Origin of the sequence: Paenibacillus glycanilyticus (assembly GCF_051200795.1) — a bacterium.
GTDB classification, from domain to species: domain Bacteria; phylum Bacillota; class Bacilli; order Paenibacillales; family Paenibacillaceae; genus Pristimantibacillus; species Pristimantibacillus glycanilyticus.
The window spans coordinates 2,089,046-2,146,481 of record NZ_CP195155.1; the positions used below are offsets into that span (position 1 = coordinate 2,089,046).

Annotated in this window: 57 protein-coding genes and 1 pseudogene (2 of these 58 cut by a window edge); 46 read left to right on the plus strand and 12 right to left on the minus strand. The window is 45.8% G+C overall.

Annotated features, from left to right (window positions below; translation table 11 throughout):
- From ACR9FF_RS09350 to ACR9FF_RS09400, 11 genes are all read left to right on the plus strand, one after another.
- Positions 1-476 carry the 3' end of an FAD-dependent oxidoreductase gene (locus ACR9FF_RS09350; protein WP_435170568.1) on the plus strand. 901 nt of this gene lie to the left of the window's left edge, so the window shows 476 of its 1,377 coding nt (coding positions 902-1,377); its start codon lies off the left edge, out of view; its stop codon occupies positions 474-476.
- Positions 477-600: 124 nt separating this feature from the next.
- Positions 601-936 carry a thioredoxin family protein gene (locus ACR9FF_RS09355; RefSeq protein ID WP_435170570.1) on the plus strand — a complete coding sequence of 112 codons (336 nt, stop codon included), beginning with the start codon at positions 601-603 and terminating at the stop codon, positions 934-936.
- A 35-nt stretch (positions 937-971) separates the two neighbouring features.
- The gene (locus ACR9FF_RS09360; RefSeq protein WP_435170572.1) at positions 972-1,301 is read left to right on the plus strand and encodes a putative quinol monooxygenase; all 330 of its coding nucleotides are present in this window, start codon (positions 972-974) and stop codon (positions 1,299-1,301) included.
- Between the two features lie 159 nt (positions 1,302-1,460).
- A complete protein-coding gene (locus ACR9FF_RS09365) occupies positions 1,461-2,186 on the plus strand; it encodes a pirin family protein (protein WP_435170574.1) in 726 nt (241 codons plus the stop codon).
- Between the two features lie 12 nt (positions 2,187-2,198).
- A complete protein-coding gene (locus tag ACR9FF_RS09370) occupies positions 2,199-2,534 on the plus strand; it encodes a hypothetical protein (protein WP_435170576.1) in 336 nt (111 codons plus the stop codon).
- Between the two features lie 92 nt (positions 2,535-2,626).
- Positions 2,627-3,496, plus strand: a complete 870-nt coding sequence (locus ACR9FF_RS09375; protein WP_127493682.1) for an alpha/beta fold hydrolase — start codon at positions 2,627-2,629, stop codon at positions 3,494-3,496.
- Positions 3,497-3,707: 211 nt separating this feature from the next.
- Positions 3,708-4,346, plus strand: a complete 639-nt coding sequence (locus tag ACR9FF_RS09380) for an NAD(P)H-dependent oxidoreductase (RefSeq protein WP_435170578.1) — start codon at positions 3,708-3,710, stop codon at positions 4,344-4,346.
- Positions 4,347-4,367: 21 nt separating this feature from the next.
- Positions 4,368-5,051: an NAD(P)H-dependent oxidoreductase gene (locus ACR9FF_RS09385; protein WP_435170580.1), complete on the plus strand. Its 684-nt coding sequence runs from the start codon at positions 4,368-4,370 to the stop codon at positions 5,049-5,051.
- A gap of 268 nt (positions 5,052-5,319) precedes the next feature.
- The gene (locus ACR9FF_RS09390; RefSeq protein WP_248757055.1) at positions 5,320-6,021 is read left to right on the plus strand and encodes a Crp/Fnr family transcriptional regulator; all 702 of its coding nucleotides are present in this window, start codon (positions 5,320-5,322) and stop codon (positions 6,019-6,021) included.
- Between the two features lie 159 nt (positions 6,022-6,180).
- Positions 6,181-6,867 carry a Crp/Fnr family transcriptional regulator gene (locus tag ACR9FF_RS09395; RefSeq protein WP_435170583.1) on the plus strand — a complete coding sequence of 229 codons (687 nt, stop codon included), beginning with the start codon at positions 6,181-6,183 and terminating at the stop codon, positions 6,865-6,867.
- Positions 6,868-6,990: 123 nt separating this feature from the next.
- Positions 6,991-7,824, plus strand: coding sequence for a sulfite exporter TauE/SafE family protein (locus ACR9FF_RS09400; protein WP_435170585.1), 834 nt, complete (start codon positions 6,991-6,993; stop codon positions 7,822-7,824).
- A 117-nt stretch (positions 7,825-7,941) separates the two neighbouring features.
- Here ACR9FF_RS09400 and ACR9FF_RS09405 read toward each other — a convergent pair whose 3' ends face one another.
- Positions 7,942-8,289 (minus strand): putative quinol monooxygenase, encoded by a 348-nt coding sequence (locus ACR9FF_RS09405; RefSeq protein ID WP_201004654.1) that lies wholly within the window; start codon positions 8,287-8,289, stop codon positions 7,942-7,944.
- 269 nt (positions 8,290-8,558) lie between these two features.
- On the opposite strand from ACR9FF_RS09405, the gene ACR9FF_RS09410 reads away from it, so the two are divergent.
- From ACR9FF_RS09410 to ACR9FF_RS09445, 8 genes are all read left to right on the plus strand, one after another.
- Entirely contained in the window at positions 8,559-8,891 is a 333-nt protein-coding gene (locus ACR9FF_RS09410; protein ID WP_435170587.1) for a thioredoxin family protein, read from the plus strand.
- A 311-nt stretch (positions 8,892-9,202) separates the two neighbouring features.
- Positions 9,203-9,793 carry a YjgB family protein gene (locus ACR9FF_RS09415; RefSeq protein ID WP_435170589.1) on the plus strand — a complete coding sequence of 197 codons (591 nt, stop codon included), beginning with the start codon at positions 9,203-9,205 and terminating at the stop codon, positions 9,791-9,793.
- A gap of 1,048 nt (positions 9,794-10,841) precedes the next feature.
- Positions 10,842-11,144, plus strand: a complete 303-nt coding sequence (locus ACR9FF_RS09420; RefSeq protein WP_435172078.1) for a thioredoxin family protein — start codon at positions 10,842-10,844, stop codon at positions 11,142-11,144.
- 342 nt (positions 11,145-11,486) lie between these two features.
- Positions 11,487-12,233, plus strand: a complete 747-nt coding sequence (locus tag ACR9FF_RS09425; protein WP_435170591.1) for an SDR family NAD(P)-dependent oxidoreductase — start codon at positions 11,487-11,489, stop codon at positions 12,231-12,233.
- A 352-nt stretch (positions 12,234-12,585) separates the two neighbouring features.
- The gene (locus ACR9FF_RS09430) at positions 12,586-12,918 is read left to right on the plus strand and encodes a thioredoxin family protein (protein WP_435170594.1); all 333 of its coding nucleotides are present in this window, start codon (positions 12,586-12,588) and stop codon (positions 12,916-12,918) included.
- Between the two features lie 36 nt (positions 12,919-12,954).
- Positions 12,955-14,442: a spore germination protein gene (locus ACR9FF_RS09435; protein ID WP_435170596.1), complete on the plus strand. Its 1,488-nt coding sequence runs from the start codon at positions 12,955-12,957 to the stop codon at positions 14,440-14,442.
- On the plus strand, positions 14,393-15,607 hold the full coding sequence (locus ACR9FF_RS09440; protein ID WP_435170598.1) for a Ger(x)C family spore germination protein: 1,215 nt from the start codon (positions 14,393-14,395) through the stop codon (positions 15,605-15,607). The genes ACR9FF_RS09435 and ACR9FF_RS09440 overlap by 50 nt, the downstream gene beginning before the upstream one ends.
- A gap of 258 nt (positions 15,608-15,865) precedes the next feature.
- The gene (locus tag ACR9FF_RS09445; RefSeq protein ID WP_435170600.1) at positions 15,866-16,957 is read left to right on the plus strand and encodes a GerAB/ArcD/ProY family transporter; all 1,092 of its coding nucleotides are present in this window, start codon (positions 15,866-15,868) and stop codon (positions 16,955-16,957) included.
- A 147-nt stretch (positions 16,958-17,104) separates the two neighbouring features.
- Here the strand turns inward: ACR9FF_RS09445 and ACR9FF_RS09450 are convergent, their stop codons facing one another.
- Entirely contained in the window at positions 17,105-17,569 is a 465-nt protein-coding gene (locus tag ACR9FF_RS09450; RefSeq protein ID WP_435170602.1) for a GlcG/HbpS family heme-binding protein, read from the minus strand.
- Between the two features lie 291 nt (positions 17,570-17,860).
- Here ACR9FF_RS09450 and ACR9FF_RS09455 point away from each other — a divergent pair, with 291 nt between their 5' ends.
- The 5 genes and pseudogenes from ACR9FF_RS09455 to ACR9FF_RS09475 all read left to right on the plus strand — a co-directional run bounded on the left by ACR9FF_RS09455 (position 17,861) and on the right by ACR9FF_RS09475 (position 22,575).
- A complete protein-coding gene (locus ACR9FF_RS09455) occupies positions 17,861-18,217 on the plus strand; it encodes a nuclear transport factor 2 family protein (protein ID WP_435170604.1) in 357 nt (118 codons plus the stop codon).
- A gap of 158 nt (positions 18,218-18,375) precedes the next feature.
- On the plus strand, positions 18,376-18,846 hold the full coding sequence (locus ACR9FF_RS09460; RefSeq protein ID WP_435170606.1) for a nuclear transport factor 2 family protein: 471 nt from the start codon (positions 18,376-18,378) through the stop codon (positions 18,844-18,846).
- 68 nt (positions 18,847-18,914) lie between these two features.
- A pseudogene (locus ACR9FF_RS09465) lies at positions 18,915-19,144 on the plus strand (SDR family oxidoreductase); the annotation flags it as partial.
- 339 nt (positions 19,145-19,483) lie between these two features.
- On the plus strand, positions 19,484-20,707 hold the full coding sequence (locus ACR9FF_RS09470) for a response regulator transcription factor (RefSeq protein WP_435170608.1): 1,224 nt from the start codon (positions 19,484-19,486) through the stop codon (positions 20,705-20,707).
- A gap of 2 nt (positions 20,708-20,709) precedes the next feature.
- A complete protein-coding gene (locus ACR9FF_RS09475) occupies positions 20,710-22,575 on the plus strand; it encodes a sensor histidine kinase (RefSeq protein WP_435170610.1) in 1,866 nt (621 codons plus the stop codon).
- A gap of 38 nt (positions 22,576-22,613) precedes the next feature.
- On the opposite strand, the gene ACR9FF_RS09480 is transcribed toward ACR9FF_RS09475, so the two are convergent.
- Positions 22,614-22,850 carry a hypothetical protein gene (locus ACR9FF_RS09480; protein ID WP_435170612.1) on the minus strand — a complete coding sequence of 79 codons (237 nt, stop codon included), beginning with the start codon at positions 22,848-22,850 and terminating at the stop codon, positions 22,614-22,616.
- 34 nt (positions 22,851-22,884) lie between these two features.
- Here ACR9FF_RS09480 and ACR9FF_RS09485 point away from each other — a divergent pair, with 34 nt between their 5' ends.
- From ACR9FF_RS09485 to ACR9FF_RS09500, 4 genes are all read left to right on the plus strand, one after another.
- Positions 22,885-24,447 (plus strand): hypothetical protein, encoded by a 1,563-nt coding sequence (locus ACR9FF_RS09485; protein WP_435170614.1) that lies wholly within the window; start codon positions 22,885-22,887, stop codon positions 24,445-24,447.
- 77 nt (positions 24,448-24,524) lie between these two features.
- Positions 24,525-25,424, plus strand: coding sequence for an ABC transporter permease (locus ACR9FF_RS09490; RefSeq protein ID WP_435170616.1), 900 nt, complete (start codon positions 24,525-24,527; stop codon positions 25,422-25,424).
- 14 nt (positions 25,425-25,438) lie between these two features.
- Entirely contained in the window at positions 25,439-26,341 is a 903-nt protein-coding gene (locus tag ACR9FF_RS09495) for a carbohydrate ABC transporter permease (RefSeq protein WP_435170618.1), read from the plus strand.
- Between the two features lie 35 nt (positions 26,342-26,376).
- Positions 26,377-27,606 carry an alpha-L-fucosidase gene (locus ACR9FF_RS09500; RefSeq protein WP_435170620.1) on the plus strand — a complete coding sequence of 410 codons (1,230 nt, stop codon included), beginning with the start codon at positions 26,377-26,379 and terminating at the stop codon, positions 27,604-27,606.
- A 211-nt stretch (positions 27,607-27,817) separates the two neighbouring features.
- On the opposite strand, the gene ACR9FF_RS09505 is transcribed toward ACR9FF_RS09500, so the two are convergent.
- From ACR9FF_RS09505 to ACR9FF_RS09515, 3 genes are read right to left on the minus strand one after another with little or no spacing between them, the layout of a single operon-like run.
- Positions 27,818-28,462 carry a peroxiredoxin-like family protein gene (locus ACR9FF_RS09505; protein WP_435170622.1) on the minus strand — a complete coding sequence of 215 codons (645 nt, stop codon included), beginning with the start codon at positions 28,460-28,462 and terminating at the stop codon, positions 27,818-27,820.
- A gap of 19 nt (positions 28,463-28,481) precedes the next feature.
- Positions 28,482-29,174: a cytochrome c biogenesis CcdA family protein gene (locus tag ACR9FF_RS09510; protein WP_435170624.1), complete on the minus strand. Its 693-nt coding sequence runs from the start codon at positions 29,172-29,174 to the stop codon at positions 28,482-28,484.
- 24 nt (positions 29,175-29,198) lie between these two features.
- Positions 29,199-29,453 carry a thioredoxin family protein gene (locus ACR9FF_RS09515; RefSeq protein ID WP_435170626.1) on the minus strand — a complete coding sequence of 85 codons (255 nt, stop codon included), beginning with the start codon at positions 29,451-29,453 and terminating at the stop codon, positions 29,199-29,201.
- Between the two features lie 193 nt (positions 29,454-29,646).
- Here ACR9FF_RS09515 and ACR9FF_RS09520 point away from each other — a divergent pair, with 193 nt between their 5' ends.
- The 3 genes from ACR9FF_RS09520 (at position 29,647) to ACR9FF_RS09530 (ending at position 32,859) form a co-directional block, all read left to right on the plus strand.
- Positions 29,647-30,354: a response regulator transcription factor gene (locus ACR9FF_RS09520; protein ID WP_317979246.1), complete on the plus strand. Its 708-nt coding sequence runs from the start codon at positions 29,647-29,649 to the stop codon at positions 30,352-30,354.
- A complete protein-coding gene (locus tag ACR9FF_RS09525) occupies positions 30,351-31,385 on the plus strand; it encodes a sensor histidine kinase (RefSeq protein ID WP_435170628.1) in 1,035 nt (344 codons plus the stop codon). Before ACR9FF_RS09520 ends, ACR9FF_RS09525 begins: the two co-directional genes overlap by 4 nt.
- A gap of 277 nt (positions 31,386-31,662) precedes the next feature.
- Complete coding sequence (locus tag ACR9FF_RS09530; RefSeq protein ID WP_435170630.1) at positions 31,663-32,859, plus strand: acyltransferase; 1,197 nt, start codon at positions 31,663-31,665, stop codon at positions 32,857-32,859.
- 22 nt (positions 32,860-32,881) lie between these two features.
- Here ACR9FF_RS09530 and ACR9FF_RS09535 read toward each other — a convergent pair whose 3' ends face one another.
- The gene (locus ACR9FF_RS09535) at positions 32,882-34,678 is read right to left on the minus strand and encodes an ABC transporter substrate-binding protein (RefSeq protein WP_435170632.1); all 1,797 of its coding nucleotides are present in this window, start codon (positions 34,676-34,678) and stop codon (positions 32,882-32,884) included.
- A gap of 357 nt (positions 34,679-35,035) precedes the next feature.
- On the opposite strand from ACR9FF_RS09535, the gene ACR9FF_RS09540 reads away from it, so the two are divergent.
- From ACR9FF_RS09540 to ACR9FF_RS09565, 6 genes are all read left to right on the plus strand, one after another.
- Positions 35,036-36,451: a family 43 glycosylhydrolase gene (locus tag ACR9FF_RS09540; protein ID WP_435170634.1), complete on the plus strand. Its 1,416-nt coding sequence runs from the start codon at positions 35,036-35,038 to the stop codon at positions 36,449-36,451.
- A gap of 178 nt (positions 36,452-36,629) precedes the next feature.
- Positions 36,630-37,385, plus strand: a complete 756-nt coding sequence (locus tag ACR9FF_RS09545; protein WP_435170636.1) for an IclR family transcriptional regulator — start codon at positions 36,630-36,632, stop codon at positions 37,383-37,385.
- Positions 37,386-37,483: 98 nt separating this feature from the next.
- Positions 37,484-38,392 (plus strand): fumarylacetoacetate hydrolase family protein, encoded by a 909-nt coding sequence (locus tag ACR9FF_RS09550; protein WP_127493814.1) that lies wholly within the window; start codon positions 37,484-37,486, stop codon positions 38,390-38,392.
- A gap of 16 nt (positions 38,393-38,408) precedes the next feature.
- Positions 38,409-39,869, plus strand: coding sequence for an alpha-ketoglutaric semialdehyde dehydrogenase GucD (gene gucD / locus ACR9FF_RS09555; RefSeq protein ID WP_435170638.1), 1,461 nt, complete (start codon positions 38,409-38,411; stop codon positions 39,867-39,869).
- Positions 39,870-39,892: 23 nt separating this feature from the next.
- Positions 39,893-41,890: a YjhG/YagF family D-xylonate dehydratase gene (locus tag ACR9FF_RS09560; protein ID WP_435170640.1), complete on the plus strand. Its 1,998-nt coding sequence runs from the start codon at positions 39,893-39,895 to the stop codon at positions 41,888-41,890.
- Positions 41,891-42,244: 354 nt separating this feature from the next.
- Entirely contained in the window at positions 42,245-42,769 is a 525-nt protein-coding gene (locus ACR9FF_RS09565; RefSeq protein WP_435170642.1) for a hypothetical protein, read from the plus strand.
- 235 nt (positions 42,770-43,004) lie between these two features.
- Here the strand turns inward: ACR9FF_RS09565 and rpmG are convergent, their stop codons facing one another.
- A complete protein-coding gene (gene rpmG, locus ACR9FF_RS09570; RefSeq protein ID WP_015844858.1) occupies positions 43,005-43,154 on the minus strand; it encodes a 50S ribosomal protein L33 in 150 nt (49 codons plus the stop codon).
- Positions 43,155-43,524: 370 nt separating this feature from the next.
- On the opposite strand from rpmG, the gene ACR9FF_RS09575 reads away from it, so the two are divergent.
- From ACR9FF_RS09575 to ACR9FF_RS09585, 3 genes are read left to right on the plus strand one after another with little or no spacing between them, the layout of a single operon-like run.
- The gene (locus tag ACR9FF_RS09575; RefSeq protein ID WP_435170645.1) at positions 43,525-44,424 is read left to right on the plus strand and encodes an ABC transporter permease; all 900 of its coding nucleotides are present in this window, start codon (positions 43,525-43,527) and stop codon (positions 44,422-44,424) included.
- Between the two features lie 10 nt (positions 44,425-44,434).
- Positions 44,435-45,316: a carbohydrate ABC transporter permease gene (locus ACR9FF_RS09580; protein ID WP_435170647.1), complete on the plus strand. Its 882-nt coding sequence runs from the start codon at positions 44,435-44,437 to the stop codon at positions 45,314-45,316.
- 36 nt (positions 45,317-45,352) lie between these two features.
- Positions 45,353-46,978, plus strand: coding sequence for a hypothetical protein (locus ACR9FF_RS09585; protein ID WP_435170649.1), 1,626 nt, complete (start codon positions 45,353-45,355; stop codon positions 46,976-46,978).
- A 73-nt stretch (positions 46,979-47,051) separates the two neighbouring features.
- Here ACR9FF_RS09585 and ACR9FF_RS09590 read toward each other — a convergent pair whose 3' ends face one another.
- Entirely contained in the window at positions 47,052-47,888 is an 837-nt protein-coding gene (locus ACR9FF_RS09590) for an AraC family transcriptional regulator (RefSeq protein WP_435170651.1), read from the minus strand.
- A 446-nt stretch (positions 47,889-48,334) separates the two neighbouring features.
- The gene (locus ACR9FF_RS09595) at positions 48,335-49,237 is read right to left on the minus strand and encodes a TetR/AcrR family transcriptional regulator (protein WP_435170653.1); all 903 of its coding nucleotides are present in this window, start codon (positions 49,235-49,237) and stop codon (positions 48,335-48,337) included.
- Positions 49,238-49,378: 141 nt separating this feature from the next.
- On the opposite strand from ACR9FF_RS09595, the gene ACR9FF_RS09600 reads away from it, so the two are divergent.
- Both ACR9FF_RS09600 and ACR9FF_RS09605 read left to right on the plus strand, forming a co-directional pair.
- A complete protein-coding gene (locus tag ACR9FF_RS09600) occupies positions 49,379-50,863 on the plus strand; it encodes a DHA2 family efflux MFS transporter permease subunit (protein ID WP_127493829.1) in 1,485 nt (494 codons plus the stop codon).
- A 421-nt stretch (positions 50,864-51,284) separates the two neighbouring features.
- Complete coding sequence (locus ACR9FF_RS09605) at positions 51,285-52,382, plus strand: helix-turn-helix transcriptional regulator (protein ID WP_435170655.1); 1,098 nt, start codon at positions 51,285-51,287, stop codon at positions 52,380-52,382.
- Positions 52,383-52,439: 57 nt separating this feature from the next.
- On the opposite strand, the gene ACR9FF_RS09610 is transcribed toward ACR9FF_RS09605, so the two are convergent.
- Complete coding sequence (locus ACR9FF_RS09610; protein ID WP_435170657.1) at positions 52,440-52,778, minus strand: hypothetical protein; 339 nt, start codon at positions 52,776-52,778, stop codon at positions 52,440-52,442.
- Between the two features lie 313 nt (positions 52,779-53,091).
- Between ACR9FF_RS09610 and ACR9FF_RS09615 the strand changes: the two genes are divergently transcribed.
- From ACR9FF_RS09615 to ACR9FF_RS09625, 3 genes are all read left to right on the plus strand, one after another.
- The gene (locus ACR9FF_RS09615; protein WP_435170659.1) at positions 53,092-53,607 is read left to right on the plus strand and encodes a hypothetical protein; all 516 of its coding nucleotides are present in this window, start codon (positions 53,092-53,094) and stop codon (positions 53,605-53,607) included.
- 163 nt (positions 53,608-53,770) lie between these two features.
- A complete protein-coding gene (locus tag ACR9FF_RS09620) occupies positions 53,771-54,685 on the plus strand; it encodes a phosphotransferase (protein ID WP_435170661.1) in 915 nt (304 codons plus the stop codon).
- 428 nt (positions 54,686-55,113) lie between these two features.
- The gene (locus ACR9FF_RS09625; protein ID WP_435170663.1) at positions 55,114-55,992 is read left to right on the plus strand and encodes a class I SAM-dependent methyltransferase; all 879 of its coding nucleotides are present in this window, start codon (positions 55,114-55,116) and stop codon (positions 55,990-55,992) included.
- Positions 55,993-56,110: 118 nt separating this feature from the next.
- Here ACR9FF_RS09625 and ACR9FF_RS09630 read toward each other — a convergent pair whose 3' ends face one another.
- The gene (locus tag ACR9FF_RS09630) at positions 56,111-56,938 is read right to left on the minus strand and encodes an SDR family NAD(P)-dependent oxidoreductase (RefSeq protein ID WP_435170665.1); all 828 of its coding nucleotides are present in this window, start codon (positions 56,936-56,938) and stop codon (positions 56,111-56,113) included.
- 161 nt (positions 56,939-57,099) lie between these two features.
- Here ACR9FF_RS09630 and ACR9FF_RS09635 point away from each other — a divergent pair, with 161 nt between their 5' ends.
- Positions 57,100-57,436: the beginning of a LysR family transcriptional regulator gene (locus ACR9FF_RS09635; RefSeq protein WP_248756995.1), read on the plus strand. 572 nt of this gene lie beyond the right edge of the window; only the first 337 of its 909 coding nucleotides appear in the window; its start codon is at positions 57,100-57,102; the stop codon falls past the right edge of the window.

The window sequence follows — 57,436 nt, forward strand, 5'->3', positions numbered from 1 at the left end:
CTCACGTCTTTGCGATGGGTGATGTAGTAGGCGGGCTACAGTTCACATACATTTCGTTGGATGATCAACGGATCATCATGGACCATTTGTATGGAAACAAGCGTCGGACAACTCAAGACCGACAATTCGTTCCTTATTCCGTTTTTATCGACCCGCCGTTGTCTCGTGTAGGATTAACGGAACAAGAAGCGGTCGAATCTGGGCATGAAGTGAAAATTGCGCTCTTGCCGGCAGCAGCCATACCTCGAGCCAAATTGAGCGAAGAGACGGAGGGACTCTTAAAAGCGGTCGTCGATGCACAAACGGATCGAATCCTAGGCTGTACGTTGTTTTGTGCCGACTCTCACGAGATGATAAATATCGTTCAAATCGCAATGGTAACCGGACAGCCCTATACCTTCTTAAGGGATCATATTTTTACACATCCTTCGATGAGCGAATCCTTGAATGATCTATTTCAAATGATTTCGCACTGATCGGTGGAGACTGGGGAATGTTTGAACATCGGTTGGATTTATGATATCGAACTTCTGTAACTTAGATTACAGAAATATGTCGTATGCTGCGCTAAGATGAGCACATAACAAGGAGGGATGCACAATGAATAGAATTGAAAATGAAACACAATTCCAAGAACAAATCGGTCAAGATAGCTATACTATCATGAAGTTCGACGCAACCTGGTGTCCGGATTGTAAAAATCTTGATCGTTTTATCGGAGATATCATCAGTGAAAATAGCGACAAAGCCTTCTTCGCCGTCGATTCGGAACAATTCGAGACGCTTGCAGAAAAGTATGACGTTAGAGGAATACCAAGCTTGCTAGTATTCAAGAATGGTGAGAAATTGGATCACTTGCACAGCAAGTTTGCAAAAACTCCAGCTCAAATTAGGGAATATCTGAGTAAGTTAGATTCACCTTCAAAAGATCAATAACAAAAAATGATGGAACAGGAATAGGGGGAGTCATCGTGTCCAATCAACAAGTTCAACTAAATATTCGCTTCAAAGCTAAACCAGGGAAAAAGGAAGAATTCCGCAAGGCGTTATCTTCCCTTATCAAGGAAATGTCATCCGAGAAATCATTCATCAGCGCTATCGTCTCCGATGATCTGGATCAGCCCGATGATTTAGTCATTTATGAAACATGGCAAGGCACAAGAGACAGCTGGATTGCAGAGGAATTCACCAAGCCATATCGTAAGAACTACGAAGGAACTCTAAGCGATTTAATCGTTGATAGAAATGTTAGTTGGCTAGAACCTAAGGGTGAATGGGGAAGTCAAATCACAAACGCGTAATCATACGGATAATCGTTTTTCAGTTCAGGCAGAGGAGACTAATTACAGCTCCCTGCCTGATTTTCATATCCCGGCGTACGGAGGATCGGCACCTGTTGTAGAGGAATGATCCTGTTCCATTTCGATTCAGTAAAAATGTATACACAAGGAGAGAGCGTAATGATTAACGTATACCCCGCAGAATCGAGACATTCCTTCGATCTGGGTTGGCTGAAAGGCAGCCATAGCTTTTCATTCGGTAATTACTTCGATAAGGAGAATACAGCGTTTGGCCCGTTAAGGGTCCTGAACGATGATACGATTTCTCCAAAACGTGGTTTTGGCGCTCATCCGCATAGCGACATGGAGATTCTTTCAATTGTTCTTGATGGAGCGCTCCGTCACGAGGACAGCTTAGGAAACGTGATGGTGACGACATTTGGTGGCGTTCAGCGAATGTCTGCTGGCACTGGAGTGGTGCATACCGAACATAATCCTTCGGATACCGAAGATGTCACGCTGCTTCAGCTCTGGTTCGAGCCAGAAAGAAGAGGATTAGCGCCGTCTTATGAGACAACGAAGTATGATCCGAGTTTGCTCCCCGGACGGTTGCTGCCGATCGCTTCCAGCAATTCGGTCGAACATTCGGTTGCAAAATTGCATCAGGATATGACTGTTTATCTAAGTAAACTGCAAGCTGGCTCAACGGTGTCATTTCAACAACAACCGGGAAGAAGGGTATTTTTGTTCGTCATTGAAGGACGGCTTGAGGTAACCGGCACGAACGATGCAAGGACGCTGCTGTCCAGACGGGATTCCGCGCGCCTCGTGAATGAAACGGTTTTGAAGCTTGAAGGAGTACAAGAAGCAGATGAAACGTTCTTTATGTTGATAGACTTGCCTTAAGGAGGAGCCATAATGGCCAGATTTTTGATCAAGCATGCTGTAGGCGGGAGGACGTTCGTAGATACTGATGCTAACCCGCAAATTCAATTTGTAGTGAAGGAACTAGATAAAGGCGGAAAGCAGATAACCGTCTATCTTCCTGCGGAGTTGGAACCGGAAATAGCTGAGTTGCTAAAGTGGAGACAAGAACTGAATGTGTTTATATTTGACGAGCTTGAGAATGGGCTTCAGCAGAAAACCTGGTTTTATTCGGGAGATGGCGATCTTCATTACAATGAGACCGATCGAGTCTTGAATATCGGCAGCAGCCGCGATATTCGTTATTTGCCTTCCAATTTCCTAGAGTAGTATCAGTAAGAAACGCTATTCAAGGTCTCAGATGGGCGATCTGTTCATATTCATACTAAGACGGTTGAACTTGCAAGGAGGGGGAGCTATAGATGTCCTTGGCTGTGCAGTATAAGAAAATGAACATCGAAGGGATAGAAGTCTTCTTTCGCGAAGCGGGAAATCCGCGGAACCCGGCTATTATTCTTCTTCATGGATTTCCGAGTTCATCCCATATGTTTCGGGATTTGATACCGCTACTGGCCGATTGCTATTATGTCATTGCACCAGACTATCCCGGATATGGAAACAGCAGCATGCCCTCAGTGGATGAGTTCTCGTATACGTTTGAACATCTTTCATTGGTAATAGAACAATTGATTAATGGACTTTGCATTCCTCAGTATATTTTATATTGTCATGATTACGGTGGCCCTGTCGGTTTCAGGCTCGCTATCCGTCATCCGGAGCGGGTACTAGGCTTTGTGATCCAGAACGCAGTTGCGCATGCTGTAGGGCTTGGACAACCATTTGATTTATTCAAGGCGCTTTGGGCAGATCCAAGTCTAGAGAACAAGAACAAGTTTGCCACGCTTGTTGATGCTGAGTTCACCAAGAAACAATATACCTTTGGTGCGTGCGATCTTTTTCGAATTAGTCCGGACGGTTATATAATGGACCAATATTTCCTCGATCGGCCGGGCAATGGCGCTATTCAGTTGGCATTAGGCTATGATTACCGAAATAACGTGGAGCAGTACCCGAAATGGCAGCAGTATTTACGGACCTATCAGCCTCCAACCTTGATCGCCTGGGGCAAAAACGATTTTATTTTCACCTTGGCGGGGGCGTATTCGCTCGCAAGGGAACTAACATGTGTCGAACTCGTGCTTTTATGCGGCGGGCACTTTGTCCTCGAAGAAGAGAGCTTCACGGTTTCTAGATTAATCAAATCATTTTTTCGTCGGGTTTATGGATTTTAGTGAGCAATTATTAAAACAGATGAAACGGATGGCGTTCAGCCGATCCGTTTTTTTTTTGCGTTGAGCGATAAGGGTTAAATTGGATTTGACGTACATAAATAAAACATAGTAACATACAAAAAGTAAGAAGCTTAATAAGTGTTAAATGCGTTTATCAACAAAAACGTAACGGAGTAAATTCCGATTAATAAAAGAAAGAAGGATTAAGATTATGTCCACAGTTTTGTATATCACCGCACATCCGAATGAAACCGAGGCTTCGTATAGCTTGGCGGTCGGCAAACAATTTCTTGAAGCATACCAAGCAGCCAATCCGAATGACGATATTGTTCATCTTGACCTGTTCAAGATGGATATCCCGCGCATCGATGCTGACGTATTTAGCGCTTGGGAGAAGTTAGGATCCGGGACGGCATTCAATGAACTAACGATCGCGGAACAAACGAAAGTCGCTCGACTCGGCGAGCTGGTTGATCAATTCGTAGAAGCAGATAAATATGTATTCGTTAACCCGACTTGGAATTTCTCTTATCCTCCAGTATTGAAAGCATACATTGACTCGATTTGCGTTGCTGGAAAAACATTTAAATATACGGAAAATGGTCCTGTAGGTCTTCTAGACAACAAAAAAGCCATCCACATTCAAGCTAGTGGAAGCGTACTGTCCCCGGGCTCCGATTATGCTGATTTTGAAATTGGGCACCGTCATCTGGACGTCATTATGAAATTCATCGGTGTTCCTAGCTTTGACGCTATATTCGTAGAAGGCATGGCGGCAGCGTCAGATCAGGCTCGTCAAATTAAAGAGAATGCCATTCAACAAGCATGGAAACTTGCAAGAACATTCTAATATTGAGGGAGTCATATTAACTTGATCCAACTTTTAAAAAAAATCTTCAGCTCTAATCATGACAATGGCCGCAAACATAAAGTGTTGTATATAACGGCTCATCCCAAAAATCAAGACACTTCGTATAGCATGTCCGTTGGCGCTGCGTTTATAGAGACTTATAGAAAAGCAAACCCTAACGACGAAATCATTCACCTTGATCTATATAAATCGAACATACCGGAGATCGATGCCGATGTATTGAACGGTTGGAAGAAAGCGGGTGAAGGCAAGCCATTATCCGCTGCAGAACAAATCAAAATTGATCGTTTAAACGAACTCGTGGATCAATTTGTGGAAGTCGATAAATATATTTTTGTGAACCCTATATGGAACTTTTCTTTTCCGCCCGTGTTGAAGGCCTATATCGATTCTATCTGCGTAGCGGGGAAGACATTCCAGTATGTCGCAGGCAAAGGTCCGGTTGGATTATTGGAACACAAAAAGGCGGTTCATATTCAAGCCAGCGGCAGTGTATTGTCGCCAGGTTCTGACTTTGCCTCTTTCGAGATGGGGCATCGCCACCTGAACGTAATCATGAAATTTCTTGGTGTTCCGAGCTTGGAAGGGATCTTTGTGGAAGGCACGGCATCAGCTTCGGATCAAGCAAAGACGATTATCGACAAAACCATCCGTAAAGCGCGTGAGGTTGCGAGGACATTTTAATTATGGAATTGAAGATCAAGCCGGGTCGATATAATCGATCCGGCTTGATTTATGTAGAAAACACATACGACCTTGTGCATTTAATCTGTGCGAAAGTCATCCATGAAGAGTCTAAGGAGAACAGTAATATACATTACAACAAGGGTTATGATTAGTGATTTTATTTTGGGAAAAACTAAAGCGGTAAAACTGCGATTTCGCACAATTTGAGTGTTATTGTTCAGGTTTGAGATGATCTATACAGAATTCAGGAGGTGGGCACCTCGGAATGTTAGATAAACGATATTACTTATCACAAATGAGTATTTTTGATGTACTGACTCCCGATGACTTAGATGAACTGGATCATATATCCCCGATGACACATTTTAATACTGTCCCTAAAGGGAGTATCATACAGAAGCCTGATACTGCTCAAGACGGATTGTATTTTATTAAAGAAGGAAAAGTACGTTTATATAGAATTACTCCGGAAGGTAAGCAATTTACGGTGGTCATTTTAGGTAAGGGTAACATCTTCGGTGAAATAGAAACATTTTCGTTTGGAACGAATGGTTATTACATCGAGACCATGGATGAAACGTTGATCTGTTCGGTGTCTAAACAAAATTTTGAAGGATTCCTTGCTGAGCGGCCTTTGCTTGCTATGAAAATGTTAACGGAATTGAGTAAGGTTCTTAAGGATAAGGATGAGATGCTTGAAAAGTTAGCGCTTGGTGATGTCCGAGAGCGCATACTTCATTTATTATTCAAGCTATCCGAACGATTTGGAGTCGAAGATGAGGGGAATATAAGAATCGACTTGCCAATCACACACCAGGATTTAGCGAACATGGTTGGCGCTACTCGCGAAGCGGTTTCTGTTATTTTGAAGACTCTTGAGAGGAACAATATTATTCAAACGGGAAGAAAATCGATTTCCATCTCACCCTTGAAAGTAGCGGAAATACTCGAACTTACCTACTCGTGAAGAAAGTAAGAAAGCAAAACATAGCAGCTCCCAATGCGGGGGCTGCTTTTCGTTCCTTATGTAATCTAGATTACAGATGAGATTCAGCTTGCTGAGCTATGATGGCACAGGAGGGTTTCAAAATGAAAAAAAACTTTTTATCGGGAACTAACGAAGCATATGGAAGCTAAATTCAGCATGTCGCAAATTAAGTTTTTCGAATCTCTTTCGTCGGCAATAATTGATGAGATGGATCAGGGCATGAATGATTCAAATCTGATTACGAAGCCGAAAAACCACATCATCCAAACACCTGGTCATGAGAAAAATGGTTTGTTTTTCATCATTTCCGGTAAAGTACGATTCTATAAAACCAACTCAGCCGGTAAAGAATATACGGTTTGCATTCTTGACGATGGGGGAGTGTTTGGCGAAGTTGACTCGTTCTCTTTAGGGAATAAAGGAACTTATGCAGAAACGCTGGAGGGAACGACATTCTATAGAATGCCGAATGAACAATTCGAGCTTCTTATTACCAAATATCCAGAGCTTTCTTTACCCTTCTTATCCGAAATAAGTAAGCGATTGCGACTTCAGGATGAATTAATTGAAAAACTGGTTTTTAGAGATCTTCGAGGAAAAGTACTTTACTTTCTCAACAGACTTTCCAATAAATTTGGCATTGAAGAAGACGGATACCTAAAGATCGATATACCGCTAACACATCAAGAGCTGGCTAATATGATTGGTGCTACAAGAGAAGCTGTATCGCTTACCTTACAAGAACTATCCAACGAAGGAGTACTCTTAACCAGCAGAAAAATGATCATGATTCATATTGAAAAGGCAATGAATGAATTGACGTGATTGTAATCTTTAGCAGTAGCGTATAAAGCGCCGCTTCGTTCACAATAATGGATTCTGTATGACTTGAGGAAACCAAAGACGGTTATTCGTTTAAAAATTGAGAGCTACACGAGGTGCAAGTGAGTGTATTCAATAGTAATGTCGTGGGATGTCCCTGCGATGCTAGTGATGTTCATGCTTGGTTTAATCGCTTCGACATTTGGTGCCATTGTGGGTTTAGGCGGTGGGGTTGTAATCGTGCCCGCGTTGCTCCTGCTCGGTCCGTCCATGCTCGGCAAGAACATAGACACGTCGCTGGCAGTTGGCGTTTCGCTCGGTGCTCTCGTGTTTACATCGTTTACATCAACGCTAACGTTTGTGAAGGAGGGCAAAGTTGACCTTCGCAGTGCCTTATTCTTCTCGATCTCGAGTGGTCCATTATCGGTATTGGGCGCAAGCCTGACCTCGCTGTTCAATCCGGAAGTATTCCGGCGAGCATTCGGGTATTTCATGCTGTTCATGGTCATGCTGCTTCTGTTTCGAAAACAAATCAAACCTTATACCGGTAACTGGCGTTATGTGCGGAAATACACCGATAGCGCTGGAGTGGAGCAAGAATACGGTTATAACGTGTTACCGGCATTGTTAATTGGCGGGGCCGTCGGCTTAATTGCCGGATTGCTCGGCATCGGTGGTGGTATATTGCTCATTCCGACCATGCTGCTTTTATTCCGCTTCCCGCCGCATATGGCTACCGCTACCTCAATGGCGGTTATCTTCGTCTCGGCATTGTTCGGCAGCGGCATGCATCTGATCCGCGGTGAATGGGACTGGTTGCTTGTAATCTCTCTGGCCCCGGGAGCGCTGCTTGGCGGCTGGATCGGCGCACGCATATCGCGACGGATCAGCAGCGTGCTGCTGATCCGCGTCATGTGCGGCACCTTGCTGCTGTTCGCAGTGAGGATGATTTTTACATAACTCGGGAAAGAGTAAGCCATACAAAAATCCCCTCCAGTTCATGGTGAGTTCGTTGTAAACTCAACATGAACTGGAGGGGATTTAATCAATTATTCATATAACTTCAATTTCACAGTTTCAAGAAAAATGTTTGCCTACCGTAATCGTAGTTCCCCACTCAGCTGTCGGTGTGTAGAAGCTAAGCTCCCTTCCCAATAAAAACTCTGCTGCCTTCGTATAAGGACCTTGACGATAAGCCTTCGATTCCTCTTCTGCCAGCCAAGTCTCTTTTGAACAGTTCCAAATTTCATAGAAGACAATTTCATCCGGATTGTCAACATTCTCATGAACAATTCCATTTACAAATGTCGGTTCTTTTGACATGGTATCAAACAGTGGCTTTAGATTATCAAAAAAGGCTTGTTTGTCCGAGTTCGGCTTTAATTGAAAGCGTGCAATAATTACGCTTTGTTCTTTTGCGTTCATAATAATTACTCCTTTAGAGATGAGTTTGTTTGTTTCCCGGGAATACTTCAGATTATATCGAGAACTTTACGAATGGTCTGTATGCTAAATTACAAATCAGGTCTGGCAAAGTTCCACACCATCCGTTTTAGAATTTCCTCCAGCCCATTAGAATTATTCAGAACCCCCAAACAGGGACCGTATAAATACGGAAGGAAATGAGAATTGTATAAATTGCATTGCAAGCTGCTCTCTTGAGCGTCACTGGCATCATTACAGGAGGAGATCTGATGAAGGTATTTCCGTTAAATAAAGAAGATTTCCAAGTACAAATTGACCATGGGATTACACTAGTGGGCTTTTTTAAATCCGAATGTGAGACCTGCCAACAACAGCTTCCTATCTTAGAAGAGCTAGCCGATGAAGTAAAAAATCAGGCAACACTAGTTCAAGTTGATATTGAACAAGAAGGAGAACTTGCCTCGACATATGGCGTAATGAACACTTCGACTTTCATGCTATTTAAGGACGGATACCAAGTAGAAACACTACATGGCTTTCAAAATAAAGAAAATCTGAAGCAGACCATCCTCCGATATTCAGGAATTGGAGATACGTGCTGATCTCATTCTTCAATGATTTTGATGGAGAACCTGTTCGTTATACTGAACGGGTTTTTGTGTTTTTTCACTGTCTCATTTCAAAATATAGGTAAATCAGATGCCAACGATGAGGCAAATAAGAAATAAAAATTGCCTGATGACGTTAAATGGCTACACAGATTAAAGTTACAAGTAAGTTACATGTTGTATATACTTTTGAAACATGTTTTTTGCATGATTAAAACATGGTTATTACTGCTACCTGACTTTGTCGTAAAGCTATTGCAACTTGAACGGGGAGCATCCCCGACATCCCAAGGAGGAAGAAAGTAATGAAATTTTACAAATCCATGAAAAAAATTGCGGTGGCTACAGTTGCCGCCGGAACTTTAGCTTTAACAGCTGTAGGAACCGTTCCATCCCATGCGGCCGCTACTCAAACTGCTGCTCCTATCGATGCACACACAAAAGCTTACCAAACGCTGATGAGCTTCTATAAGCCGGCCCTTAACGGCAAGTTTCCTAATTTCCATGGGTTTACGATTGGTTTAACTACTCATGCATCAGTTATAAAGGCAATTGGAGAAGCTGAATCCCCTGCTAAGGATTCCGACGGCTTCGATGTTTATCACGCCGAAATGGGACATCCTGGGTATGCCATTAGCTATAAGCTAGGTAAAATCAAGGAAATGCGCTATTTCGGAACAAATGTTGAACGTGAGACCAACTTAGGTGGGATTACCGTCAAAATGCTTACTCAACACTGGGGTACTCCCAATGAGTCCGTCCTGATTAAATCAGGCAAAACCGTACAGAAGAAAATCACCTACATTCGTGGCAAATATCAAATGGAATTTATCTTTGATGGTACGAATGGTTCCGGTCTTAATCATATTAACCTTGTGAACAAAGTAATTAAGTAAACTATGCGCTTTTAAAATTCTATGTGGACTTGTCCGCCTCTAATGTACAAGCACTCTTTCAGGTAGACAATACAAGTAACAAAAAGATAAACGGCCTTGTTTCCAAATTCAATTGGACAAGGCCGTTTAATTGTTATTTGAAATGTTAGATGCCAATCTATTTTTTTACCTAATTACAATTTTTTTGCAGTGTAAACATATGTGGGAATAGTAAGGTAAAGGCATAACCGTTTTTTAACCAAGATCGGTCAGAATCCCACTTTTCTTATCAAGTTTTTTTATAACATATAAGGGACATGGATTAGGCGGCCAGGAGGAGTTCACGATTAATCTCAAAACAGAAGGCTGCGCGCAGGATTGATACTGGCTTCGGCGGCGGAGTTCCTGCCGGATTGCGGTAAGTATTGTATACTTTCCTGACGGATCTGAACGAGCCCTATAAGGTTATTTGACGTGCTGTTGACTCTTTCAATATAAAGATCTCCAGGCATGCCGTCCTATTATTTTGGTGATTAAACATTCAGGAGGACATTTCAATGACGATTAGAGTTGGCATTGTAGGAGCAAGGGGCTCAGCAAGCTTCAGGACTTCCGTTGTGTGGCAGACGTCGAGGTCACCGCGCTGTGCGATCTAGATGCTAATTATGTGAAGGAGGCGGCATTCAACCATGGCATTCTAAATACTTACAGAGTGTTCGAGGACATGCTCGATACCGATATTGACGCGGTTTACGCCGATGCAGTTTCATGTTCCGCAGACGATTGCGGCGCCAAGAGGGTTAGCACATACCAAGTGAAGTAACCGCCGGCGAAACAGTGGACGAACTTTGGTAGTTGAATGAAACTGTTGAGGCTTCCGGCAAGGTATACATGATAGCGATTGTTATATTCCACTTGAAGACGCTTGAGAAGAACAGCATTATTCAAACGGGAAGAAAATCGATTTCCATCTCACCCTTGAAAGTGCACATTTAGCTATTGCGCCTTTTGTAATCTGCATCACAGATGAGATTCAGCATGCTGAGCTATGATGGCCACAGGGACTAAAATGAATAGAATTCAAAACCAAGAACAATTTCAAGAGCTGATCAATCAAGATCAATATACCATCATGAAATTTGACGCTACATGGTGTCCCGATTGCAAAAACTTAGATCGTTTTATCGGTGATATTGTTAGTGAGCATAAGGATAAATCTTTTTTCGCCGTCGACTCTGAACAATTTGATATGCTTGCGAAAAAATATGATGTGCGTGGTATTCCAAGTTTACTTGTGTTCAAAAACGGTCAAAAATTGGATCATCTGCACAGCAAGTTCGCAAAAACACCGAATCAGAACAATACTCTATAGAATGCCGAATGAACAAATCGAGCCATTATTGACTAAATATCCGGAGCTTTCTCTACTATTCTTGTCCGAGATAAGTAGTCGATTGCGACTTCAGGATGAATTAGTTGAAAAGCTGGTTTTTAGAGATCTTCGAGGTAAAGTACTTTACTTTCTGAACAGACTTCCCAAAAATTCGGTGTTGAAGAAGGTGGATACCTAAAGATCGATATACCGCTAACCCATCGATAGTATCAAGCTTATGTAATCCACATTACTGCAGTGAAATTCATGCTGTTATATGATTACATTATCCAGTTAAGGACAATTGGATTATAAAATTAAACTTAAGGGAGCGAATATAAGATGGGAAAATTCGATGGTAAGGTAGCAGTCGTCACAGGAGGAACAAGTGGTATCGGTCTTGCGACTGCACAACGCTTTGTTGAGGAAGGTGCCCACGTATTCATTACTGGCCGTCGACAAAGCGAATTGGATGCGGCGGTGAAATTGATTGGGGAGAGAGTGACCGGCATTCAAGGTGATATTTCTAATCTTAGTGATTTGGACAAGCTTTTTGATGCAGTAAAGCAGGAGAAAGGTCACCTGGATTTTCTATTCGCAAACGCCGGGGTTGGTAGTATTCTGCCTTTGGGTCATATTACGGAAGAACAGTACCATCTGACCTTCGATGTTAATGTTAAGGGAACCTTGTTTACCATCCAAAAAGCACTGCCACTGTTTCCGAAGGGTGCAGGCTCAATTATCATAACAGGTTCTACAGCGGGCACGATCGGCGATGCGGGATTTAGCGTCTACGGAGGAACCAAAGCAGCTCTTCGCCAAATGGCGAGGAACTGGATCATGGACTTAAAAGACACCGGAATACGGTTAAATGTTCTGAGTCCTGGCTTTGTCCACACGCCTGCTTATGACGCTTTGTTTGGCGAAGCTCTGGATCAAGTCCTTGCTTCCGCCAAGGATAATGTTCCGATGAGCCGTGTAGGAAAGGCGGACGAGATCGCAAGCGCCGTCATGTTTCTGGCCTCTGAGGAAAGCAGCTATGTAAATGGAATCGAACTTTTCGTAGACGGCGGCATAGCTCAAATCTGATCTAATCATTTAAGTCGTTTATCCGAACATTATAATTAATATTAAATCAGGCAGAGAAGTTTATTTCTCTGCTTGATTTTTTTGCATGGATGTTGATCTTCCAGATATTATCCATAATTCTTAATGCGGAAGCTTAGGCATGAAGTCAATCCTAATGTATACCAATGTCAGCAGTATGAAACCGACGATATAACATTGGACACCATGGTCGTCAAACTAATTTCAGATCTTGGGTTGTGCAATTGATTTGGATATTATGTCCGTATATATCCGGAAGGAAATGAGAATTGTATAAATTGCATTGCAAGCTGCTCTCTTGAGCGTCACTGGCATCATTACAGGAGGAGATCTGATGAAGGTATTTCCGTTAATCAAAGAAAATTTCCAAGTGCAAATCGACCATGGGATTACACTGGTGGGCTTTTTTAAATCCGAATGTGAGACCTGCCAACAACAGCTTCCTATCTTAGAAGAGCTAGCCGATGAAGTAAAACATCAGGCAACACTTGTTCAAGTTGATATTGAACAAGAAGGAGAACTTGCCTCGACATATGGCGTAACGAACACTCCGACTTTCATGCTATTTAAGGACGGATACCAAGTAGAAACACTACATGGCTTTCAAAATAAAGAAAATCTGAAGCAGACCATCCTCCGATATTCAGCAATTGGAGATACGTGCTGATCTCATACTGGGGGGGAAAGAAGGGGAGAATGGTAAATGGAATCTTTGCATGCGTCAGCCAGCGCAAATTTTCAGGAGCTAAAGCGCCTTTATACCGGAAACGAACTATTCACGTTCCATAATATAGGTAAATCAGAAGCCTACGATGAGGCAGTTGTTATCTACCTGAATTCGCTCGTGGATGAAAAACGATTAAACCAGTTCATTATTCGAAAAATGAATATGGATTTACGTGAACACAGTGGACCCGCAGGAGAAGTCTTATTGAATTCGTTGCATACACTTGGCGAAGTCACCATTCTCAACGGAATCGAAGAAATTATAAACCATATTGCAGATGCCAATTTCGTATTGTTCATCGACGGTCATGTTGAGGCTTATGCCATGAAATTGCCGGGCTTCGAGACGAGGGCCATAGAGGAACCGCAGGTTGAACTTAACATTCGCGGCCCGCGCGAAGCCTTCACCGAGGACTTGCAAAAAAACTTGGGCATAGTGTTGCGGCGGATAAAGTCGCCGCAATTGAAAGCGAAATCGTATGTGATCGGGAAAGACAGCCAAACGAAAGTGATGCTTCTCTATCTTGCCGACAGAACCGATCCCCAAGTGTTGAACGAGCTCAGACAACGGATGGATGCCATTCAATTAGACGTGCTATCGGATAGCATGCAGATCGAAGAGTGGATCCAAGACAGCACGTTTTCGCCATTCCCGCAATTAATGAATACGGAAAGACCTGATCGGGTCGTCAAGGCGATGAGTAGGGGCAAGATTGTCATAATGACCGATGGTACGCCGAATGCTCTTATTGCCCCGAGCACGTTTTTTGAAATGCTTCATCCCAGCGAGGATCAATTTGAACGGTTTTACTTTGCCAATTTTTTACGTACGATCCGACTCATTACTATGATTGTTTCATTAATCGGTCCCTCATTCTACATAGCATTGACTACGTTCCATCTTGAGATGATTCCGACGCCTTTGTTAATGACGTTTCTATCTGCAAAGGCGGGGATTCCATTTCCTACCTTCATAGAAGCTTTGATCATGGAGGTCGCTTTCGAGGTGCTGCGGGAAGCGAGTATGCGTCTGCCTCGCATTATGGGACAATCCGTCAGTATCGTAGGAGCGCTAATCATCGGGGAAGCAGCCGTTCAATCCGGGATAGTTTCTCGTCCAATGGTAATTGTCGTTGCAATGACGGGAATTGCTTCCTTTACAATCCCTTACTACAGTACGGCTATCGCACTTCGCTTGTTGCGTTTTCCGTTAATGTTCCTGACGGCCTTTACGGGGATGTTCGGATTATCCATAGGAATGTTTATTGTCATTTTCCACGTTTGCTCCCTACGGTTTTGCGGCGTTCTGTATCTTGATCCGGTCGGTACAGAAGGTTATAAGCATTCAATAAAAAAAATCTTCTTGCCCCCAGTCCGTTACAGAGCAAGATTGAAACGCGAAAGGAGTGAAATCGATGTACCCAATAGACAATCTCATTATTTTCACGGGAAGGAATGGGATTAGTCCAAAAAGAGGAGTAGGCTTTTTTTTAGTTGCACTATGCTTGCTTTCGATAACAGGTTGCTCGCCGGACGTAAACGAAATCAGCGATATTGCTTTGGTTACAGCAGCTGCAATCGATTACGATGTCGAAACGAATAAATATTCGTTTAGCGCCTTTTGCGTCATGCCCTCAAATACAAGCCAGGAAAAGGCTTCGGCACTCACCCAGTGGGTTTCAAGCGCTACAGGTAAAACGCCATTAGATGCTGCAAGAAAAATGCGGTCACGAGTCGGAAAGAATTTAATCTTCCAGCATAATAAATTTTTTATTATCAGCGAGAGCGCGGCAAAACATTCTCTTTTTGAGGTGATGGACTACCTGTCGAGGAAAAGAGAATTTCGGCTTACGGCATATCCAATCATTGTGCCAGGGCAAGCATCCGATAAACTTAAGCTCGGTACGGAATCCGGTGATATGTTATCCAACGACTTGCTGGGTCAAGTCCGTAATAATAAGCTGTCCGGTCAAGATGTAGCGTTAACGATTAAAGATTTTGTGGATTTATTCGAGAATCCTACTCGGGGGTTCGTGGCAGGCAGAATAATGATGAAATCATCAGAGACAAATAATAAAGAGTTTCTCACAGTGACCGGGGGGGCAGTTATATACAAACAGAAATTTGCAGGATGGGTGGATGGTAACGACGTATTGATTCTTAATTCGTTATCGAAAAGGAAAGTATGGAAAGATATTGAGTTCAATGATGTCATTCATTCGAAGAACGGTTCGGTATTTTCAGCATTATTCCATGAAAAAGATTTGGACATCCATGGCGATATTCAGAATGGAAGACCCAAAATGAGTGTGTATCTTAAATACACTGCTTCTGTGGAGGATGTCAACAAAGATTCCGATGTCGGTGATGCGAGTGTTATTTCACAAATGGAACAAGCAGCCTCCAGTCATTTGGAGGAAAAAATAAATAAGAGTTTGGCGTTTTTTCAAAAAAAATTGAAAATAGACGTTCTTGGATTCTCCGATTATTACAGTCAGTATCACTCGAAAGCATGGAAAACAATGCAGAAGGATTGGGAGACTCTTTACCCCATGATTCCGATCCAAGTTCACGTCACCGTTCTGATTGAAAAATCCGGCATGACTACATACATAAAGGAGGAGTCGTAAATGTTTAATATAGCTATTTTTGTTGGCTCCCTTTGTTATGGCGTTGTATATTTTGTCCTGTTGCGCAAACGAGGAAAGCTATCCGATGCTGTGATTATGCTGCTTCTTTGCGGTTTCATTGCGGGTTATAACGCTCCATATATCGGGAAAAGGTGGCCAACGGTAGAAAAGCTGTACAACGGCTTATATACTCCGCTCTCCCGGTACATCTTCAGTCATCTATTGAGTTTTAATAATTGAAAAGGCGGTCAAATGATTGTGAAGGAGAAAATAACTCATCTTCAATTAGGGTTCCTACTATTCGGATTTATCGCCGGTTTCGAAAGCATGTTTTTAACCGAATCCAAGCTGATGAAACAGGATGTATGGATCGCGAACCTTTTCAATACTGCAGCCGGGCTTGCGTTGCTCTGGATTATTTCGTTTGTTCAACGTCAGTTTCCGAACCTTAATTTGACCGAGATTTGCGATAAGCTGCTGGGAAGATGGTTCAGCAAAATGCTGCTCTGCGTATATCTGCTCAATAACTTGGAAACCATATCGGGAGGTTTCAGGGCGGTATCCATGTTTTATACCACGGTAATTTTGCCAAATACGAGTTCGGATTATCTAATATTTTTGTACGCGGCATGTTCAACCTATGCTGTGTACATCGGCCTCGGCACTTTGGCGCGTACAAACCTGGTCATCTTACCGTTCTTTTTACTCGGTTTTCTTGTCACGTGCTTGTTTATCATTCCGGAAATCCAAACCAATCCTTTTCTACCTCAACTCAAGAGTTCGTTGCCGAATAGGTTGGTCGGAAGCATGCATTTGTTTACCTTTACATTCTCGCAAGTGATTACGTTTGGATTTCTTATGTCGCGCGTTGAAAATATGAAGAAAATTTTCCCTTCCTGCGCAATCGCAATATTGATGACAACTATTTATTTAATTATGATTTCTTATTTGACTTTAAGCTCGCTGGGATTTAACTATGTACAGACATCGACGTATCCGTTCTTTTCGACGATTCAAATGGTAAAGTTCGGAGAGTATCTAGAGCGGATTGAAGTTCTATTGGTGGGTCTGTGGACGGTCCTTACCTTGGTCTATGTGGCGGTCATGCAATATGTGTTTACGCTTGTAGCTGGCCATGTTTTCGGTATTTCAAAGATGAAACCTTTTGTGGTAGCAATGGGACTCCTATGCTTCGTACATACTTCAAAAAGCTATATTCGCACTGCGGATCACTTTACGTACGGCATAAAGATTTATCCGCTTTCCTCATTATTGCCCTGTATTGCCTTTCCGGTCTTGTTACTGGTTATGACATTGATTAAGAGGAGAAGAGAAGTGAAGTCCTTATGAAAAGTCTCCTTGCAAGCAAGGCGAAAAAGGGATGTCGATGGGTAGTATTCAATAATGACGGTTCGAAGTGCAAAGCCCCAGCAAGCCGGGGCTTGCAAAATTGCAAAATTGATCCAATCGTAAAAGCTTGGGACTCATTTCCCTTCTTTAATAATGGAAGAAGCCGCTACGACCACTAACAATCGGTGTCTCTCCACCTGCAAGCCAATTCGAGAAGGCTAAAGCGGCGGCATTAGCTACTTCAATATCTTGAGCACTTGTGCCTCCGCTTACACCAATGCCACCAATAACTTTTTTATCAACCACCAAGGGAACGCCTCCGCCTAATATGACAAGTTTACCTTGGTTCGTAGTATTAATGCCGAACGATGGAAAGCCAGGTTGAGCCGCTTGGGCTAGATTGGCTGTCGGCATCTGCATGGCAACGCTAGTCCAAGCCTTATTTTGTGAGATTTCGATTCCTGCAATTTTGGCACCATCCATGCGATGGAAAGCGATTAGATTCGCTCCTTCATCTACGACTGCAATATCGTTTGACAAGCCCAATTGTCGTGCTTTCTGTTCCGCGACAGCAATCAAATATTTTGCTGTTTCTAAGGTTAAGTTAAACATCAAATTCACTCCTCGGTATCTGGTGGCTCATGTATTGTATGGTCATTCCCCCAATACGGTGAACTCATGTTTTTGGATTATGAGTCATTTGCGATTGTGTTATTGGCATGCTTCGACATGAGTGGAACAGCGGCTTCAGACCGAACAATTTATGGGGATAATGTAATGCAACTTACAGAAAATTATATGGTACTTGTATTAAACTAAGTTGAAGCCGAGATTTGAAAAGCTTAATGGAGCAATTGGCTTAAATTGCTTCTTAAATAAAACGTAAGAAAGGGAATGAAAAACATGAATCAAGTCATAATTGAAAAACATATGTATTCGGTCTGGAGCGAAACAGACCGGGAAAAGAGAAGAGCAGCTATTGATGAAGTTTATGCGGAGAATTGCTTAATTTACGATCCGCTGTTTCAAGAGCCTTTCCAAGGGCACAGCAGGCTAATGGACTTAATCGATAACGTACAAAATCAATTTCCTGAATCCGTCTTTCGCATTGAATCTTACGATATACATCATCAAGCGGTTCGACTCCACTGGTCGTACGGTAAGCCCGAAGAATCTCCAACGGTAACAGGTGTAGACTTTATGCTCTTTGAAGGAGATAAAATTCAAACCATGTATATTTACATTGACCAACTGTCTTGATTAAACTGGCTTGATTGTAAGCGCAGGAAGCAATTTCCTTCGGTTGCTCATCCCGTTTAGTAATCTAGATTACGGTCGAAAAATTCATCTAGCGTTATGATTTCTTCATCCGGTAACGGAGCAACACCATAAAATAAAATTTCAAAGGAGCCACTATTATGAACCAAATAGAATTGCAACAAAGACGTATTGATTCGGCAGTTAATTACTTTCGATATGTTGAAGTCGGGGATCCACGCTTAATGGCACTTTTTAAAGATAATGCTACAATTTTTTTTCCGAAGGTAGGTATGGTACACGGCAAAGATGAAATTGGGCTTCTTGCTCAAGGATTTGGGGCTTTAGATGTCGCCTCTATGGAACACGACATCAAGAACTTTAATATTATGCCAAGCGGTGATTATGTAGTAATTGAGGGACAAGTAAAAGGTACCACAAATTCCGGCGAGGCTTTTCCAAGTAACGCGTATTCGCATGGCCGCTTCTGTAACGTTTTCGAATTTGACGGCGATCTCATTAAAGGGGTAAATGTGTACCAAGATCCTGATTTCAAGGGTGAGGATGCTCCGCGAGTAGAGTGGGCGAAAAAGGTTCAAGAATCCATTGCACAGCACAGAAACTCTCGCTAAGCGTGGTTTATGTTCCCGTCTGAACGTTTTAAGATTAAAGGAGATTAATAGATATGGGTATTTTTGATGGCCATATCGATTTTCTTTTCGCGAATGCAGGTTTGGGCTCGCTCGTTCCTCTTCACGAAATTACAGAGGAACATTACTACAAGACGTTTGATGTTAATGTAAAGGGAACCATTTTCACGGTGAAAAAAGCATTGCCGCTATTCCCGAACGAAGGAAGGGTACGCAAATTCGAGTAAATGTCATTCACCCAGGATTCATTAATACGCCTGCATATGAATATTTATTTGGTAAAGAAGCACTACCAGCGTTTTGCTCTAGGCATAGCGAGTTTTTAAAAGTAATCTAATAAATAGAATGTTTTCGTTAATTAAAAATCCCGATCAGCACTGCTGATCGGGATTTTATTGTGTTGAATTCATACTATTTAAGCTAAGGCAAACAATCCAAAAACACAACGGAGTATATGTTCGCCGTATCGTATCATTAACACGCGCATTGCGAAGGAATAGGAATTATGTTAAAACTATTTAAACTAGGAGTAGTAAATTTTCGTTAAACATTCGTTTCTCATCCTCGTTTCAGCACTTCTTCCCTAGATTTGAAAGCGCTTTTAAGGAGCCTGAGAGCAATGAACAATGATCTGACCGTATTGATTGCCGAAGATGAATTTTTAGTCAGAATCGGAATTAAAGTATCGATATCAAACTCCAGCCTGCCGTTTATAGTTATAGCGGATGCGCCTGATGGCACTTCAGCGTTTAATTTATATCTGGAGCATCGGCCCAATATCGTATTTACGGATATCCGAATGCCAAGAGGGGATGGAATCGAGCTTATTCGGAAAATACGGGAACAGGATGATGAATGTGAAATCGTAGTCATTTCATGCCTGGAAGATTTCGAGACGCTTAAGGAAGCAGCTAAGTACAACATCTTCTCCTACTTACTAAAGGCTACTATGACAGGCGCCGATGTGAAAAGCACGTTATCAAAACTTCATCAGAAGATTCTCGGCTCTGGTAAAAAGCTTGAGGCAATCAGAGAGAACTCACCGGAAAGTTTCGAGAATTTACTGCAAAAGTATGCGATAGACAGAAAGCTTGATTTCAAAGCCTTTATGGCTATGAAAAGCAAAATGGGCAATGTACAAGACTATGCGATACTGTTTGAGGTTATTCTTCCTTCCGAGGATAGGTTAGACATTTTGATACCGACCGTTATTGAAATATGCAAAGAACGATTCGACGGTATCGTTTGCTGCAGGACGGAAAACAGAATAATCTGCTTATATAAAAAAAGCAGCTCTCTGCACGAGGATATTAAAAACGTCTGGAAATATATCGAGAAGACATGTTCTGTCAGACTCGGTCTACTGGTAAAAACTTTTGATGACTTGTCGGAGCTTCCGGAGCTGATCGAATTATTCGAACAGACCATTTTGCGACAGCCATCAATCGCCGAGTGCATCTATTTTGACGATCTCAAGTATGGAAATTCCAGAAGAAGCCATGTTATCAGAAGCGAGATCAAATCGATCATTAAATATCTCGAAAGCAATTCCAGCAAAGATATAACCTTGAATGATGCGGCGTCAATGGTTGGATTGAGCACGAATTATTTTTCCAATCTCTTTTCGCAACAAACAGGAATCAGCTTCATCATGTATTTAAATCACCTCAGGCTTGAAAGTGCTAAGGAAAAGCTGGAGACTACCGATTTGCCGATTAGCGAGATTGCGCTCATTTGCGGTTTTAATGATGAAGCATATTTCAGCAGACTGTTTCGAGACAAGATCGGCATAAGTCCTACTAAATGGAGAAGAATGCAGTTTAAAACGGAGAAAAAGGGTTGAACATGAAGCGGCTAAAGTTACTATTCAGTCATATTCAATATAGGATGCTGCTGATCACGCTGCTTGTGATTACAATGTCGCTCACCATCGGATTTATGATCATTATTCAAGTCGTCACGGATATGATGCTGAAAGAAAACGAAAAATCGACAATTGCCGGCTTTTCAAAGATCGAAACAAGCATAGAGCTGCTCTTGAGCAATGCGCTCAGATTTTCAATGTCGGTGCAAAACATGGATTCTGTACAGGCATTTCTTCACAACAATGAACTTGGCGAAATCGAGAAAACACAGGGGAAGATCGAGCTCATAACCAAGTTGGACCAAATGCTCGCTTCGTATGATGCGATGAATTCCATAATCATTTTTAAGAAGAATGGGGAGATAGGCGGAACATCCAGCCCTCGGACATTCTTCTCCAGTCAAAGCAATCACCCGTTTTTCTCAACCCAAGAGTATGCTGAAGCGGTTCGGAATCCTTGGAAAATCGTTTGGTCTACCCAGTACCCGAGAACATTCTTCTCGCAGAGCGCCGCCGATGGCTCTCTTCAGTCCACTGATATATTCATTGCCGGCATTAGGTCATTGGAAAAGAATCGGAATTCAACCAATTTCGGAGATGTCCTGCTTGTATCGCTTAAAGAAAGCGTTCTGCGCCAATACTACGGGCAGCTTAGCGATGAACATGGCGAAATCGTGATGCTTGACGAGCAGGGCCGATTATTTTCAGGTACGAGACTTGAAGGGTTCGGCAAAGTTCCATACTATTTTGACAAAATCGACAAAACATCGAACGCAGGCAGCTTCGAGGTGTCTTCAAATCAGGAAAAGAATGAAATTGTATACTACCGTTTGAATAATACAGGCTGGTGGATGGTCAAATCCATGCCTGTCTCGTTTTATCAGCAGAATGTCGCCGTCATAAAGCCCATCATGATCCTGGTCGCAATCGGCGTAGCAATATTAATAGCGGTGCTATACACGGTAGGGTTTATGATTGTCACAAAGCCGCTCTATGCGCTTCTCAAGGTATTTCGAATCATCGGAAAAGGGAATTTAACGCAGAAAGCAAACCAGAATACCGGCATTTATGAGATTGATGTTATCGGATCTGCATTTAACAATATGCTTGACGACATTAATTCGCTTATTGATAAAAGCAAAATGATGGAGCGAGAAAAGCATAAGCTGGAGCTCGTTGCGCTTCAAAATCAAATTAAGCCGCACTTCTTTTATAATACGATCGTGTCCATAAGATGGATGGCGACGCTCTCCGGCTCGGACAATGTAGCCGATGCGCTTGTGGTGCTGATTAAACTTCTGCGGCCTGTATTCAGCTCGCAGCAGTTTCAATGGACGGTCGGCGAAGAGCTGCAATTCATCGAAAACTATCTTCAGCTTATGGAATTGAGATTTGGCCATCAGGTTAGGCACGTTGTCGAGTATGGAGACGGTGTTGATGCCGAGCAAGTTCAAACCGATCTTATACCGCGGTTTTCACTCCAGCCGATTATCGAAAACTGTTTTGAGCATGCCTTCATACCAAATCAAGAGATGGATATACGAATAAAAGTAACGGCGGATGGCAGCTTTTTAACGATTACCGTTTCGGATGACGGGGCAGGGATGAATCCTTTATTGGAAGAGGCTTATAATTATAAGTTTTCAAGGGAGATCATGAGCAGTGATGAGGATGGCCTCCACGAAACGCATATAGGTCTTCTCAATGTCAATAAAAGGCTCAAGCTAGCCGCTGGAAACGATTCGGGGATTGCAATCGAATCGACGGAAGGCCTTGGCACCCGCGTAATCATCAAAATTAATCGTAAAAAAATCCATGAATCTGTAAATAATGCAAAAACTCGATAAGAACGGTTATAGTGCCCGCTATAGCCGTTTTGTTATTGTTAAGTAGAAATTTGAACGAACTTAAACCATTCAACAAAAAGGGGCGAAAAAACGATGAAAGCAAGGAAATTATTCATTCCATTGATGGCCTTAACCGTATCTGGAATGCTATTGGCCGCTTGCAGTAATTCCCCAGGTTTAAATTCAGCAAATAACAGCGCAAGCTCGAACTCAAGCGAAGGCGCAAACCAAAATGAAAGCGCTAACCAGAGCGAAGGGAGCTCCGATCCCGTCAAGATCACCTTTGGCACACTGGGCGGGACCAATCCAATGGACGAAAAATGGTGGCCGGATGATGTGACCGCCGAAATCGAAAAAAAGCTCAACATCAAATTAACCTGGATTGTATATGACACCGATAAGCTGAACCTTGCTCTGGCAGGCAACGACCTTCCAGATATTATGAAAATCCCGGTAAGCTATGTTCAGCAGGTTCTGGATTCAAAGCTGGCCGTTCCTTTGGACGACTATCTGGATAAATACGGACAAAGCATCAATTCCTATACAACCAGAAACGACATCATCCGCAAGTTCTTGAGCAACGGTGACGGAAAGCTGTACTTCCGAACGCCTAACACTAGCACGGAAGGCGAGGATATCGGTGCTGAAGGTTGGGCGGGCTACGTCGTTCGCTGGGATCTTTACAAGCAGCTTGGAGCACCCAAGATTGCCAACGATGACGACTACGTGAAGGTTCTGAAGCAAATGAGGGATTTAAATCCTAAAACCGAGTCAGGCCAGAAGGTTTACGGCATCGGCATCCCGGGTGCGGACGGACTTTGGCAATGGAACATAGGGAAATTCGCATCTATGGGCTATGTGAACAACTCCACATGGGGCTACGCATCGAGCGTCAAGGACAACTCTCTTATTCAAAACTATTTGGACGTCGATAAGTCTCCTTTCTGGGCAGCGATGAAGATGTATAACAAGCTGAACCGCGAAGGGCTCATGGATCCGGACAGCTTCACGATGAAGTCCGAGGAGATGAACGAAAAAGCGGCAAGAGGCCAATACGTGGGCGCTAAGATTACATGGGATGTAGGCTCGTATAACGATGCGATGAAGCAAGCGGACCCGAACACAATCAATGGTTTCATGGCGATTCCTGCTGAGGGTCAGTACTCCTGGTATGGCGCACGCTCCATCGCCGGCTGGGGCGATAAAGAAATGTTCGTTACATCGACATCGAAAAACATTGAAAAAGCCGTGCAGCTGCTTGACTTCCTTGATAGCCCGGAAGGCAACCGTCTTCATTATTCCGGCGTTGAAGGCAAGCACTGGGAGAATAAAAACGGAGTTCCTACGCTTCTTCAAAGTACGATCGACCTGCGCAATACAGGCAGCCAAGAAGAATGGGCCAAGACAGGGATTGGAAGCATGTCGAATTTCATTGGTGCCGGAGGCAAATCCAAGGACCCGAATGGCTACCCGTATGATCTGTTTCAAACAAAGGAAGGACTAATCGCTTCCCTTTCGGCACTGCAAAAGGATTTTGCCAAGTTCTACAACGTGGAGTATCCTGGCGAGCTCCAGATGAAGATGGTTGAGGAAGGCAAGCATTTCGACCAAAGAAACTCCCTTGCGACCGCCATTAATATTGGTATCGGGGGCGTACCGTCCGACATTTCACGGATCGACGCCAAAATGGACGAAATTGCGACGAAGGCAATCCCAACGCTCATTCTTGCCAAGAATGACGAGGAGTTCAACGCTGCACGAGACAAATTTATCAAAAATATCAAAGCTGCAGGAGCAGATACGGCGTGGCAGTGGTGGGAAAAGCAATGGAATGCTTCAAGAGAGTACGTCATGTCTGTTGATAAAAAATAAGTACAGCAACAGATGATCGTTGAGAAAGTCGCAGAACGCGCGGCTTTCTCAATTCTATTACTGAAAGCTGGTGAAACATGAATTACCGAAATAAGGCCCGCTATAGCTTGCTGTATATGGCGCTTCCTTTGATGGCATTGGTGTTCCTTTTCAGCTACATGCCTTTGTTTGGCTGGATCTATGCCTTCTATGACTATAAGGCGGGGATTCCTCTCTTTCAAAACGAGTTCGTAGGCTTAAAGTTTTTCAAGTTAATCTTCTCAGACAAGGCGGATATGATCCGCGTCATGAAAAATACGCTTATTTTTGCGTTTATCGGTCTGGCGCTTTCTCCGCTGCCAATGGTTTTTGCCATACTGATGAACGAAATCCGAATCAAACGCTTTAAAAGCTTCATCCAAACAGCAACGACGCTGCCAAACTTCGTAAGCTGGATTATCGTGTACTCGCTCACGTTCATGATATTTTCCACAGAAGGCTTACTGAATCAGATTGGAGATTCGCTTGGATTACTGTCAAACCCGACTAATATTTTAACCAAAGGCGATGCCGTCTACTGGTTTCAGACTGCTCTTGGCGTCTGGAAAGGGCTTGGCTGGAGCGCAATCGTCTATGTCGCAAGCATTAGCTCAATCGACCAGGAGTTGTATGAGGCTGCCGTCATTGACGGTGCGGGAAGATTCAAATCGGCCATGCACATCACTTTGCCGAGCCTTGTGCCTACCTATCTTGTCTTATTGATTCTAAGCATCGGAAACTTCTTGAACGTGGGCTTGGAGCAATATTTGGTCTACAAGAATGCGTTAACTGCCGATAACATCGAGGTGCTTGATTTATACGTCTACCAGCTCGGAATAAACAACCACGACTATTCCTACGGCGTTGCAGTAGGGATATTGAAATCGGGCATCAGTATCATCCTTCTTGTCATTGCAAACGTCATTGCAAAGAGGGTCAGGGGCTCAAGTATCTTCTGAAAGCGGTGTGAGGAATGAAAATATACAGTCGTACTTTTGGCGGAGTTGTTTTCGATATATTCAACTATGTATTCTTTACGTTGCTAGTCGTCCTATGCTTGTACCCGTTCTGGTATATGTTTGTCTATTCCATTAGCGAACCTTCGCTTGCGGCAAAAGGAGTTACGCTGCTTCCCAGGGGGTTCACCTTGTTCAATTACAAGAAAGTTATGGAGCTGAAAGGGATTTACAATGCTTTCTTTATCTCGGTGATCCGAACGGTAATCGGTACGGCTTTAAGCGTTTTCCTAAATGCGCTGCTAGGGTATTTATTCTCGAGAACCGAAATGCCGGGAAGAAAAATATTATACCGTATGCTTTTGCTGACCATGTATATAAGCGGGGGCTTAATCCCTTACTATTTGATTATTAAGAATTACGGTCTGCTTAATAATTTCATGGTATATATAATTCCGGGGGCGATCGCTGCCTTCAACGTCATTCTCATCAAAACCTTCATCGAGTCGCTGCCCGATTCGCTGCAGGAATCCGCGATGCTCGATGGGGCCGGATATTTCACGATATTCACGAAAATTGTGATGCCGCTTTGCCTCCCGATTATTGCGACGATCGCCGTATTCTCGGCCGTAAGCAATTGGAACTCATGGTTTGACAATTACATGTTTATCAGCTCGGAAAAGTTGAATACGCTTCAGCTTACGCTTTACGAGTACCTTAACGAGGCGCAGACGCTTGCACGGCTTCTACAGGAAAGCGGCAATATCGAGGACTACAAGAAAACGATGCAGAGAAGCCTGACCCCGCGCGGCGTACAGATCACGATTACCATGATTACAACGATTCCGATTATGCTCGTATACCCGTACATGCAGCGATTCTTTATCAAAGGAATCATGGTTGGAGCCATTAAAGGTTAGCCTGGGAACAACTAATTTTGAGGAGGATGATTCATATGAGCAGCACGCTTCCGACTAAACAGCAGCTGGAGTTTTTGAATTGGGAAATCGGCGTTTTCTTCCATTTTGGCATCCGTACCTTCTATGAAGGACACCGGGACTGGGATGGGAAACCCATGCCTCTCGATGGATTCAACCCGACCATATTAGACTGCGAGAAATGGATTCAAACCGTAAAGGCAACTGGCGGGAAATATGCGATTTTAGTTTGCAAGCATCATGACGGGTTTGCAAACTGGCCGTCAAAATACACGGAATATGGCGTACACAATACTCCTTGGAAGGAAGGCAAGGGAGACGTTGTCCAGGAATTCGTGACAGCGTGCCGCAACCATGACATCAAAGTCGGTCTCTACTACTCGCCTGCCGAGATGGGCTATACGGAACGGTCCCCGAAGGAGCATGACGACTATTTCATCAACCAAATCGGTGAGCTTCTGACCCATTACGGGAAGATCGATTATCTCTGGTTTGACGGATGCGGCTCGGAGGGACATCAATACGATGAAGCAAGAATAATTAAGGCAATCCGGACGATGCAGCCGGAGATTCTGATCTTCAACATGTGGGATCCGGATGTGCGATGGGTTGGCAATGAAGGGGGAATCGCACATTTTAACAATTCAAATCTGGTGACCATGCTGGATATTTCCGTGATGACCGATGAGGTGAACAGCCTTTCCGAACAAAAATTTCTGCCCGCGGAATGCGATTTTATGATACGCGATAATTGGTTTTACAGTGAATACGACACGGACCATGTGAAAAGCCTTGAGGAGCTGATGGGTATCTATTATTACTCGGTCGGCAGAGGCGCCAACTTCCTGATCAATATCGGGCCGGACAGAAGAGGCCTGCTTCCGGAGGTGGATGCGTCAAGGCTAATCGAATTCGGCAACGAGGTTAGAAGAAAATTCGCAAATCCGATTGAAACGACGGTCGAGCTAACGGATAACGGTTTTTGTATCACGCTTGACAAGGCGAGGCTTATCAACCACGTCATTCTCAGAGAGGATCTGACGAAAGGCGAGCATATCGAGGAATTCGAGATTGCGGTTAAAGCGCCGGTACTCCATCAAAGTGCTGTCGTACATATCGGGAAAACGATTGGCCACAAGCGAATAATTCAGTTTCCTGTAGTCGAAGCCGCACAAGTTCTGATCCGTATTACAAAATGCTCGGGAGAATATGAATTGTTATTGCCGGAGGTATATTACTGCAACTGACAAAAACGACGGCGAGAATGGGTGCCCTATCCATAAGGCTGCAGCAGGTCAGAGAATCTGTTGCAGCCTTTGTTGTTGCTATCCGTTTGTGCGAAGGGCTAACAATTGTTTTAGATGATCATCGATAAATCGATTATCTTTATTGTTGATTCCGCGGCCGGCAAAATGGAATTAATTTCCCCTCTTTTGCCTATCTCGGGATCGCTGGCGGTTACAGCTTGCGTAATTCGCTTAATATATCTTCAGGCTCAAACCGCTTCATGAAGTCCGGGTTAACGTATGCCGAACGGATGAAGCCACTCTCGTCAATCATGAATGTCGAGGGCACTGGAAGAATCCAACGGCTTGTGGCGTTGTATTCAGCCAGATTGAGACCTAAGCCTTGCTGGAATATGTCCTGTACGTAGAAGGGCACGTCGTATAGGATACGATACCTCGCCGCAACCAAACCGTTTCGGTCACTTAGAACATGGAAACGCAGCTCTTCCTTTTCTATTTGGGACAGTGTGGCATCGGGGCTTTGCGGACTGATTGCGATCAGTTGAGCGCCAAGCTTTTCGATCTCGGGCAGCACTTGCTGATAAGACTTGAGCTGTCTGCTGCAGTAAGGGCACCAGCCTCCACGGTAAAAGGTTAATACGACAGGGCCTTTGGCCAGTTCATCGTATAAATGAACTGCCCGGCCGAGTGCATCCTGCAGGGTGAAATCCTTAGCCTTCTGTCCAACAGGAAGACCAAACGGGTCTGCCGATTCCTGTTGCTCCCGGATTAGCCGCGACAGAGCGGCCTGTGCTTCCATCGGCGTATGAGGGTCAAACGTCTTCTTCATCTGCGCTAGTTCTTCATTTAAGGTCATTGTCATTCTCCTCTTATTTTTATATTTTCATAAACCCAATAACCAGAAAAACGATGCCAATCGCGATGGATAGGTAACCGGCAACTTTCCTTACAGGACCGCCCCATCTTGCTAATTTGCTTAGAATGGAAATAGAAAAGACTGCTACGGCCAAGAGTATCACGCCTTTCCCTAACGAATAGGTTGTCATGAGCAACGCACCGTGCAGCGGACTCCCTTGAAGCGCGATATAACTAATCAGCGCAAAAAAGATGGGAATCGCACAAGGCGAAATAACAAGCCCGTAAGGAATTCCTAGCTTGAAAGCGGCCAAATGGTTTTGAGGGTGCTGTGGCCGGTTCAGCTTTTGAAACGCAGGCATTGCAAATGAAATGACACCAAGCAGCTGGAGCCCGGCAATTATGTCAAAGAGGGGCGGAACCCAGGTTAGCAAACGATATTTTTCAACAGCGGGCAGGAACTGGTGGCCGAGCAGTGCCATGATCAAACCAAACAATACCGAAGTGACAACCATACCCAAGATAAAGCTGACAGCGATCCGGATGGCTTTTCTTCTCTCTCCGGCAGCCCCTTTCTGTACATAACTTGCAAACATAGCAAGCACGGGTAAATAACAGGCCAATACCGCGCTTACGATTCCGACGATGAACACAAGAATGTAGGTAGAGGCGGAAATTCCGCCTGTAATCGTAAAATGATATAATTCTTCCATTTGTTTCTCCTTTTATCTAGTGGATTATTGATGAAGTAATTCATACACGCGTTCATGAAGCTTAGGCAGTGAGGGCAAAGTGGCAAATTCTGCTTTCCCATTGATAAGAATCGCTCCGGCACTGAAAATGTTCAGTTCCTGAAGACGCTCAAACTGATCAACCACATGCAGTTCCTGAATCTCGATTTGCGGAAACTCGGCCGCGACTTGCTTCACTGCCTTCATCGCTTTCTGACAAATGGAACACCCCGGTCCAGCTGTTACAACCTCGATTAACAATAGATCTCCTCCTTCTTTTCCTTTTTCATAAAAATCCGCCGTGCAAAAGGAAGATTTGATTTGATTATAAAGATCGCGCTGTTAAATCCTTGTTAAGTCACTGAAGCTTCAAAAGAGCGCCGGATTTTCCTCGTTTCGCAGAAAAATGTGTGATATCCTATTTTCATTGTCATGGAAGGAAGGAGTTGGTGATATGCGAATCCTCATTGTCGAAGATGAGGAGGATCTTTCACGCGCATTAGCCAAGGGTTTAAGGCGGGAAGGTTATGCGGTGGATATCGCCGTTGACGGGCTAACGGGGTGGGAGCTCGCGGATACCAATGATTATGACGTGATTCTCCTGGACATTAATCTTCCGGAGCTGGATGGGATTTCGCTTTGTCAACGAATTCGCCAGTCCTCGCAGTATAACGATGTTTTTATTCTCATGCTTACAGCCCGCAACCATCCGGATGAGGTGGAGGAAGGGCTTGATTCGGGTGCGGATGATTACCTCCGCAAACCGTTTATGTTCAATGAATTGCTTGCCCGCATCCGGGCGCTTCTTCGCCGGAGCACGTCCGTGAAAAGCCCCGTCCTGCGGTTCGAGCGGCTTACTCTTGATTCAAAGACAAAGGAAGTCTGGCTGGATAATGTGCTTATCCCATTAACGAAAAAAGAATTTGGTTTGCTAGAATATCTCATGCTCCATCCAGGCGAGGTCATTTCGTCGGAGAAGCTTCTCGAGCATGTTTGGGATATCTTCGCGGATCCTCTTTCTTCAACGGTGAGGGTTCACATTAATTCCTTGCGCAAAAAGCTCTCGACCCATGATCCGGAGGCAGGAGAACGATATATTCAGACTGTTCAAGGTTATGGGTATAAATGGGCTCAGAGCCTTGAAAAAGAGGAAACGACATGAAACCATGGAACCGGCTTTCACTGCGTGCAAGATTGACGCTGTTCGCTATTTTATTTTTGGGAATCTTGATCACTCTATATGTAGGGATAGATACTTTATTATCCGTTTACAAGTTTTTACCGGAGATGCAGGGGCGACTCCTAAGCTTGCTTGTCGTATTGGGAGGCATGGTTCTCAGCGCGCAATGGCTCGCAGTGATTATCCTGAAGCCCGTTAAAAGAATGAGTGAAACCGCGGCTGGAATAACGGCGGCTACCCTGCATCAACGGCTGGAGATTGACCAGCTTCATGATGAATTGAAGAAGCTAGGGATTGTATTCAATACGATGCTGGATGGGCTGGAACACTCTTTCACTCAACAAGCTCGCTTCGTTTCCGCGGCTGCGCATGAATTAAGAACACCGCTATCCATCCTTCGAACGAATCTGGAAGTGGCCGGAGACGGTGACAGCATTGATTCAAGCGAATGGAGAGATTATAGGGCGACAACAGAGCGGACGCTTGCGCGCCTGGAATCCTTAACGGAGGATTTATTGCTGTTGGCTGACGGTACTTACGACCGGGAAAATAACATGCACAAGGTTGCGGAGCTTGCTGACATTCTTGCGGACGCAACTTCCTTCATGCAACCGATGGCAGACAAATACGGGGTGACGCTTCATTTGGTAGAGCCCTGCGATGCCCTTGTTAAGGGGGAAGAAAGCTTCTTATTCCTGGTCTTTCGCAATCTGCTAGACAATGCGATACGGTACAATCGGCCAAATGGGAACGTTACGCTGCAGGTATCGCAGGAAGAGGGACGAATTGTGGTTCGGGTTACGGACACGGGAAAGGGGATACCCCTTTCATCAAAGGAACTGGTTTTCGAGCGGTTTTACCGGCTTGACTCCTCACGGGCACGTCGTCATGGCGGGGCTGGGCTAGGCTTGTCAATCGTTCGCCATTTGCTGGCAATCTCCCAGGGTACCGTTGAGCTCGAGTCGAGTTCCGAATCGGGCAGCGTGTTTAAGGTTACCTTGGTCCGGGGTTAAAAGGCAGACAAGTTACTTACGACAATTTTTGTTCAAGAGCAGGAACGAAAACCTCCATTCGGGCACGAGCATTCGTGTAGGATCGGAGGTTTTTTGGTTGAAGAGGCACTTTTAATTAAGAATATTTACAGGTTCGTTACAGGCGCGAAAAACGATCGAAATAATCTCTGTATATAATGAAACCAATGAATACATTCAAGCAAGGAGAGGATAAGATAAATCCACAGTTAGGACCAGTTGCCTTATAGTATAATTCAAGGAAGGATGTACGACGAGAATGACTACGGCTTCACAAACCCTGCAAAAAAGGGACAATATTCCTCAACTGCTGCTCGTACGGGCAATGGCTATCATAGGCGTCCTATCCGTCCATTCCACTTCGTTTGCCACCGTTGATATGGTGAATTCCAACTATTTTTTTCTTTATAACTTCTTCAATATTTTCATGAAGATCGGAACCACAACCTTTATCTTCCTGAGCAGCTTTGTCCTTTTCTACAATTACTATACCCGGCCGTTGGACAAGCGGCTGCTCGGAGGCTTCTATAAGAAACGGCTGTTGTACATTATTATTCCGTATTTGGTTTTCTCATTGTTTTATCTTGCGGTCTTGCATTTCCTCTATTATCCGGACCGCTCACTATCAACGGAAATCGAGAACTTTATCGATAAAGCACTTACCGGCAAAGCTTATACGCATTTATATTTCGTGTATATAAACATACAGTTCTATCTGATGTTTCCGTTGTTCCTGTGGCTGATGAAAAAATATCCGCGCACGATTAAATGGGCCATTCCCGCGGGGATTGCCATTCAATGGGCTTTTTTTATCATCAATAAGCATGTGCTTCCCGCTCCCGGCGTTCCTAACCGCGGCAGCTGGTCGTTCTCTTATTTCTCTTATTACTTGCTTGGCGCTGCTCTAGGCATCTATTACCCGAAAATCAAAGAATGGATTATTATTGCAAGAAATCATATTACTAACGCTCGCGTCGCAGCATGGGTTGCTCTTTGGGCATCATGGCTCGCGGCGGGCTTAGCCCATGTGTATTTGTATTACGAGACCCGGCTTCACCTGAAATCGTTCAACACTACATGGTTTGATCTGGTGTGGAATCTTCATGGGTTGCTGACGGCGCTGGTATTATTGCAATTAGCGTTTGTGATGTCGAAGAAGCTGCCGAAGGTCCTTACTAAGGTTACCTCGAGACTCGGCGCTTTATCGTTTGGCGTATACCTGATTCATCCGTTCTTCCTGCTTCTGTATCGGGAATACCCGCTTCTTACGGGTACGGCATGGCTGCTTCATCTTTGGTATCTCGGCGGCTTCGCGCTTGCCTTGATCGCATCCTGGATCGTCGTTGGTTTCTTCGCCCGTTATGTGCCATTTAACTGGATCGCTTTCGGCAATCTGCCCAAAACCGATAAACGGCCTTCTCGGTTGGTTACGCCGGCAAGACAACAAGAGATGTAATCCCTCCTTAGAGGGTGAGTATCTATTGCAGACTTTTTGGGCGGCACCATACGTCTTTGAAGTCAACCTTGCCCCATACATTCATAGTAATTCCGCTAAGTGAATTTTGATGGCCGATCACTCGTATATGCTGGTGTAGAAATAGCAGGCAGAAGTTTTTCACGAGCTCATCCTGAAGTTCGCGAAGAATCGCAAGACGGTCCGATTGCTCAGGCATGCGCAAGCAAGACGAGATCCGGTCATCTAATGTTTTTTGCCAGCTGCAAGGCAGCAAATTCCGAATTAAGCTATTCCGCGAGCGGTAGGTTTCAATCAGTGTCATATCTGGCTGCTCGCCTAGTACTTCGCCAACCGAGATCATGTCTGCTTGTATCATCACTTCTGGATCAATCAGCTCCTTCGCCTGGAGGAAACTTATTTGGATCTGTATGCCTAATTTGCCAAGGGCTTTTTGCAGCCAAATCGCGTTGTCTCTATTGGTGGAATTATCGTAGGTATAAAGCTGCAAAAGTTCGCCTTTATAAGAGGATGCCGCTAGAAGCTCTATAGCTTTGGTCATATTGTATGGCGATTGCATGCAGGATCGGTCCGTTCCGTCTGTGAAGATAAATCCGTTAGACGGTATAATTCTGCCTCCATTTAACTCTTCGACGGTGTCCCAACGATCAAGCCCGAAATGAATGGCCTGTCTCAGCCGAATATCCTGAAGAGGGCCCGGTTTAACTTGATTAAAGATAACATAGTTACTTCCATGCTCAAGCTCCTGCAGGGTATGAAGCTCATCCTTGCCTGCTTCGTGGTTCAAATGTGCTTCGTTGTAAAGCAATTGTACATTCTGTTCCGAGGCTGTTTCCGCAGGTACACCTTCATAATTCGGCCATACCCACATTTCAATGCGATCCAGATGCGGCCGTCCCTCGAAATAATGCTCATTTGCTTCAAGGACAAGCATCGAGGAATTGTTCTTCACTATGCGGAACGGGCCTGTCCCAACAGGCATGCCCGGATGTTCTCCATCCCAGCCTGTTGGAACAATATAGCAGCGATCGGTACCTATCATATTTGGAAATGCACCGATCGATTCGTTAAGTTCAAAAGTAACGCTATGCTTGCTGGACTTATATACATCTGCAATGACCAAGCTAAGCCAATCAGAAGGGGACTTTGTTATTATACGTTTAAACGTATGAACGACATCGTCGGAAGAAAGGATATGACCATCATGAAAGCGGACGCCTTTTCGCAGATAAAAAGTCCATCTTTTGCAGTCAGCATCAGATTCCCAATGATGAGCGAGCTTCGGGAGCAGTTTTTTCTCCTTGGTTGAATACTCCACAAGTTTGTTCATCAATTGCCGGAGCCAATTTAAATCGGAGCTGCGCAGCACAAGCGCGGGATCCAGAAGCGGCACCTGACGATAGTAGGGGAATCTTAATACGTCGAGCTCATCTTCATCCGTTTGAATACCAAACTGCATGTTGATCGATCTCATAAATTCATGTTTTTGCAGCTCATCTAGTGAAGCTATTAACTGCCAAGCCTCCTGAATGCTTTCCCTGCCAATCAATTCCTGCACCTTGCGCTGCAACAATTCCCGACTTGGTACGAGAAATTTAATTTCCGATTGATTTCCCCGGCCTCTGCCTGGTCTCCATTGAATAAATTGTTCGGACGACATTCGCTGCAGCACAAGTTGCGTATTTCGGCGGGTACAATCGAGCACCTTTGCTATCTCATCAACTGATACCGTGAGGATTTGAAAATCTGCAGTTGAAGCATAGCGGTCACGCAGTTTTTCATAATAATCGAGTATCTTCATGCCTAATTGTCATCTCCAACATCGTTAAAACTTCGAAGTCTATAACTATAAATGAGCAAAAGCCCGCAAGATTACTAGTTGTTCTCATTATAGTAACAAGCATAAACTCAGACTCCTTGCAAAAAAAAGAGAAATCTATTGAACGAATTATTCACTTTTTACTCTTTTCTTATACCCGCGGACGGAATTCCAGGTTAAATGGAAACGATTACGCACACTTTGTTTACCAATTAAACAAAGTGTGCTACGATAGAATCGAAGTTTAAAGCGCTTTCTTGAAATGACAACAAAGATTAGCAATGAAGATTCAAACCAGCCTTGTAAAGCATTCACATTTACCAATGAGGAGATCCGAAAATGAAAAAGCAAGGTTTAAATCCCTATCTTCCTTCATGGGAATACATTCCCGACGGGGAGCCGCATGTCTATCATGACCGTGTGTATGTCTATGGTTCGCATGACCGCTTTAATGGGCATGTCTTCTGCTTGAACGACTATGTCTGCTGGTCGGCACCAGTGGATGACTTGGCAGATTGGCGGTATGAGGGCGTTATTTATCGGATAACGGACGATCCGCTCAATCCGGATGGCCGGATGTGTCTTTATGCGCCAGACGTTACGCAGGGTTCCGATGGCCGTTATTATTTGTACTACGTACTGGACAAAGTCTCCGTCGTGTCGGTCGCCGTTTGCGATACGCCAGCCGGCAAATACGAGTTCTATGGTTACGTACAGTATTCCGATGGCACGCGACTTGGCGAGCGAGAAGGCGATCAACCTCAATTCGACCCAGGCGTCTTGACCGAGGGCGACCGGACGTACCTGTACACCGGATTTTGCGCAATCGGCGACAAGTCCCGAATGGGGCCTATGGCAACGGTGCTTGGTCCCGATATGCTTACCATTCTCGAAGAGCCTGTTTTCATCGCCCCAAGCGAGCCTTACAGTCAGGGCAGCGGGTACGAAGGGCATGAGTTTTTCGAGGCGCCTTCCATTCGCAAAATAGGCGATACCTATTATTTCATCTATTCTTCGGTCGTCATGCATGAACTTTGTTATGCTACAAGCCAGCATCCGATCCGGGGCTTTGTCTACCAAGGCGTCATTATCAGCAATAACGATCTCCATATCGATACCTACAAGCCTTCAGACAAACCGATGTATTACGGCGGTAACAACCATGGAGGTATCGTGGAGATACGAGGACAATGGTATATTTTCTATCACCGCCATACCAACGGTACGAGCTTTTCCAGGCAAGGCTGCATCGAGCCGATTGCATTCCTGGAAGACGGGACGATTCCTCAAGTCGAGATGACTTCTTGCGGGGCTAATGGGGGGCCGCTGATCGGCCGCGGGGAATACCCGGCCTATCTGGCCTGCAATCTATTTTGCCAGGACGAAGCGGTATACACGGGCACACACGGAGCCTGGATGGACGGTCGGTTCCCGAAGATTACCCAGGACGGTAAGGACGGAGACGAAGAGATCGGATACGTTGCCAACATGCGGGATTCCGCGACGGCAGGGTTCAAATATTTCGACTGCCAAGGTATCCGTCAGGTTAAAATCAAGGTTCGTGGCTACTGCCGCGGTTATTTTGCCGTGAAGACGGCGTGGGACGGACCGGAGCTCGGCAGAATTCCAGTTGACTTTACGAACGTATGGACCGAATATTCGGAGGATATCGTTTTACCGGATGGCAAGCAAGCCCTATATTTCACGTATGTGGGAATGGGTAACGCAAGCCTGGCTTCATTTACGTTAAATTAACATAGCGAGCAAAAACGAAGGAGCATGCTGCGGCAGCTCCTTTCGTCATTTTACCGATAGACCGGGTAACGCTGTTAGGCTATTCAAACAAAGTAGTAGACAGCATCAAGAAAAAAAAGGTAAAATTGATATTGTAGAATAGAGTTCTATAATATCAAACTGAAAGAAGACCGAACTCATGCCGATCATCCAATCGCTCGATCGGGCGTTGTCCATTCTGGACCTGTTCGACGAGCGGAATAGAGAGCTGAAAATTACCGAGATCAGCGCACAAATGCAGCTTCACAAGAGCACCGTTCATTCGCTGCTCAAGACACTTCAACTGCACCGGTATATCGAGCAGGACGCGGAGACGGGTAAATACCGGCTGGGCATGCGGCTGCTCGAGAAGGGGCAGCTGCTGCTTCAGGGCTTCGATATTCGGGAGATTGCGCGTCCCCATCTGGAGCAGCTGTCGCAGGAGACGGGGCAAACGACGCATTTGGTCGTGCAAGACGGCTCGGAAGGGGTGTATATCGATAAGGTGGAAGGTGCGAAAGCAGCCATCCGATATTCCCGAATAGGCAAACGCGTCCCGTTGCACAGCAGTGCAGTCGGCAAAGTGCTCGCTGCCTATTTGCCGGTAACGGAACTGAACCGGATCCTTGCAGCGTATCACTACCAGATCCAGACACCGCATACGATAACGAACGAAGCCGATTTGCGCGCCGAGCTTGAGCGCATACGGACAAATGGCGTCGGATTCGACCGTGAGGAGAATGAACCGGGAGTGCGGTGCACAGCCGCGCCGGTGTACGACCACAGCGGTCATGTCTCAGCCGCTGTCAGCATCTCCACAATGGTGTCCACTGTTAACGACGAGGAGTTCGCCAAGTTCGCCGCGCTGGTCGTTCGGACGGCAGACAGTATCTCTAAAGGACTTGGCCGATTATAAGTCCGTGTTCTCACGTACATGCCGTTAGGCATGTACGGATGACTGCTCAAATATGAGAACGTGGTTTTATAATATAAAACTGAAATGGGGTTGAGCGTATGCGTATCGTTCGTTACCGGGAAGCATCGTTTTCACGATTAGGCGCATTAACGGAGGAAGGGGCCGTCTATCAGCTGGAAGCGTCGGACCTGATGGAGTTGGTGGCCGAGGCGCGAGCTAAAGGACTATCTCCGTCCGAGCATGTAACCGGCTTGATCGCTGGGAAGGTGCCTATTGCTTTTTCTCTCGAAGAGCTTGAACTGCTGACACCGGTCGATGCGCCGGAAGTATGGGCAGCCGGCGTCACTTATTTGCGCAGCAAGGAAGCGCGGAATTATGAGGCAACCGGGGGTAAGCTGGATGCCACTACGTTCTACGACAAGGTGTATGAGGCGGAGCGGCCGGAGCTGTTCCTCAAATCAACCCTTGCACGTACCGTTGGACCGGGACAGCGGGTATGTCTCCGCAGCGATTCGAATTGGCAGGTCCCTGAAGCCGAGCTGGGTCTCGTGCTGGACCGAGAAGGGACTATCATCGGTTATACGGCCGGCAACGACATGAGCTGCCGAGACATTGAAGGCGAGAATCCGCTGTACCTGCCGCAGGCCAAGGTATGGAGCCGTTCCTGCTCGATCGGGCCAGCCATCCGTTTGGCTGAAACGGTTGCGGATCCGTATGCGCTGCAGATCATATGCCGGATTTACCGCAACGGCGAGAAGCTGGTCGACGAACAGGCAAGCACGGGCATGCTGAAACGCAGGCTGGAGGAGTTGGTAACGTTCCTGAAGCGGGATAACGAGCTCTATGACGGTACGGTGCTGCTGACCGGCACCTGCTTGGTACCGCCTAATCAGTTTACTCTCGATTCGGGAGACCGGATTGAGATTGAAATCGAAGGCATCGGCATCCTGGCCAATACGGCTGTCTATAAGCATGAACTGACGCAGCCGTTTTATCAGACCAATTAGGAAAGGGTGAGTGTTCATGAATGAACAAGCAAGAATCATAGACAATTATATTGACGGAGAATGGACGGCCCCGCTGTCCGGCAAGCGGCTGCCGAGCATCAATCCGGCAAATAAGAGAGAGGTTGTCGGCGAGGTGCCCGATTCGATTGATGCCGATCTGGAGAATGCCGTAGCCGCCGCCGAAGCGGCCCGGGTTCCCTGGCGGAAGCTGACCGGTGCGCAGCGGGGGGCCCTGCTGTTCAAGGCTGCGGATCTGCTCGAGGCGAGGCAAGAAGAGATCGGAAGAATGATGACGCGCGAGATGGGAAAAACGTTGCCTGAAGCCAAAGGCGAAACGGTGCGCGGCGCGGCGATCCTTCGCTATTATGCAGGCGAAGGCATGCGCAAGGTTGGGGACGTCATCCCTTCAACCGATGCCGAAGCCCTTATGTTTACGACACGGGTGCCGCTTGGCGTCGTTGGCGTTATCTCGCCCTGGAACTTTCCGGTTGCCATTCCCGTCTGGAAAATGGCTCCCGCGCTTATTTACGGAAATACGGTCATTTGGAAGCCGGCTACTGAAACCGCTGTCACAGCTGCTCTAGTTATGCAATGCTTCCATGATGCAGGATTCCCGGCCGGCGCGGTGAACATGATTGTCGGCAGCGGCAGCGTAATCGGCAGCGGGATTGCGTCGCACAACGGCGTTCACGGCGTCACATTCACCGGCTCCAACGCGGTGGGCAAGCGGGTCGGGCAGGCAGCGCTTGCGCGCGGAGCGAAATACCAGCTCGAGATGGGCGGGAAGAACCCGGTCATCGTGGCTGCGGATGCCGATCTTGAGCTTGCCGCAGAAGCTACGATCAGCGGTGGGCTGCGCTCCACCGGCCAGAAGTGCACGGCGACCAGCCGCGTCATTGTCGTTAGCGACGTTTACGAAGCTTTCAGGGAAAAGCTGGTGGCCAAAGTAGCGGAGCTGCGAGTCGGCGACGGACTCCAGGAAGGTACCTGGCTTGGCCCGTGCGCTAACGAAAGCCAGCTCAATACCGTCATGTCCTATATCGGCAAGGGCAAAGAGGAAGGAGCGCGGCTTCTTGTCGGCGGCGAACGGCCGAGCCAGCCTGAGCTCGCCGACGGCTTTTATGTAACGCCTGCCGTATTCGACGACGTGAAGCCGGATATGGCCATTGCAAAAGATGAGATCTTTGGCCCCGTACTGTCGCTCATTCGCGTAGACAGTCTGGAAGAAGCCATCCGGGTAGCCAACGATACCGAATACGGACTCAGCGCTTCCATCTATACACAGAATATCGGCAATTTATTGACTTTCGTTCAAGATATGGAAGCGGGGCTAGTCAGGGTTAATGCCGAAACGGCTGGCGTTGAGCTTCAGGCTCCGTTCGGCGGGATGAAGCAGTCCAGCTCGCATTCACGCGAGCAGGGGCAGGCTGCGATTGAATTCTTCACCTCCATCAAGACCGTTTTCATTAAGCCATAGGCCTTCGAGAGGGGCAATTCGGGATGAATGAACAGATTAGAACCATAATGGGCGGAGACGACGGGACCTTCTTCTCCGTGAAGACACATGCGCCTGGGCCTGCGGGCAAGCTCCCGCTGACGCCAGACTTATTGCTTCATGCGCCAAGCGGCGATCTGTTCGGACTAACGCAAAATGTCGGCATGGGCTGGAGCCCAAGCCGGCTTGGCGGGAAACAGGTGCTGATCATGGGGACGATGGGCGGCATCCGGAATGAGGATGGGAGCCCCGCGGCGCTGGGCTATCACACCGGGCATTGGGAAATTGGGATGCTTATGAAGGCAGCCGCTGACGAGCTGACCCGTGCCGGCCACATCCCGTTCGCCGGCTATGTTAGCGATCCGTGCGACGGGCGCAGCCAGGGAACAACGGGGATGTTTGACTCGCTGCCTTACCGTAACGATGCGGCGATTGTGGTTCGGAGGCTGGTGCGCTCACTGCCTACCCGTTCCGCCGTCATCGGGGTGGCGACCTGCGACAAGGGACTGCCAGCCATGATGCAGGCGCTGGCCAGCATGCGCGATCTCCCCGTAATCATTGTACCCGGCGGCGTAACGCTGCCTCCGACATCCGGGGAGGATGCGGGCAAGATCCAGACGATTGGCGCCCGGTATGCCCACGGGGAACTCAGTTTGGAGGAAGCGGCGGACCTCGGCTGCCGCGCCTGTGCGACGCCGGGCGGCGGCTGCCAATTCCTCGGAACTGCAGGAACGGCGCAGGTGGTCGCAGAGGCTCTTGGTTTGACGGTGCCCCATGCAGCACTCGCACCTTCCGGCCAACCCGTATGGGAAGAGATGGCGCGCCAATCCGCGCGAGCCGCGGCGGCTATGGCGGAGCAGGGCATTACATCGGCCCATGTGCTGACGGATGCCGCTATCCGGAATGCGATGGCGGTTCACGCCGCATTCGGCGGCTCTACGAATCTGCTTCTCCATATCCCGGCGATCGCGCACGCCGCAGGACTGTCAATACCGGATGCAGGCGACTGGACCGCGATTAACCGCAGTGTTCCGCGCCTTGTCAGCGTATTGCCGAACGGACCGATCCCCCATCCGACCGTCCGCGTGTTTCTAGCAGGCGGCGTTCCTGAAGTCATGCTTCATCTGAGACGGCTCGGAGTCATTGACGACCGGGTACTCACAGTGACTGGATCAACGCTGGGCGAAGTGCTCGATTGGTGGGAGGGCTCGGAACGCCGCCGCCAGATGCGCAGCTATCTGCTGGAGCAAGACGGGATCGACCCGGACAGTGTCATCTACAGCCCGGAGCGAGCCAAGGAGGCGGGACTAACCTCAACGGTGACGTTCCCGACCGGCAATCTGGCGCCGGAAGGGGCGGTCATCAAATCGACGGCCATTGACCCCGCTGTCATCGACAGTAACGGCATTTTCCGACATGTCGGGCGAGCCAAAGTATTCACAACCGAGCGTTCGGCCATCCGCGCCATCAAGACGGGCGGGATCGCAGCAGGCGACGTACTGGTGCTGATCGGCCGTGGACCTTCCGGTACGGGGATGGAAGAAACCTACCAGCTGACATCGGCTCTGAAGCATCTGCCTTACGGCAAGCATGTCTCTCTGCTCACCGATGCCAGGTTCTCAGGCGTATCCACCGGAGCTTGTATCGGGCATATCGGACCGGAGGCTCTCGCCGGAGGGCCAGTAGGTCGGCTGCGCACCGGCGACTGGATCGATATCCGGATTGATACTCGTCGGCTGGACGGCACCGTCCATATGGTCGGCTGCGGCGACAAGCCGGAGACCGAGTTGGAGGGAAATTTGATACTTGCCTCCAGGCCGCAGCATCCCGAACTGGCTGAGGATCCTGCATTGCCGGATGATACCCGGCTGTGGGCTGCGCTTCAGGCTGTAAGCGGAGGCACCTGGAAGGGCTGCGTCTATGATGTGGACCGGATACTTGAGGTCCTCTCGGCCGGCATGAATGCGCTTACAGAAGTAAAATCGGGACCGCATGCAGATTGAGGCCATAGACGACTTTGTTTTCGTTGAAGGCAGCAGGCAGCGGAAACTCCGGGACCAATGGTTTCGGAAGTGATAAACGTGATAGCGAATAGTAAATCATGTCATGTAGAATGGCTGATAATCCAGGAGCAGTTTGCCGACGCGGCAGCTGCTCTTTTTGTCGTTAAGCTATTGCCCAGAAGTTAACTGCTTCGTCTAATTTGCATAACACTGGCCACAAGAAGACGGATGAACTCATCGCAATATAATTAAAAAGAAGGCACCTTATTTAAGCCTTGCATTAATTATGGTAAAATGTGGGTTAAATCTATTTAGAATCGATGAAACAAATTAGGCTGGTGATAGAATGTGAAGATGTCTAAACTAGGGGAATTGGCCGTTATTGCTATTGTTGTTGTATCCGTTGTTTTATGTGTCCAGTACACCAAACGCACCTACTATGGGAATGATGGGGTAGTCATCAGAGCTGAAAGTAAACCTATGTTAAATGAGGTGCCGTTAGAGGTGAAAGCAACTATCGCAGAAGTTCATGGAATATTAGATGATTTACTCGGCTGGGGTGCGGATGAGGAGTTTCAATTTACGGATTCTGATAAGATACAGTTAAAGGATGCTGTTGACAAATTGGAGGGCGTTCCGCCGCTTTCAAGTGACTTTTTAAGAGAGGATTTACAGAATGCTCAAGACCTTCTTACATTCGGTGTCATGCGTGAGGATCTGAAAGCTGTACAGTATGCGTACCGTATCCTAAATGATTTAGATATTGCCTTTAATGATTACTTTGGCGATAAAGTTTGGCACTATTCGCTTGCTGGAGCGGGTAATGGAAAGAATGTCGAGAGGGTAAGAAAATATCTGAATCTCACGGATAATGGATAAAGAATTTCATTTACGAGACTAGTGATTACAACGGAAGTCGCATAAACTGCGGCTTTTTTATTTTTTGTATAGAAGTCCTTGTCGTCTGCTCAAGACAAGAACTTCTATACATAAGCGACAAGCGCACAACCAGGTTCGACCCGAGCAGCCCGTGAAGAGATGATGGTCATGCTGATGCGAGCAGGACGCAAATTCTGATTAAGCTACTATCGGAGGGATATGCTCCCTTCCTTATTTATCTTGTCTCTCGATGAAGCGTCATCTTTTTATGAGAAGGACAATATTTGCTAAGCTCCAGGCGGCTCGGATTATTTTTCTTGTTTTTCATTGTCGTGTAATTACGGGCACCGCATTCCGTACATGCTAAAGTAATGATCACTCGCATGATGATTATCACCTTCCTTTATCACCATGTTATGTATGAGCTGAACCAGGTGATCAGCACGAAATAAAGAATATACCGGATTTCATCATTTTTTATTTAGGACATGAAAAAGCATCCACTACTTCATTTTATGCCCAACTAGGTTTATACAATTTTTAGGAGTATCCTTCGTCCCGAAGGATACTCCTTTTACATTACGAAAAAATGCGTTACAGCCATTTTTTATTCGATTCTAAATCGTAATATTGTTGTATAGATCGTTTTATATTTTTATTGATATGCATAATGCAAACGTATACAATTCACCTAAAGAGCGTAATATTACGTTACCATTCCGGCCGGAAGGTATTTTCGTTCTTTAGAGAGGGGGATGTTTTTGGCGCGGTCGCTTATGAGTCAGAAATATTTATACATGATGGTTTTGCCAGGCTTTCTTCTCGTCTTGATCTTTAGCTACTTTCCCATGTATGGGATTCTTATTGCATTTAAGGATTACAGTGTGGCCAAAGGGGTATGGGACAGCCCTTGGGTAGGTTTTAAGTATTTTACGCAATTTTGGGATAATCCAATGGCCATACGCACCGTTAAGAACACAGTGTTGCTTGGCGTCTACAGCTTGCTGTGGGGGTTTCCCGCGCCGATCATATTGGCGCTGCTGTTTAATGAACTGCAAAGTATGAAGTTCAAGAAGTTTGTACAAACGGTATCGTACTTTCCGCACTTCATTTCAACAGTGATTGTCGTCGGGATGATTAAGGAATTCACTTCAGTGGACGGACTAGTGAATCATATTACCCAATTCTTCGGAATGGAGCCCATCAATTTTTTGTCGGAATCGCCATATTTTCGAACCATTTTCATAAGTTCGGGTATTTGGCAAGGGATCGGTTGGGGGACGATACTGTACTTGGCTGCATTAAGCAATGTCGATCCTACCCTGTACGACGTTGCGTCTATCGACGGGGCGAATCGTTGGGAGAAGATGAAGCACATTTCACTGCCCAGCATATTACCGACAACCATCATTTTGTTTATATTGGCCGTAGGCGGTATTCTCGGGAACGATTTTACGAAAGTCATGCTTATGTATAATCCAGCTACGTATGAAACTGCCGATGTGATCGGAACTTACGTGTATCGTGAAGGTTTGCAGGGCGGACGACTGGAGTATGCAACCGCGGTAGGGTTGATGCTGTCCGTCGTGGCTTTCTGTCTCATCTTCATTACGAACAAAATAGCAAGAAAATTTTCCGATTCGAGTCTATGGTAGGTGATTAACGATGCATTACAAACAAAGTTTCAGTTCCCGGTTGTTCGACGCAGCGAATTATGGCTTCATGATCCTGCTGGTCATCATTATGGTATACCCGCTCATGAACGTTATCGCGATATCGCTCAGCTCTCCCGATCATATTGATCTTGGGGATGTGGGTTGGTTTCCGAAAGGCTTCAACACCGTGGGGTATGAAGTGATATTGGAGAAGCCCAATTTGTACATCAGCTATAAAAACACGATTGTTTACGCAACAGCGGGAACTTTACTAACGTTGCTTATGACTTCTCTGATGGCGTATCCGCTGACGATTGCAAATTTTCGATTGAAGAAATTCATTACGGTTTTTCTTGCAGTGACGATGTTCTTCGGCGGCGGAATGATACCCACGTACATGTTGATGAGAAGTTTGCACTTGTTGGATACATTTTGGGTTATGGTTGTTCCCGGCTGTATCGGCGCTTTCAATGTTTTCATTTACCGATCATTCTTCCAAAATATCCCTGCCGAACTGCGCGAATCCGCCTTAATGGACGGGGCTAACGACTTTACGATACTATTTCGCATTTATTTGCCTTTATCGAAAGCTCTGCTTGCCACATTCGCATTGTTTTCTATTGTCGGTTTCTGGAACGAGTGGTTCAATGCGCTACTCTATTTGAAAGATGAAAGCAAGTATCCGCTTCAGATGTTTTTACGCAGTCTTATCATCGAGGATAGCGGAGCTTCGTCGCAAGACATTCAAAAAATGGTAATCGGCAGGGAAGTGAATCCTAAGAATATCCAGATGGCTGCGATTATCGTGACGCTGGCACCGATACTAGGTATGTATCCTTTCGTGCAGAAGTACTTCGTCAAAGGCGCATTGGTTGGTTCTATTAAGGGATGACCATCATTATTAACGAGTAAACAGGGGGGTTGAACAGTGAAAAAAGGTTGGATGCTCGTAATTGCACTTATGATGACAGTAACGTTAATGGCTGGCTGCAGCAATAATAATAGCTCTGAATCTGCTACCACGAAGGAAAGCGCAAATACACAGGAAAACAACAGCGTCAAAGAATTAAGCTTCGAAGTCATGATTCCTAAATTCGGTGTCGATCCTGCGGACACATTGATTCAAAAAGAATGGCAAAAGGAAATGGAGAGCTATCTGGGAGTCAAATTGAACATTAAGTGGAACCGCTTGCAATGGGGAAATGAATACTCCGAAAAATCGAAGGTGATGTTGGCGAGCGGAGAAATTCCCGATGTCATGCTTGTTCAAGGAAAGGATCAGATCGATGATTACGGTGCGGAAGGGCTTCTTGCAGACCTTACTCCATACGTTAATGAAAATCCGAACTATAAAACCTTCGTAGAAGCAACGCCTGATTCGGAGAAGTATCTTTACTCCGCGGATAAAAAGATATATGCCTTCTTCGACGGCTACAATAATCCGACAGACTTGGAACCGTCCCAATTTAATCCGGCATATCGGCTTGATATTTTCGAAAAGAACGGAATCAAAATTCCCGAAACAATTGATGAGTTTTACGATGCCGCAAAAAAACTGAAGGAATTGTATCCCGATGTGTATCCGGTTGGTATCAGCCAACCGTGGCTGCTCTACAACGGCTTCTTCAACTCGTTCCATGCGAATAGCGGGATTTACTATAACGGTGAAAAATTCGTTTTCGGCCCGACAGAAGAGAACTTTAAAGAAGCTTTGCAATTTATAAACAAACTTTATTCGGAAAAACTGCTGGATCCAGCCTTCATGACAGACGATCTGGATCAGTCCAGACCGAAAGCAACAACCGGCAAAACCTTTATGTACCCGGATATTTTTTCCGGATATGTTACCGAATTCAATACGAACAACCAAGCTTCAGTGAAATGGACCAATTCTCTGTTCCCGTCTTCGAAATACGGGAAAGGCTGGCAGCAGTGGGCCGAGCCGAGTGGCAAAGGACTGAACAACGATTCCGGTATCGTGATTTCCGCTAAAGCGAAACATCCTGAGCTTCTTGCTAAGCTGATCGATCATCAATACTCCGAAAAAATGATGGACCTGATGAACTGGGGGGTCGAAGGGACCACGTACGTGGTTAAAGACGGTAAGAAGGAATTAGCACCAAATATTTTGAACGCATCGAATATTTATGAAGAATTGAACAAGTACGGTGTGGGTACGACTAACAAAGCTCGGGCAGGTATCGTATGGACACCTCAAGACAAACTCGCCAAATACACCGATCCGGGCAGCATTACTACGTTCTACCATGATGGGAAAGCCGAGGAAATCAGCTATTGGGTCGCAAATGGAACCTATGCAAAAGATGCAGTGTCCCCTAACGATTTTGCGCCGCGTGTCGTATTTACGAAAGACGAAAACGATAAGAAGGCTAGCATCATGACTCCTATTGACACATACGTGAACGAATCGATGATTAAGTTTATCAAAGGGGAAATGAAATTCTCCGAGTGGGATGATTTCCAGAATAAGTTGAAGAAGATGGGCGACTACGAAGAAGTTGTAAAGATGTTTAACGATAAATTAAATCAATAGCCGTTTCGGGGGCTGAAGCCCTACTTCAGCCCCTTCTTTGCGGTTGCGGCGCTTTTCATCAGATTTGTTAGTTTCATTTTAAGTGAGTCTTGCGAAATTCTCCCGGGGTTACGCCCTCCATCTCCATAAATATTTTATTGAAATAACTGACACTGGGGTACCCGGAGTCGATTGCAATTTCTTTGATAGACATATGCGGGTCGGCGAGAAGCTTATGTTTGCTGTTTTGAATTCTGCATTTCGTTATGTAGGCGAGAGGCGTTATCCGGGTTACCTTTTTGAACAGGCTACAGAAATAGTTCGGCGTCAGATTTACCTTATCCGACCATTCTTCCAGAATATAAGGAAGATGGGCGTTTTTTTGCATGGAGGGCAAGAGCTGAATAATCCGGTCGACATTTTGGGTCCCTCTCTTATTGGAAAACGGAATCGCATTGCACATGAAATCAATCAGCACGGCGTAAGTCAGAGCGGAGATTTTGGCCGGCCGCGAGAACTGGTTTCGTTCAATTTCATCAAGCAGCTCGAGCCAGGATTGCTCCAGCATCGTGAAATCATTCATATACCATATGGACGGTTCGCGAAATCCTCTCTCCAGTAAAAAATCTGCGAGTCCTTTTCCGTTAAACTGCAGCCAATAGATTTCCCAACGATCGTCTTCGGAGGTGTAGTAGCGCATTCTCTGCTGCGGACAATGGAGGAAGACGTCGCCCTTTTTCAATGCATGGACAGTGTCGTCCAGCTCGATATATCCCTTACCCGCAACAACGAGGTGCAAACTGAAATCTCTAAGTCCCGTTTCGCGATTGACATCCTGATCACTTGGCCGCGTGTATTTCCCGAGGGCAAGAGGAAAACAAAAAAAATCGAATTCCTCGAAGCGTGGCAGAAAATAATGGCGGTACATCATATAGGTAAGACCCCTCCTTTCGCATGATCAATTATAACATTTCGACAAAGAGGGGGAAAACATCGTAAATTGCTGGGGAAAGCAAAGAACCCGAAAGAACGGTCACTTTTTCAAAGTGTCCATCTTTCGTATGCACCATCAATGGTTGCAATGAAAGTATTTCACAATCCAACACTAAGAGGCTATGTAAAAAAGTATATAACCAGGCTTACATTTTAAAGAGCTGTATTTGGATAAGAACTTCTATACAATCCCGTGATCCCCGGGAATACACGAGTTATTAAACTATCATGAAAATTCATTGAAGTAACATCAAAAATAGACAAAATCAGAGAAGGGTGCGTCTTTTAAGTTTTTTAAAGTATTTCTTTTCGGTTTATGTTAGTGGCACAAGAAAGCCCAGGCTGACCCGAGTGTGGGCTTGCAACTGTTTGATGGGCTTACCATCATATGAGCAATTTCGTATGTTTGGACTCATACAGTCTCTCAAGCTGCGAGGCAATTGCGACCAATTCATGCTGCGATTGCAGCAGGCCGAGCAAAGCGCGAACGAGCACCATCCGCGGCGACTCGTCAGCCGCTGCCTCTTGCAGCAGATGGGCCGCTTCATGCAGCTCCGACTTGCGGGCGTTCGTCACTTGGAGCTCTTCAATGCTGGACATGAGCTTGGTCAGCGTCGCATGCAGCTGCTCGCCGGCTGGCGCGTGACAGCCTTTCATCCCTCTTGCGACGAACTGTGACATGACTTCGGCATCTAGGATCGGCTCGTGTGTGGACTTCTTAATGCCTGCGACCATCTCATCCATACGATCAACGACGAAATTCGCCATACGAGCATAATTGAACGGGCTGCTGATGAGTGTGATCATAATCATATATTCCTTGAGAATACCGGTGTATAGGGCGATTAAATCCCATTTGTGTTTCTCAATTTCCGGCCCGTATACACTAATCATCAGCTCAGCAAAATTAACCAGCATTTGCGAGCGCATCTGTTGAAGAAATTTGGAGAAGGCGCCATCCTCTTTCATGGGCAGTTCGTAGAAGTCCTTTATGCTGTATTTAAATTCCAGAAAAAATTCAAACTGGCGGTGCGTCTGCAGCACGAATTTCTCTCGCGGCGACAGCTCCGGATTCGACTTTATTCGATCAGACTCCTCGAACATCACCTGCGTCCGGGAACGATACACCTCAACGAGCAAGTCCTCTTTAGATGCAAAAAATTTATATAATGATCCTTTGGCTATGCCGCAGTCGTTCGCGATATCTTGGATGGAAGTGGCCACGTAGCCTTTTTGCGAGAAGATTTGCATGGCCGATCCGATGATTTTCTCTTTAAGCAAGCTCATGGTAGTTCCCCTCTTCAAAAAAAGATTGACAACGGAATGTCTTTTGATGAGAATATTGTATGTCATGACTGATGAGTTTTCAATAAAAACCTTCGGTCATGAAATTAAAGAGAAGAATTTTCATGGAGAGAAGGTAGAAAGATGTCTAAGCAAACAGCAGCGGCATCATTATCATCCGAATTCTCGATCAAGAGCATTATTGCCCCGCTCATGGCCGTCATCGTCGGTATGATTATGGTTATTCTAGACAGTACAGTCGTTAACGTAGCGCTGGCGAAATTTCAAACGGAGTTTGACGCGACGATCAACACGGTGCAATGGACGTTCACTGGTTATACACTTGCATTGTCGGCGGTAATTCCACTTGCCGGCTGGATGACCGATAAATTCGGTTCGAAACGGATATTCCTTATTACAATTGCGCTATTCACGCTCGGTTCCGTTCTTTGCGGAGCGGCACAAACGGTAGAACAATTGATCATCTTCCGCGTCATTCAAGGTCTTGGCGGCGGTATGGTTATGCCAATTGGTATGGCGATTATTTTCCGACTTGCTCCTCAGGAGAAGCGCGGTTCGGTTATGGGGATGCTAGGTATACCGATGCTGCTTGCTCCAGCATTGGGTCCGATTCTGTCGGGCTGGCTGATTGACGCGGTATCATGGCACTGGATCTTCTTGATTAACTTGCCAATCGGTATTGTCGCTCTGTTCGTTGGTATGAAGTATTTGCCGAATTTCGAACAAGGTAAAGCACCTGCTCTGGACATTATTGGTATGATTCTTGCCCCAATCGCATTTGCAACTCTCGCTTACGGCGTAAGCGAAGGCGGACGTGTGGGCTGGTCAGCGGAAAACACGCTGTGGGGTCTTATTGTCGGCGGCATAGCATTACTGTTGTTTATCTTTGTTGAGCTGCGTCATAAGCAGCCGCTGCTTGAGCTGCGCGTGTTCCGTTCATCGGACTTTACTCGCGGTACGCTTCTGGTCTGGATCGTTCAAATTGCGCTGTTCGGCGCAATGATTCTGATGCCAGTATTCCTGCAGCAGATTCGCAATTACACGCCACTGGAAACAGGGATTATCATGCTTCCGCAAGCGATCGGCTCGATGATCTTCATGCCAATCGGCGGTCGTCTGTTTGACAAGATCGGCGCGCGTCCACTCGCAATTGTAGGTTTGGCTCTCGTAAGTGGCGCGATGTTCCTGCTCCACAACATCGCTCTCGATACAAAGCTTATCATGGTCCTCATTCCGCTGTTCATGATCGGCTGCGGTATGGGTCTGTCGATGATGTCACTGAACACGCACGTATTGAACTCGGCGCCGCGTCACCTCGTGACACGCGTTACGCCGCTTACGACAGCAGCGCAGCAAGTCGTCACGTCGTTCGCAGTCGCTGGCCTGACTGGTTACATGACAACACGCGCAGCGGATCATATGAAGACGCTTGGTGCCAACGGCAATCCAGTGGATGCTGCAGTCAGCGCATACAGCGACACGTTCTTGCTGTCGTTCTGTCTGGTTCTGTTCGGTATCCTGTTCAGTCTGTTCCTTCGCAAGCCGAAGCCACAGAAGGAAGTTCCGGATGTTGAGCAAGTCGATCCGGCTATGATGATGGGTCACTAATCGTTGGTTGACGAAGAGGTTGAGTAGAAGGAATTCCTTCTGCTCAACCTTTTTTTGTGTCTGGTGTTAGCGACCTGCTGGCAGAATAATCGGTCTCCGTTATTGATCTTGCTACACAGTCCTACATCAATCGGCAGTTGTTTTTTATTGAACGATTTGACAGGATAACGGAAATGATTTGTAGAAAAAAACTAAATGATAGTGACAAAAGTAGTGTAGGGTATGTGGATTCCAGATCTCGCAGATGATGCAGAATCATATGCCTACCCTCTCTGGCGATTTTCAATCTGGACAATTCTACCGGCAGTTGAATAAAGCGGATGTGACAATTCAACCAGCGCTTGATAGGATTGCGTTTGCGGAAATGCTATGCTGTTTTCGACAGTGCGCACTGTACATTTTCTTTTATCGGAGGTATACGATGCTCGACTTGCGTAAAATTGGAGCTTATATTTCGAAGCTTCGCAAAGACCAAGATCTGACCCAATTGGAACTTGCCGATCAACTGAATGTAAGTCATCAAGCGGTATCGAAATGGGAACGGGGTGACTCGCTACCGGATATCGGAACGCTTCCGCAGTTAGCGAGGTTATTCGGCAAAACAGTAGACGACATTTTAAATGCAGAAGACAACGCAGAAAATCGAGAGCACCAGCACCTGGGAACGATCGTTAAGGAGATCGCAGAGAACAGGCCGGTACAAGTTGCAGAGATGGTCAATGCCGGAGAGGTGAAGGTGGAAGAGCTTGTACAAGTAGCGCCGTTTGTAAAGGCAAGCGCTCTGCATAAGGTTACAGAACGATTAGACAGCAGCGTCCTTAAGTTAGACGTGATCATGCGGCTGGCTCCGTTCCTTGGAACAGATACATTGGATGAACTGGTTCGTCAGGCAGAAGAGGGCGAAATTGAGTGGAATGCCATTACTGGACTCGCTCCGTTCGTCAACAGCGACACATTAAGCCGACTGGTAGATAAATCGATTGACGGTTCCTTAGAAGTGCACAATCTTGTTGGAATTGCCCCGTTTCTTGGAAGAGAACATGTAGATCGGTTGGTACAAGAAGCCGAAGAAGGCAGCTTGAGCTGGCATTCCGTCCAAGGGCTGGCACCTTTTATTAGCAGAGAAACATTAGGTCGTTTGGTAGACCGGGTTGTAGATGGCACCATCGATGCGAACCGGATCGTAAGCCTCGCACCTTTCCTGGGTAGGGAGCAAGTGGATCGGTTGGTACAAGAAGCCGAAGAGGGCAGCTTGAGCTGGCATTCCGTTCAAGGGCTGGCACCTTTTATTAGCAGAGAAACATTAGGTCATTTGGTAGACCGGGTTGTAGACGGCACCATCGATGCGAACCGGATCATAAGCCTCGCACCTTTTCTGGACAGGGAAAATCTCGAGAAGTTGATTGGTGGAGTCGAAGGTGAACATCTTAGCCCGGATCTGCTGGCAAGTCTTGCTCCTTTCGTCGATCAAGGTACATTGAGCAGAATGGTGACAAAATTATTAAATAAAGTAAAGTAGACATGTATATCTGAGAACGGAGATTGGTGATGCATAGACCGTCTGCGATCTGAAAAGCTACCGGCTTGAAATTTGGTAGCTTTTTGTTTTGATTTTCGGTTCATTGCGAGCCAACAATACACAGACTGCGGCTGTCTTGGGAAAATAAAAAATTAGACTGAAATAAAGTATTCTATTGTGAGAATAAAGTTCTAGATTAGGCAACGGCGTTAAGCTAACATAGAACGATAATATTCCGGCAGCAGACTCTACGTCTCTGATATATTCAAGAAAGGGTGCTAGTCCCTCAAGATTATGCTGAAACTTAAAGACCTTTCCGTACGGTAATCCACGTTTTAAAAAGGCTTGTGCATGACTCTCTCCCTTAGAAATATCCACACCAATGACAGGATTCATTTCATCACTCCCAAAGTAAATTCGCCGGCAGCCCCTAACTTTCTTGTTGTCCACACTATCGCATGTGATACGGGATTAATGTCCCAACCAGCCTAAAGACGAACAGAATAGCTTACGGGATCTGAGTCCCACGGGCAGTTACGTTCGATCCCCGGCTACTGCAATCTTACGACCCTACAAAAAAGAGGTCGACCAGAAAGATCTGGTGACCTCATAATACGAATGGGCAGTTTAACGCAACCTTCCTTATAATACCAACGTCTAAAAGATATTGTAAAAGGCACAATTTTGAACGGGGATGATTAGTATCAAAATGTTCATTATACTTTTAATAATTTGTGCGCTGTCAGGATGCGCAAATAAAGCGAGTAAAGTGGAAAGTGCCTCGTCCAATTCTGAATCGTTACCGACTACTCCCATTTATTATACTTCTGCTTATGATGAGAAAGAATTAGAAGAACTTGGTATTACATTAAACTCAACAAAAATAGCCCCTAAAACAGGTAAAACTGAAGTGCGTAGAATAGCTGAAGATTTATTGCGTCAAACCGCAATACAACCCAAAGGTATTTATATTGAATACGGTCTAATAACGGCGCCTAATGTTGGATTAGGTGCATTATCAATTGACGCAATGGAAGCAAATCCAATATTGAAAAATAAAAAGTCAATATCGGAAATACCTGTCTGGATAATCACATTAAAAGGACTGCTTCCAGACGACTACAAACCAGACACCAGACCAGGAAAACAACCTTTGGACATTAGTAGTACCGTAATTGATGCGATGACAGGCAAGGTTTTATTTGGATTCGGAAAAGGGAAATAACTAAACGGTTTCAACTAATGGAGACGATAGCTCAACATAAACAGTTCAGCAGCCGGTCAATTCTGACTGGCTGCTTACGTTTTTCAACTAAAGGGGAGTTATGCGTAACTTCCAGGGAATGTAAAAGTCTAAATATAGTAAGGAACGAGGAGGCAGACATTTCATGGGAGGAACGAATGTATGGGATGCGGAGTGGGAGGTTAACGAAGAGCAGGCGCGGACGCTGATCGGCAGACAATTCCCACAGCTGTCATCGAAGCAAGTGAAGCGATTGGGCTGGGGTTGGGACAATACGGTTTTTCTTATCGGTGACGAGTACGTGTTCCGGTTTCCAAGAAGAACGATTGCAGTTGGCTCGATTCGTATGGAAGGGAAGCTGTTGCCGAAGCTGGAGGCATATATGACTATCCCCTATCCGAGACCGTTTTTTTATGGCGAAGCAAGTGAGGAATACCCGGCACCATTTCTTGGCTATGCCTACGTGCCAGGAGATTTTCCCATCGGTTTGACGGAAGAACGCCGGGCTTTATCGGCAGAGACGTTGGCGAAATTTTTGCGGAGATTGCATGAGTTTCCGGTGCAGGCGGCGCTGAAGTGCGGAGTTCAGCAAGATCATCGAAGCTTGACGGACATAGCATCGCGCAAAGTGAAATTGGAGGGCTTTCTATCGAAGGTGGTTGAACACTTGTCGCCGGAGGAGTCCGGTGTGATCGAAGCGTATATTAGCAGGCTACAAACGGACCGTGTCGAGGCGGTGAATGTACTGCTACATGGCGATCTTCATTTCAAAAATATGCTTGTGAATGAGAACGGAATCGTTTCCGGCATCATTGATTGGGGCGATCTGAGCGTAGGCCATCCGGCTTGCGATTTGAGCGTTGCTTACAGCTTTTTACCACCTTACGCTCGCGGCGTGTTTTTCGAAACTTACGGAGGAGCGGACGAGGAAACGAAGCTGTTGGCTCGGCTGATCGCGGTATACATCCCCGTACTGATCTTGATGCAAGCGGTCGATGACGGAAATGAAGCGATTGCGGCAGAGGCGAAATCCAACATCATGCGAGCACTGTCGGATTAGGCTCATTATTTCGTTGTAGCTATAGGGCTATGGCTACATTTTGTTGTTTAAAGGCCGCGATAAGGTACGATTTGCCTTCTCTGATGCCGCTTTATGTTGAGGAACACGAAATTCAACAGAGTAAGTCGTTGCGCTAAACGGGAAACGTTAGTTCAGAAAAAAACAATGGCAGCTGATCTTTTAATCGGCTGCCATTTTTGCGTAGTATAGGTCTGGTCATTCAAAAGTAAAACGGACACCATTATGTGCTGGTTAAAAGGACTTGCTATAAATGCCATGGATATATACTACTCTATAAAAAAATCAGCATAAGTCTATTACTTTTTTGGCATTAATTGTATTGTAATTATGCGACCGCGGCGCGATGCAAAAGTGATAATGATTGCTCATAGGCCCTGTATTTATTTTGCTCCTAAGGAGATAACCGAATGGAAGATTACTATTGGAACGATAAATTTGATTATTTAAGCAAGACCAGATGGTTGTATTACAATGATGATTATTTAAACTTCCTTATAAGCTCTGTTTGGAATATCAACAAGCCTGTTCGAATCATCGATTTTGGCTGCGGCTATGGGTATTTGGGAACCAAGCTAATGTCGCTACTCCCTATGGGATCTACGTATACGGGTATAGATGCTGGTGATAAGTTAATTGATGAAGCTAGAGAGATTTTTCGAAACGCACCATTCCAAACAGAATTTATCCTTGGTGATATTCAAAAAATGGATATAAATAAAACGTACGATGTAGTAGTTTGCCATGCCTTCTTATTGCATATGGATAATCCAAAGGCAATACTACAAAAAATGATAGATAGTTTGGTGGATCGAGGCAGAATAATTTGCTTTGAGCCTCATTGGATCTCAAGCATGGCAAGCTATCACCTTGAAGGTCATGCACTATCAGATATAGTGCAATTGGGGTTCCTCCAGGAGTTATATGAAAGGGATGCCCAACGGAGTGGGAGAGACGGCAATATAGGAATTAAGTTGCCTGTTTATTTAAGCCAGTTAGGAGTTAGACAAATCGAATGTAGAGTCAGCGACAGGGTAAATTTTTTAGATCCCAATTCTGACTTTGAAAAAAACAGTGTACTTTACAACTCTCTAAAGGAAGATGGCTTCGGGGCTGATCCGGGGGAAGAAAAACCGTTTATTAAGAATTTGGTGGACCGTGGTGCTGCCCTTGAAGAAGCGCAAAAAGAACACAGGCTGGAATCTGCCTTGTCGGTAGCTTTTAACAATGATGTTTTTCTGTCGTATGCACCAAGTATGAAGATAACTTCAGGAATCATTGAAAGATAGGAAACTCATTAAGCCCCTCGGTACGATTCAGTTTCTTACAGCAGCCGGTCAATAATGACCGGCTGCTGACGTTTCTCAACTAATGGGCAGAGGAGTTGAATTCGAAACTACCGATGGCTTATGGCTTTCCTTGCGCTCCGTTCGAGACAGCTTCCCATGTCTCCCAAGTGGCTAAACGATCGGCATAGGTTTCGCGCACCAAAGGCAAGACCCCAGCGCCGACCGCAAACCGCAGAGGTGGGTCCTCGGCGTCTACGATTTGAAGAATCGCTTCGGCCGTCGCCTTCGGATCGCCACGTTCTTCGGTCGATAAACGAGTGGATACCCGATTTCGAAGATCAGCGTAAACTTCCATTACTTGTGATGTCTTCATGGACAAGGGGCTTCCAAAGTCGGTGGCAAAGGCGCCCGGCTCGAGCAACGTGACCTTAATGCCGAAGCCTTTAACCTCTTGAGCGAGGCTATCGTGCAGCGCTTCGACTGCCCATTTGGAAGCGCAATAGAAACCAATGAGCGGCGCCGCAACAATTCCCATGGCGCTTGATACGCCGAGAATGTGCCCGCTGCCCTGTAGTCGAAGCAGAGGCAGGGCAGCTCGGATGACACGAAGCGTACCAAAGTAATTGGCGTCAAATAGTTCGCGGACGTCGGATTCGTTAGCCTCCTCAGTCGTGCCAACCAGCGTATAACCGGCATTGTTTAGGACGACGTCCAGCCTGCCGAAATGCGCGTGAGCCTGCTGAACGACATGCTCGACCTGACTAGAATCCGTTACATCGAGCACTAAGGGGAGAACAGCGTCTCCAAAACGTTCCTTAAGGTCGATGATGCTTTCCGGTGTGCGAGCGGTCGCGGCAACCATATCCCCGCGAGAGAGTGCGGCCTCTGCCCAGATGCGCCCTAATCCGCGAGAGGCTCCTGTAATAAACCAGACTTTTTTTTCCATAGTATTATCCTCCAATGCTGTTCCTGTGTGTAGTATTTTTAAAGCTTCTATTTTCTCTTTTGTTCACCTCTAATGTTACGGCGTAGTAGCTTGATACGGAATTTCAAATAAGTTAGCATGGTATTAACTTATGGTTTATACAAAAGGAGGGGCCTTCCTGAATGATTGAGCAACTAAAGACTTTTGTTCAAGTGGCGGAGTCCGGAAGCTTCTCTAAGGCAGCCGAAAAGCTTTTTATTTCTTCAACCGCTGTGATGAAGCAAATGAATTTGTTGGAAAAGCAAGCTGGAGTCCCACTATTTATCCGTACCAACCACGGTGTCAGGCTCACAAAGGCAGGAATAACTTTTATCAAAGATGCAGAATTTATGCTGCAGTATTTTCAAGAATCTCTTATCCGTATGCATCAGTCCGCACAGACCAATCGGCATATGGTTCGGGTGGGCACTTCTATGCTTAACCCCTGTAATGTTTTGATAGAATTGTGGAATGGAATTA

What these genes read in the sequence shown, in the direction of transcription:
- ACR9FF_RS09355 (WP_435170570.1), top strand. Translation starts at nt 601, where the DNA reads ATGAATAGAATTGAAAATGAAACACAATTCCAAGAACAAATCGGTCAA.
- ACR9FF_RS09365 (WP_435170574.1), top strand. Translation starts at nt 1,461, where the DNA reads ATGATTAACGTATACCCCGCAGAATCGAGACATTCCTTCGATCTGGGT.
- ACR9FF_RS09370 (WP_435170576.1), top strand. Translation starts at nt 2,199, where the DNA reads ATGGCCAGATTTTTGATCAAGCATGCTGTAGGCGGGAGGACGTTCGTA.
- ACR9FF_RS09375 (WP_127493682.1), top strand. Translation starts at nt 2,627, where the DNA reads ATGTCCTTGGCTGTGCAGTATAAGAAAATGAACATCGAAGGGATAGAA.
- ACR9FF_RS09380 (WP_435170578.1), top strand. Translation starts at nt 3,708, where the DNA reads ATGTCCACAGTTTTGTATATCACCGCACATCCGAATGAAACCGAGGCT.
- ACR9FF_RS09390 (WP_248757055.1), top strand. Translation starts at nt 5,320, where the DNA reads ATGTTAGATAAACGATATTACTTATCACAAATGAGTATTTTTGATGTA.
- ACR9FF_RS09395 (WP_435170583.1), top strand. Translation starts at nt 6,181, where the DNA reads ATGGAAGCTAAATTCAGCATGTCGCAAATTAAGTTTTTCGAATCTCTT.
- ACR9FF_RS09405 (WP_201004654.1), bottom strand. Translation starts at nt 8,289, where the DNA reads ATGAACGCAAAAGAACAAAGCGTAATTATTGCACGCTTTCAATTAAAG.
- ACR9FF_RS09410 (WP_435170587.1), top strand. Translation starts at nt 8,559, where the DNA reads ATGAAGGTATTTCCGTTAAATAAAGAAGATTTCCAAGTACAAATTGAC.
- ACR9FF_RS09415 (WP_435170589.1), top strand. Translation starts at nt 9,203, where the DNA reads ATGAAATTTTACAAATCCATGAAAAAAATTGCGGTGGCTACAGTTGCC.
- ACR9FF_RS09420 (WP_435172078.1), top strand. Translation starts at nt 10,842, where the DNA reads ATGAATAGAATTCAAAACCAAGAACAATTTCAAGAGCTGATCAATCAA.
- ACR9FF_RS09425 (WP_435170591.1), top strand. Translation starts at nt 11,487, where the DNA reads ATGGGAAAATTCGATGGTAAGGTAGCAGTCGTCACAGGAGGAACAAGT.
- ACR9FF_RS09430 (WP_435170594.1), top strand. Translation starts at nt 12,586, where the DNA reads ATGAAGGTATTTCCGTTAATCAAAGAAAATTTCCAAGTGCAAATCGAC.
- ACR9FF_RS09435 (WP_435170596.1), top strand. Translation starts at nt 12,955, where the DNA reads ATGGAATCTTTGCATGCGTCAGCCAGCGCAAATTTTCAGGAGCTAAAG.
- ACR9FF_RS09440 (WP_435170598.1), top strand. Translation starts at nt 14,393, where the DNA reads ATGTACCCAATAGACAATCTCATTATTTTCACGGGAAGGAATGGGATT.
- ACR9FF_RS09450 (WP_435170602.1), bottom strand. Translation starts at nt 17,569, where the DNA reads ATGTTTAACTTAACCTTAGAAACAGCAAAATATTTGATTGCTGTCGCG.
- ACR9FF_RS09455 (WP_435170604.1), top strand. Translation starts at nt 17,861, where the DNA reads ATGAATCAAGTCATAATTGAAAAACATATGTATTCGGTCTGGAGCGAA.
- ACR9FF_RS09460 (WP_435170606.1), top strand. Translation starts at nt 18,376, where the DNA reads ATGAACCAAATAGAATTGCAACAAAGACGTATTGATTCGGCAGTTAAT.
- ACR9FF_RS09470 (WP_435170608.1), top strand. Translation starts at nt 19,484, where the DNA reads ATGAACAATGATCTGACCGTATTGATTGCCGAAGATGAATTTTTAGTC.
- ACR9FF_RS09475 (WP_435170610.1), top strand. Translation starts at nt 20,710, where the DNA reads ATGAAGCGGCTAAAGTTACTATTCAGTCATATTCAATATAGGATGCTG.
- ACR9FF_RS09485 (WP_435170614.1), top strand. Translation starts at nt 22,885, where the DNA reads ATGGACGAAAAATGGTGGCCGGATGATGTGACCGCCGAAATCGAAAAA.
- ACR9FF_RS09490 (WP_435170616.1), top strand. Translation starts at nt 24,525, where the DNA reads ATGAATTACCGAAATAAGGCCCGCTATAGCTTGCTGTATATGGCGCTT.
- ACR9FF_RS09495 (WP_435170618.1), top strand. Translation starts at nt 25,439, where the DNA reads ATGAAAATATACAGTCGTACTTTTGGCGGAGTTGTTTTCGATATATTC.
- ACR9FF_RS09500 (WP_435170620.1), top strand. Translation starts at nt 26,377, where the DNA reads ATGAGCAGCACGCTTCCGACTAAACAGCAGCTGGAGTTTTTGAATTGG.
- ACR9FF_RS09505 (WP_435170622.1), bottom strand. Translation starts at nt 28,462, where the DNA reads ATGACCTTAAATGAAGAACTAGCGCAGATGAAGAAGACGTTTGACCCT.
- ACR9FF_RS09510 (WP_435170624.1), bottom strand. Translation starts at nt 29,174, where the DNA reads ATGGAAGAATTATATCATTTTACGATTACAGGCGGAATTTCCGCCTCT.
- ACR9FF_RS09520 (WP_317979246.1), top strand. Translation starts at nt 29,647, where the DNA reads ATGCGAATCCTCATTGTCGAAGATGAGGAGGATCTTTCACGCGCATTA.
- ACR9FF_RS09525 (WP_435170628.1), top strand. Translation starts at nt 30,351, where the DNA reads ATGAAACCATGGAACCGGCTTTCACTGCGTGCAAGATTGACGCTGTTC.
- ACR9FF_RS09530 (WP_435170630.1), top strand. Translation starts at nt 31,663, where the DNA reads ATGACTACGGCTTCACAAACCCTGCAAAAAAGGGACAATATTCCTCAA.
- ACR9FF_RS09535 (WP_435170632.1), bottom strand. Translation starts at nt 34,678, where the DNA reads ATGAAGATACTCGATTATTATGAAAAACTGCGTGACCGCTATGCTTCA.
- ACR9FF_RS09540 (WP_435170634.1), top strand. Translation starts at nt 35,036, where the DNA reads ATGAAAAAGCAAGGTTTAAATCCCTATCTTCCTTCATGGGAATACATT.
- ACR9FF_RS09545 (WP_435170636.1), top strand. Translation starts at nt 36,630, where the DNA reads ATGCCGATCATCCAATCGCTCGATCGGGCGTTGTCCATTCTGGACCTG.
- ACR9FF_RS09550 (WP_127493814.1), top strand. Translation starts at nt 37,484, where the DNA reads ATGCGTATCGTTCGTTACCGGGAAGCATCGTTTTCACGATTAGGCGCA.
- gucD (WP_435170638.1), top strand. Translation starts at nt 38,409, where the DNA reads ATGAATGAACAAGCAAGAATCATAGACAATTATATTGACGGAGAATGG.
- ACR9FF_RS09560 (WP_435170640.1), top strand. Translation starts at nt 39,893, where the DNA reads ATGAATGAACAGATTAGAACCATAATGGGCGGAGACGACGGGACCTTC.
- ACR9FF_RS09565 (WP_435170642.1), top strand. Translation starts at nt 42,245, where the DNA reads ATGTCTAAACTAGGGGAATTGGCCGTTATTGCTATTGTTGTTGTATCC.
- rpmG (WP_015844858.1), bottom strand. Translation starts at nt 43,154, where the DNA reads ATGCGAGTGATCATTACTTTAGCATGTACGGAATGCGGTGCCCGTAAT.
- ACR9FF_RS09575 (WP_435170645.1), top strand. Translation starts at nt 43,525, where the DNA reads ATGTTTTTGGCGCGGTCGCTTATGAGTCAGAAATATTTATACATGATG.
- ACR9FF_RS09580 (WP_435170647.1), top strand. Translation starts at nt 44,435, where the DNA reads ATGCATTACAAACAAAGTTTCAGTTCCCGGTTGTTCGACGCAGCGAAT.
- ACR9FF_RS09590 (WP_435170651.1), bottom strand. Translation starts at nt 47,888, where the DNA reads ATGATGTACCGCCATTATTTTCTGCCACGCTTCGAGGAATTCGATTTT.
- ACR9FF_RS09595 (WP_435170653.1), bottom strand. Translation starts at nt 49,237, where the DNA reads ATGAGCTTGCTTAAAGAGAAAATCATCGGATCGGCCATGCAAATCTTC.
- ACR9FF_RS09600 (WP_127493829.1), top strand. Translation starts at nt 49,379, where the DNA reads ATGTCTAAGCAAACAGCAGCGGCATCATTATCATCCGAATTCTCGATC.
- ACR9FF_RS09605 (WP_435170655.1), top strand. Translation starts at nt 51,285, where the DNA reads ATGCTCGACTTGCGTAAAATTGGAGCTTATATTTCGAAGCTTCGCAAA.
- ACR9FF_RS09610 (WP_435170657.1), bottom strand. Translation starts at nt 52,778, where the DNA reads ATGAATCCTGTCATTGGTGTGGATATTTCTAAGGGAGAGAGTCATGCA.
- ACR9FF_RS09615 (WP_435170659.1), top strand. Translation starts at nt 53,092, where the DNA reads ATGTTCATTATACTTTTAATAATTTGTGCGCTGTCAGGATGCGCAAAT.
- ACR9FF_RS09620 (WP_435170661.1), top strand. Translation starts at nt 53,771, where the DNA reads ATGGGAGGAACGAATGTATGGGATGCGGAGTGGGAGGTTAACGAAGAG.
- ACR9FF_RS09625 (WP_435170663.1), top strand. Translation starts at nt 55,114, where the DNA reads ATGGAAGATTACTATTGGAACGATAAATTTGATTATTTAAGCAAGACC.
- ACR9FF_RS09630 (WP_435170665.1), bottom strand. Translation starts at nt 56,938, where the DNA reads ATGGAAAAAAAAGTCTGGTTTATTACAGGAGCCTCTCGCGGATTAGGG.